Below are 54,596 nucleotides of genomic sequence, written 5' to 3' on the forward strand. Positions count from 1 at the left end.
AGGACGATTTTCGCCCAAGCTTGCACATCCCGCCACCACCGGGTGTGCTCACTTCGTCAGCGTAACGTTTTGACCTAGGTTGTCCCTCACCTGGTCGCACGGCCCCGATTTGCGGGCAGGCCGCACCTTAGTATCCCGATGTGAGATCTCAGGTCATCGAGGTGCGGACGGGCTCCCGGGAACGGGTGCACGACATCACCGCGGAATGCGCGAGGTTCGTCGGAGACGCCGGAGGCGACGGTCTTCTCAACGTCTTCGTCCCTCACGCGACGGCGGGCGTGGCGCTGATCGAACTGGGCGCCGGCAGCGACGACGACCTGCTGGCGGCCCTGGGCGACCTGCTCCCGGCCGACGACCGCTGGCGGCACGCCCACGGCTCCCGGGGCCACGGGCGGTCTCACGTGATGCCGGCCCTGATTCCGCCCTATGCGACGGTGCCCGTCATCGGGGGGCGGCTGGCTCTGGGCACCTGGCAGTCGATCGCCGTCGTGGATCTCAACGTGGACAACATGGAACGTCGTGTTCGTTTGTCCTATTTGTCCGAATCGTAGATAACGGTGCGGGTCACTGACCGTGGCGACCGTTGACGACGATGGGTCACAGCGTGTGGACTGTGCCGAACGATACCCGCAGCGGTTTTCCAGCGGGGTCGATCCGAGCAGGAGGGATGAGAGTGAGCGCGACCGCGGGTCAGGCGCAGGGCGAGCGCGGCCTGGCCGAACGACTCGGCCTCAAGCCGGGTCAGGTGGTGCAGGAGGTCGGCTGGGACGAGGACAGCGACGAGGCGCTTCGTCAGTCCATCGAGGAGCTGACCGGCAACGAGATGGTCGACGAGGACTATGAAGAGGTCGTCGACGTGGTGCTCCTGTGGTACCGCGACGGGGATGACGATCTGTTCGACATCCTGAGCGGTGTGACCACGGCGCTGGCGGACGGCGGCCAGATCTGGCTGCTGACCCCCAAGGCGGGCCGTGACGGCCACGTCGAGCCGAGCGACATCGGTGAGGATGCCACGACCGCCGGCCTCGCGCAGACCAGCAGCATCAGCGCGGCCAGAGACTGGTCGGGCACGAGACTCGTCTTCAAGGGCCGCCGCTAGCCGACCAGGGCCCCGTCCTGCCGTACGGCCGCCGCCGTACGGCAGGCTCACTACGGGCGGAGTGATCATGGACATGCCGGCCGCCGGGTCTCCCGCGCCCGACTTCGAGCTGACCGACCAGCACGGCACGCCGGTCCGGCTGTCGGGCCTGCGCGGCCGGAAGGTGCTGCTGGTCTTCTTCCCGTTCGCCTTCACCGGCGTCTGCCAGGGCGAACTCCAGGATCTTCACGGGTTCGACGACGCGGTCGTGCTGGCCGTCTCCGTCGACTCGATGTTCGCGCAGCGGGCCTGGGCCGACCGCGAGGGCTGGGACGTCACCCTGCTCTCGGATTTCTGGCCCCACGGTCAGGTCGCGCGTCTTTATGGTGTTTTCGATGAGGTGAAGGGGGTCGCCTCCCGGGGGACCTTCGTCATCGACGCCGAGGGCGTGGTGCGCTGGACGGTCGCGACCGCGATGGGGCAGCCGCGCGACGTCGCCGAATACCGGAAAGTCCTCAGCGAGCTGTAGGGGAGGCCGACATGCCCTGCTACCGATGCGGGGCCCGGCAGACCGACCCGGTTCGTGGCGCGAGCCCGTGGAGGCGCGGGGTCCGCTCTGACGCCCAGGTCCTGATCTGCCCGGAGTGCCAGCGAGCCCACGATCTCGAACTCGACGCCTGCTCCTCGTGCGGCTCGACCACCCTCGTCTGCCGCCTGGGCGAGGTCGAGTGCCGCGCCTGCGGCCACGTCCGCAGCGCCGGCGAGAGCGGCCCCGAACGGCCTCCCGTGCCGGCCGACCTGGCGGCGGAGGTGGAGGCGGCCCTGTCTCGCGTACTCGGGCGGTCGTGAGATTAGATGTCCGGATGAGTTACGTGGTCGCCCTGGATGTGGGCGGGACATCGATGAAGGGCGGCCTCGTCGGCGAATCGGGCGAGGTGACCGGTTTTCCGGGTCGCCCGACCGGGCGTGAGGACGGTCCCGAGGCCGTGGTCGCCAACATCCGGGCCTACGTGGCCGAACTCGCCGCGTCCGGCGACGGGCCGCCGAGCGGCGTGGGCCTGGCGGTGCCCGGGATCGTCGACGGCGACACCGCCCTGTTCTCCGCCAACATCGGCTGGCGCGACGTTCCCGCGAGCGCGTTCGTGCCCGAGGGCCTGCCGGTGAGCCTGGGCCACGACGTGCAGACGGCGGGTCTGGCCGAGAGCGTCTTCGGGGCCGGGCGCGACGTGACCGACTTCCTGTTCCTGCCCATCGGTACGGGGATCGCCGGCGCCCTGATCATCAAGGGCGAGCCCTACGGGGGCGTCAACGGCTGGGGCGGCGAGATCGGCCACACGCCCGTGTGGCCCGACGGCGAGCGCTGCGCCTGCGGCCAGACCGGCTGCCTGGAGACCTACGCCTCGGCGGCCTCCCTGGGCCGCCGCTACACCGAGCGCACCGGGAAGCCGGCCACCGCGGTCGACGTCATGGCGAACGCGGCGACCGATCCTCATGCCTACGCCGTGCTGGCCGAGGCCGTCGAGGCCCTGGCGATCTCGCTGGCGTCGTACACGCTGCTCATGGACCCGGCGATGATCGTCATAGGCGGCGGCCTCGGCGAGGCCGGCGAGGCCCTGCTGATGCCGCTGCGCGACCGCATGACCGAGCGTCTGAGCTTCCGCAAACCCCCGCCGCTGCGCCAGACGGCGCTCGGCGTGCGCGCGGGGATGCTGGGTGCGGGCATCCTGGGCTGGCGCGCGGCGGGGGTCCGTAACTGGGCCCCTCAGCTCGACCTGTAGTCCGTGCATATGCACAGCGGGGTTGTCGAGCAGGGGTGTCTCGGTCCGGCGGCTCAACTCGACCGGTAGTCGGTGTACATGTAGGGGTTGTCGAGGATCTTGGTCTCCGGGATGTCGGGGTTCATTCCGGAGAGCCAGGCGTCGCCCAGTTCGCTCATGAGGTGGTCGACCGTCTTGGCGACCGCGGCGCGGGCGGCCTCGACGCCGCCGACCCTGCCGTCGCGCTTGACCACCTGGCCGTTGACCAGGACCGTGTGGACGTCGCCGCGCTGGGCCTGGAAGGCGATGTGGCCGTAGGGGTTGAGGATCGGGAACATGACCGGCGAGGCGTCGTTCTTGATCAGGACGATGTCGGCCTTCTTGCCGGGCTCCAGGCTGCCGATCTTGTCCGACAGGCCCAGGGCCGCCGCGCCGCCCCGGGTGGCCCACTCGACGACCTGCTCGGCCCGCAGGTGGCAGTGGGTCACGGTCTCCGACTTGACGTGGGCCTCCAGGTGCTCGCGGGACCGGTCGGCGCCGAGGGTGGCCCGCATGGCGGAGAACAGGTCGCCGCTCCACCACACGCTGGTGTCCATCGACAACGAGACCGGGATGCCGTGGTGCCGGAGCTGCCACGTGGGCGGGTAGCCCTGCCCGGCGCTCTGCTCGCTCTCGGTCGAGACCGACACCGAGCCGCCGGTGGCGGCGATGCGGTGGTAGGAGTCGGGGCTGAGCGTGGCGGCGTGCACGTAGGTGGTCTCGGGCGTCATGAAGCCGTTCTCGTACATGAGCCGGATGCCCTCGTCGTTGGTCGCGCCCCACACGCCCGCGTGGGTGGTCACGGGGAGCCCGAGGTCGCGGGCGGCCTCGAAGGCGGCCTTCTCGGGGAAGGCGGGGTCGCCGGTGACGTCGAAGGCAAGCTGGAGCCCCAGCATGTCGCCCCAGGACCGCCGGCCGATGAAGTCGCGCAGGTCGGCGGAGGGCGCCCAGTCCCAGGGGGCCTGCTGGATGTTGCCGTACGCGAGCACGAACCGCCCCGGCACCGCCTCCAGCGCGTCGACGGCCGCCTCGGCGTGGTCGACGGTCTGCAAACCGTGCGACCAGTCGACGGTCGTGGTCACCCCGGCGTCGAGTGCCTCGACGCCGCCGAGCAGGTTGCCCGCGTAGACGTCCTGGGGGCGGAACTTCTTGCCCCATTCGAGGTAGTACCAGACGAAGTACTGGGTGAGGGTCCAGTCGGCGCCGTAGCCGCGCATCGCGGTCTGCCACAGGTGACGGTGGGTGTCGATCATGCCGGGCATCACGATGCCGCCGGACGCGTCGATCTCCTCGGTGCCCTCGGGCACCTCCAGATCGGGCCCCACGGCGACGATGACCTCCCCGTCGGCCAGCACGTCGCCGCGCGCCAGCACGGTTCGCCGGTCGTCCATGGTCAGCACGAGTCCGTTGCGGAGGACGATGGGCATAGAGCTGCCTCCCAGAGTCGCGGACCAACGTCCGCCTGGCGGTCGCAGAAACGTGAATGCAACAATGCGAGCCCCCTCCGCCGATGTCAAGACACGCAGGGCCGTCTAAAGTCGACCCATGCCACGCAAGGACACCGGACCCGACTTCATCGAGGCGCTCGCCAGGGGGCTCGACGTGATCAAGGCGTTCGGCCCGCGCCAGCGGGTGATGACCCTCACCGAGGTCGCCACGGCGGCCGGGCTGGCCCGGCCGACCGCCCGCCGCATCCTGCTGACCCTGGAGGAGCTCGGCTACGTCCGGGCCGCCGAGGGCGGGTTCGCGCTCACGCCCCGGGTGCTGGAGCTGGGGGTGGCCTACGTCCACTCGATGGGCCTGTGGGAGATCGCCCGGCCGCACCTGGAGCAGCTGTCGGCGCTGACGCGCGAGTCGTGCTCGATCGCGCAGCTCGACGGCTCCGACATCGTGTACGTCGCCCGCGTGGCCGTGCCCAAGATCGTCACCCTGTCGGTCAGCATAGGGACCCGGTTCCCGGCGCTGCAGACCTCGCTGGGCAAGGTCCTGCTGGCCGCCCTGCCCGCCGCCGAGGCCGACGCCGTGCTCCAGACGCCGAGCCAGTCGGGCATCACGCCGCGCTGGCGGCCGTCGGCCGAGGAGCGCCACGCGGCGCTGCGGGCGGTGCGGGCCAGCGGCTGGGCGGTGACCGACGAGCAGCTCGCGCCGGGCATCCGCTCGGTGGCCGCGCCGCTGCGCGACGGCCACGGGAAGGTGATCGCGGCCATCAACGTGAACGCCCACTCGGCCGAGACCTCCATGGAGCGGCTGACCGAGGAGTTCCTGCCCGCCCTGCTCCGCACGGCCGGCGCGATCGGCGCCGACGTCGCCCTCCACGAGTCGATCCCCCAGTCGACCACCCAGGTGCCCGCTTGACATCACCTTCGCCGCCCGACCAGACTCGGAATCGCGGACGATTGTCCGCGTGACGGACGAAGGGAACTCATGGGCGCACTCGACGGCATCCTCGTGGCCGACTTCTCCCGGGTTCTCGCCGGGCCCTACGCCACGATGCTGCTGGCCGACATGGGCGCCGAGGTCATCAAGGTCGAGTCGCCCGGCGGCGACGACACCCGCAACTGGCTGCCCCCGGAGCGCGACGGCGTCTCGACGTACTACCTGGGCGTCAACCGGGGGAAACGTTCGGTCGCCCTCGACCTGAAGGACCCCGCCGACCAGGCCCTCGCCCACGAGCTGTCCGGCCGCGCCGACGTCTTCATCGAGAACTTCAAGCCCGGCGGCCTGGCCGCCTACGGGCTCGACTATCCGGCGGTCCGGGAGCGCAACCCCAAGGTGGTGTACGCCTCCATCACCGGCTTCGGTGCGGAGGGCGGCGCCCATCTGCCCGGGTATGACCTCATCGTGCAGGCGGTTTCCGGGCTGATGAGCCTCACGGGTTCGGCCGACGGTCCGCCCTACCGGGCGGGCATGTCGGTCTTCGACGTGATCACCGGCCTGCACGCGGTGTCGGGCATCCTCGCCGCGCTCTACGCCGGCGGCGGCCAGCGCGTCGAGGTCAACCTGATGTCGTCGGCCCTGTCGGCGCTGGTCAACCATTCGAGCGCCGTGGTCGCCGGGGAGGTCACCCCCCACCGGATGGGCAACGCCCACCCGTCGCTGTTCCCTTATGAGCCGCTGGAGTGCGCCGACGGCGAGCTGGTCGTCGCGGCGGGCAACGACGGGCAGTTCCGGAAACTGTGCGAGGTGCTCGGGGTGCCCACGCTGGCCGACGACGCGCGCTTCGCGCGTACACGGGATCGCACCGCGAACCGGGCCGAGCTGAAGCCGCTGCTGGTCGCGGAGCTGAAGAAGCGCACGCGAGCCGACCTGTTCGCCGCGCTCAGCGCGGCGGGGGTGGCCTGCGGACCGATCAACACGGTGGCCGAGGGGGTCGCGCTGGCGGAGGACCTGGGCCTCGCGCCGGTGGTGGAGCCGGGCGGCGTGCCGTCGGTCCGCCACCCCATCCGCTTCTCCGGCACGCCCGCGGGCTACCGGCTGCCGCCGCCCTCCTTGGACGAACACGGGGACGAGATCAGGAAGTGGCTGCGATGAACTTTCCCACCGGCATCGGCACGTCCGACGCCGACTCCATCAGCCTGCTCGGACAGGACCTGGCCCACGACCTGATGGGCAAGGTCGGCTTCGGCGAGCTGGCGTTCTGGCTGGTCGCGGGCCGCCGCCCGACTCCGGGCGAGACCCGGGTGTTCGAGGCGGTGCTGGTCGCCCTGGCCGACCACGGCTTCACCCCGACGGCCATCGCCGCCCGGCTGACGCTGCTGAGCGCGCCCGAGAGCGTCCAGGGGGCGCTGGCGGCCGGCCTGCTCGGCGGCGGATCCCGGTTCCTGGGCGTCACCGAGGACGCCGGCCGGTTCCTGCACGACCTGGTGGAGTTCGCGAACGGCGACGACTGCTACGACTCCGTGGCCCTGGAGGCCGTGCGGGAGGCGCGGGCCGAGAAGCGGCTGATCCCCGGCCTGGGACACCCCGTCCACAAGGTCGAGGACCCCCGCACCCCGGTGCTGTTCGCCATCGCCCGGGAGGAGGGCGTCTTCGGCCCTCATATGGCGCTGTTCGAGGCGATCGGACGGGTCCACCCCGAGGTGCTGGGCCGCAGGTTGCCGCTCAACGGCGCCGGGGTCTGCGGCGCGGCCCTGGCCGACCTGGGGCTCCCGGTCGACCTGCTGCGCGGCTTCGCCCTGCTGGCCCGCGCCGCCGGCCTGCTCGGCCACCTCGCCGAGGAACGCCGCCGCCCCATCGGCATGGATGTCTACCTGACCGTCGACCGGAACGCGACGTACGAACCGTAGAGAAGGTGCCCCATGGCAACACTGGCCGCGGTGATCGCGTCCACGCACCACCCGTTCTACTACAAGGCCAGCACCGCGCCCCCGGAGGAACGCCCGCCGTTCGCCGACGAGTGGGTCGCCAAGATCACGGCCTTCCGCGAGACCCTCACCCGGGCCCGCGCCGACGTGCTGGTCATGGTCGGCTCCGACCACTTCCACCAGCTGTGGCTCGACAACATGCCGCAGTTCCTGGTGGGCAAGGCGCCCTTCTACGACGCCAACTGGTACAACGAGGAACGCGAGTTCGGCCTGCCCCGCATGCTGCTGCGCGGCCACGAGGAGCTGTCGTCCCACATCCTGCGCGGCGGCCTCGACGAGGGCTTCGACCTGGCCTTCTCCAACGAGCTGCGGATCGACCACAGCATCACGTGCCCGATCATCACGCTGCGCCCCGAGGCCGACCTGCCGATCGTGCCGATCTACACCAACATCTTCGCCCCGCCGCTTCCCCGGCCGGGGCGATTCGTCGAGCTGGGCCACGCGATCAGGCGCCTGATCGACACCTGGCCCTCCGACCTGCGCGTCGCCGTGATCGGCACCGGCCACCTGTCACTCGAACTGGGCGGCCCGCGGCAGTTCGGCCCGCACGGCCCCGACCCCGAGTTCGACCGCAAGGCGGTCGAGTGGATCGCCTCCGGCGACATCGAACGCGCCCTCGCCGAGGTCACCCTCGACTCGTTGTGGACGCCCGGCAACGCCACCCACGGCTTCATGGACTTCATGCTCATGATGGGCGTGGCCGGAGAGGGCGCCAAGGCCGACTACGCCGACACCCTCGACCTGTTCCACACGATGGAGGCCTACTTCACCTGGTATCCGAACGGGGTCCCGGCATGAGCAAGTACCTGCTGAACAAGTTCCTGTTCACCGTCGACCGCGACCCCGACCTGGTCGAACGCTACCGCGCCGCCCCCCACGAGACGGTGGCGTGGTGGGAGTCGACCATCGCCAACGAGATCCTCAACTGCCACGGCGGCGAGGCGAGCACCTGGCTGGCCTTCGACGACGTCGAACGGGAAGCGCTGACCGGCCACGACTACGTCAAACTGTTCGAACTGGGCGCTCACCCGTTTCTGACGCTGACCCTGTTCATCGCCATGTTCGAGCGCGACTACGACGAACCGCTGGCCTTCCAGAAGGAGTACGGCGCAAGGTTGTCGCACTTCAGCCTCCCCTACCCCGACATCGCCACATGAGCTCACCGATGCGCGCGGCCCTGGTCGAATGCTGCGGCCGACCACCGGTGATCGGGAACGTCCCCCGGCCTCTTGCGGGGGCCGGGGACGTTCTCGTATCCGTCACCTGCGCACCGATCACCCCTCTCGACCTGCTGTGCGCGACGGGCGAATCGTATTTCGGCGAACCGGCCCTGCCGTATGTGCCCGGTGTGCAGGGCGTCGGAGTCACCCCTTCCGGGGAGCGGGTGTGGTTCCCCACGTCGGCCGGGATGGCTCCCGGGAACGGGAGCATGGCCGAGTTCTGCGTCGCGCCCTCTTCCGATCTTGTACGCCTGCCTGACGGCTGCGACGACGTCGCGGCGGCCTCGTTGGGGCTGTCGGCGGTGGCGGCGTGGCTTTCGCTGACGTGGCGGGCCCGTCTGGCGCGCGGCGAGAAGGTCGTCGTCCTCGGGGCCGGCGGGACCGTGGGCCAGGTGGCTTTGCAGGCCGCGCGGCTGCTGGGGGCGGGTGACCTGGTGGGGGTGTCGCGCGCGCCTCGGGAGGGGTGCATTCCGCTGGAGCCGGTGTCGACGCTCGCGGCGCGGCTTCGCGAGGCCATCGGGGCGGCCGACGTGGTGATCGATCCCGTGTTCGGGGAGCCGGCCGAGGCGGCGTTGCAGGTGCTGGCGCCTTTTGGGCGACTCGTCAACCTGGGCGGGTCGGCGTCCGACGCGGCGGTGTTCTCGTCGGCCGCGTTGCGGAGCCGGGCCGTCTCGGTTCTCGGGTACTCGAACAACATGGTCAGCGGGGAGCAGCGGGCGGCGGCGCTGGCGGAGATCTTCGAGCATGCGGCTCGGGGAGAGCTGGCGGTTGATCACCATGTGGTGGGGCTTGACGAGGTCGGGGCGGCTTGGGCGGATACGCGGGGAGGGCGCGCGGTGGTGCGGGTTACCGAGGTGCCTTCGGCCGTGGGAGTGCCGTAAGGTGTAAGCGGTCCGGGGGCGGTTAGCTCAGCGGTAGAGCACTCGCCTTACAAGCGAGGGGTCACTGGTTCGAACCCAGTACCGCCCACGTCTAGCCTCTCACCTGCAGAAACAGGTGGGAGGCTTTCGTTTGTCACCACCCCACATAGCTCAGTGGGCCCTCGCCTTTGACCCTTTCCTGAGCTGGTTCGGGTTCCATAAGGCCTGACAGCGCCTTGACTGAACGCCCGCGCTGGAGGCCGAAGACTGGGCTTGATCCGGTTTGATGGACACCTGAGATCAGGGGTTCGTCCCTGGAAGGGTGCCCATGATGGAGACCATGGGCAAAGAGCGGCGTCCACGCCGGTCGTTCACCCCGGAGTTCAAAGCCGAGATCGTCGAATTGTGCCGGCGCGGTGAACGACCCCTACTTATAGCAAGGCCAACTGGGGCCGCAATGAGGCAGCGGGGGCCATAATCGGCGACTTCAGGCCCGCCGTATCGGGCCGCGGAACACCAATACCCACGAGCGGCATCTGCAGCAAGAAAGAGACATGCCCGTGCTGTTGCTGTCGGCGCTGCGCTTGGTGGTGATGGTGTACTACCTGATCTCCAGCCGTCGAGCCGAGGAAGGGTGGCGTGAAAGTACTGGGAGATCACACCAAACCCGGTTGAAATTAAACCCCGATCAGTCGCCATAGTCCCAGCGCCAGGAACAGCCCTGGGATCATCCACGACTTCTTGGATTTCCACCTGCATATCACCGCACAGAGCATGAGGGTCATGCCGAAACCAACCAGTAGTCGCACAAAAGCCACCGCGTCCGGATCAATCTCCGGAGAGTCGGTCGACGGGTAGCGTTCGACCCCGAGGAGCCAGCCCAGCCCTATCGACAGACTTCCGCTGACCACAAGGGACCAGTAGATCAGCCGCACCAGGAGCCCTTTCGCCTGCGCGTCCGTTGTTTCAGCATACTCGCCACTCATTTTAGGAGACCTTCCAGCATGCTTCGGTTTTTCATCACCCGGCGCCCATAGCTGCTCGGGCCATTCCCTCCATTATCATAACCTGATGCCGCATTGAGTGCGGTTGAATTCGACCAGTTGCCGGTATTTGGCGTCAGCTTACGCAGATATGCCGCAGCCATGAAAGCTCCCTGGACGGGATCCTCCAGCGATGCCAGAAGCTGGCCCCCCAAGAGGTTCGATAACGTATCCTTATCCTCGTCGCGCCCCTTGCTCTTGTCATATCCGAGCACCCAGGCAGCGGTTCCGAGGTTCATGGACACGTCACCGAAAGACGTGTCGTAGCCCCCATTCGCAATATATCCGGCGTCGTCGTAAATCCGAGGATCTCCACCTACTTCTTCGTACACCACACCTGCGAGCACCCAGGCGGGAATTGACCTTCTCGCGCACCCGGGCACCGTAATTGGCGATAGGTCTCGTCTGACCTATCGCCTATCGCCAACAGGTAGCCTCCATCGGCGGACATTTGCCCGTCTTCCGGCGGCCAGCGCGGGCATAGGACCGCACGCGAAGAGGCGGCACGCCTTGCAGGTCGAACCACTGGACGCGAGAGCGGCCATGAATCTGACAGAACCGTCAAGCGAAGTCAGAGCACGTTCGTGATCGCGCGTCACGCGAGATCGTTTTATGACCTCTCGCCTTTGAGTCTTCCGCTCTCTGCCCAGTTCCGAAGTGCCAGCCCACTACACAAGCGAGGGGTCACTGGTTCGAACCCAGTACCGCCCACGTCGAGCCTCTCACCTGCGAAACAGGCGAGAGGCTTTCTTCGTCGCCGAGCCGGTTCTCAGTGGACCACGCGGGTCCGCCCGCGGCGCGGGTCGAAGTGGAGCCGTATCAGGGCGGGCAGGTGTTCCAGCCCCAACGCACTCCGCAGGTCGGGGAGCGCCTCGTCGTGGAGCCGGGTGATCAGGGCGTCCGGGTGTGCCGGATCTCGTGAGGTCACCCGCAGGTCGAGGGCGGGTGCGTCCGGCTTTCCGCGCAGCGAGGCCCGCGCGCGCCGCACGCCCTGGTAGGCGCTCACCTGATCGGCGAGGGTTTCGCCGGCCTGTTTCGCGCCGATCTCGGTGATCCCGGACGGGCCCGACTCCAGCCGTACACGATTCAGCCGGTCGAGCCGGAACTGGGCGAGCAGCCAGCCCAGCCCGATGGCGCCCAGCACGAAGCCCCCGGCGGCGACGGCCGGCCAGAACCAGGACGTGGAGCCGGCGAAGGCGGAGACGATGCCGGGCAGCAGGGACGCGCGGGCCGCGTTCGCGCCGAAGACGCCCAGGCCGAGCGCCAGGGCGACGGCGCCCGCCGCGAGAAGGATCAGGCCGAGCAGCGCCAGGCCGGTCCGGTTGCCCCACGCGATGCCCCGGCCGAAGGCCCTACCTCGTGTCATGGTGCACCTCTCACCTTGGTCTTGACCGTGTAGCGGCCGACCGGCGCGAGCCTGGCCAGCTCGCCTTCCACGGCGTCTCGCACGCGCTCGCGCACTGCGGCCGTGTCGCGCAGGTCGGTGCCCGCGTGTACGGTCACCTGCCGGCCGCGAATCCGCGCCCGCGCCTGGCGTACACCGTCCACCTGGGCGGCGACCGTGCCGAGCACCCTGGCCAGCATGCGCCGCGACGTGCCGATGATCATGTCGGGTTCGCCGCTGCGCAGCGCCACCAGCCGGGTTCGCCCGGGGATCGCCGCGATCAGGATCAGCAACGCCCCCACGATCCCGATGACCGCGGCAGCCGCCATGACCACGTCGTCCTGCCAGGTCGAGGCGCGGGCCCAGTCGACCACGCGGTCGTACGGCACGATGCGCACCGGGTGGCCGAACAGCGCCGAGATCGTTCCGACCGCGATCAGCAGCCCGACGACGAACAGGACGAACGCGGCGATCGCCGCGGGCACCTTCCGCCTGGGACGCAGGAAGCGCCTCGCGCCCTTCCCCCGCGCGGACGCGCGGGAGGCCGGTTCGGGGGTGTCCGGGAGGTCAGCTCCCGTGTGGAGAGTCGTCATAGCCGCTCCTCCGTGTCGGCACGAGCCGGACCACGTCGACGTCGACGTTCTCGACGGCGATGCCGGTCAGGTCGCGCACCCGGCTCATGAGCCGCTCGCGCGCCTCCGCCGCGACCTGGCGCACCGGCGCCGGGTAGCGGACGGCGATGCCGAGACGCACGGCGGCGACGGCTCCGCTGACGGACGCCGCCACGTGCGGCTTCTCCACGAGCCGGTCGTCGTCGGCGGCCACCTCCGTGGCGATCTTCACGAACGCACGCTCCGAGACCGTCGTGGCGCCGTGCCCGGCCGTGGCGGTCACTGCCGCCTTACCCGAAGCTTGGGCATCTGGACGCCGCCTTCGAGGACGAGCCCGACGAAGAAGCCGACGACTCCCAGGACGAGCACGATGAGGAAGGCGTTGAGGCCGCCGAAAGCGCCCACGATTCCGAGGATCGTGCCGAACGTGAGCCCGACGATGGTCCAAACTGGGAACTGGTTCATGATCGTCCTACCTTCCTGGCTTCTTCGGTGTCGACGACGTCTTCGACCGTCACGTCCACACGCCTGTCGCCGGACAGCGGGCCCACGGCTTCGCGAACCCTGGTCACGATCTCGGGTATGGGCCTGCCGTACCGGACGGCCAGGTGGATCTCGACCGCCTCATCGCGCAGGCGGACCCCCGGCACGGATCCGCCGGGAAGGTACGTGGCGGCCGTCCCGAACGGACCGCTGGTGAGCGAGGCCACGCCGGCACACGAGGCCGTCTTCTCGGCGATCCGCCTCACGTCCGGAGCGGTCCGGAGCGCGGCCCCCGGCTTCGGCGGAGCCGCCGTACGGCCCCTGCGCCTGGTCATTGCACCCGCGCGCCTTCCCTGCCGCCCGAGGACTGGTCCTGGCCCGGCAGGTAGACGTCGTCCACCGCGACGTTCACCTCGGTCACCTCGAGCCCGCACATCTGCCCGACGGCCGTGATCACGTGGTCCCGGACCGCGTCGGCGAGGTCCGGAATGGCCACGCCGTAGTCGACGACCAGATCGATGTCGACGGCCGCCTGGCGCTCCCCGACCTCAACGGCGATGCCGCGGGTGACGCCCTCCTCGGCGCCGAGCCTGCCCTTGAACGCGCCGAACGCGCGGGCCGGGCCGGTGCCGAAGTCGTGGACCCCGGAGATCTCCCGGGCGGCCACGCCGGCGATCTTCGCGACGACGTCCCCCGCGATGGTGGTGTGGCCGTGGTCGTGGACGCGCTCTCGCGGTACGGGCATGGTTTGGGCCGATGGCGTAGTGGTTTCCGTCATACGAATCCCCCGCTTTGACCTTTTTGACAGCCTTATTGGTGTTTGGCTGCCTTCTTCCCTTAGTACCCCTCCTGATGAATGAAGGGATGAAGGTCAGGGTCAGGTTGCGTCACGGACCTGCCTCAACTTGCCAAAGCGCTTTTCCGGGGTGTCCGCGCCGGGAAGGCGCATCTCTCGCGCTTCACGTGTCCCGTGAGGGGAACCGCGCGAACATGTCTTCCTCAGTTCGGCGAGGGAACGACCGCGACCCCGCCTGCGGGCAGTCGCCACAAGAGTTCCCCTTCGGGGACCCGACTTCGACGATGACGGTTACTGCCGCTGATCGTCGAGCCCTTTGGGGGACTCACGATCCGCTGATCGGCAAGCATGCCAGGCCTGGCGCTGTCCGCGCCGCCGCTTCCAAGCACCGGCCCGCGGCCGAGCCAAGGCAGTCCACGCAATCCGATCCCGGGACAGTTCGGCGATTCCGAGTTCAACCCCGAGACAGTTCGGTGTTTCGAGTCCAATCCCGAGACAGTTCGGTGCTCCCGTGTCCGACTCCGGGACCGTTCAGTGCTCCCGTGTCCGACCCCGAGACCGTTCAATGCTCCCGTGTCCGACCCCGAGACCGTTCAATGCTCCCGAGTCCGACCCCGAGACCGTTCAATGCTCCCGAGTCCGACCCCGAGACCGTTCAATGCTCCCGAGTCCGACCCCGAGACCGTTCAATGCTCCCGAGACCGTTCAATGCTCCCGAGTCCGACCCCGAGACCGTTCAATGCTCCCGAGACCGTTCAATGCTCCCGAGTCCGACCCCGAGACCGTTCGGTGCTCCCGAGTGGGCGGTCGATGGGCCGGCGGTGAGGGCGGCTCGGCCGCCTGATGCTCGCCGCCGACCCGCCCCAGTCGTCACGGAGACGACAGGCGATGACACGCCACCCGAGGCGGTCGCTTTACCCCGTCCCGCTACGAGGAACCCAGGCGATTCGGCCTCTCCGTAGAGGCCGAATCGCCTCGGCCAGACGGCCCTACAACCCGTATTTACTCCAAAGAAGCAGTGAGGCGCCGTGAAGTCTCACGTACTGCCACTCGCTTGACGTCAGACCGGCTTTGACGTCTTTCAGGATCGGTGTGACATTGGCTTTGGTGAGATATCCGGCCACCATCACGTGAACCTGCTTGGCGCATTCCGATTGCGATTTCCCGCTTTTCTTCATCGCGAGAATCTGCTGACTGATCTTCTTGTAATACGGTTCGAAGTGGCGGGCCAGGACCGCGTTCACCTTCGTCAGCGGAACCCCGGAACCTGAACCGCTCGACAGCTTCGCCAGGATCAACAGTTGACTTGCGGTGAGACCACCTGAGGTGATGAGCGTGGCGGAGGAGTCCTTGAATGATTTGTTGGCGTAGACGTCTGCCGCCAGCCTGTCCAGGATTCCGGACAGCTGCTGGTCGGTGAAGAATGTCGTCAGCAGCGACTTGGTCTTATCGATGGCCGTCTGCTTGGGCGTGGCAAGGGTTTGCGATGCCTGCAGCAGGCCCGCTTCGGCCGAAATCGACGCGTGAATGGCACCCGCCGACGACGATGAAGCCGCGCTTACCGGGGAGACATTCGCAATGCAGGCCGACACCGCGAGGGCGGCGACCAAAATGGAGGTTCGTGGCACCGGCGTCAGGTTACTCATTTCCCCGGTACTCGTCCAAGCGGACGTCACGCCGCAGGGCTTCGACGTCGGCCGACCTGGTGGATCGGGCGTGCATCCGCAGTGCTCCCGGTGACAGCGGCGGCGCGAACCCGGTGCGACCAGACGCACATGGCACCTTCCACTCACGTCATCCCCACCGCTGCCGCTCGCTTCTCAGGAAGGTTCTTCGCCCTCCTCTGGCCCGTGGACCTTAGGAAATGGAACCGCGTGGGCCACGGCTACCCGCCGGACCGATAAGGTCCCCACGATCATCCGAAGCATTCGACAAGCTGGCTAACCCCATCAAGTCGGCTTCCGGGGGGCGTTCGCCACCCGGGATTCCCCTGGTCCGACCGATCGTCGTCGACCACCTTGCGAGTGCCACCGCTCCGGTGCCAGCGGGCCCCTCCGGAGAACGGTGCCGTCCACACCTCGCCGTTCGTGTATCCGGCCTCGTTGATCCACCAGCACGATCGGAGGGTCGCAGAGCACCAGGTAGTCGACGAGGTCAGGACGAGGCACGATCCCGAGACGAGACGTGGCACGATCGCGAGACGATGGGATCAGGGCTCGCTATGCCGCAGGTGCCGCCGTGCTCGGCGGGTGCCGGATCGATTGGCCATGCCACCGCCCTGCTCTCACCGACATCGGCTATATCCATTTCCGCCGAGAATTGGGCGAAAATTCTCCCGGAGGAATCGGACCATAGCTGATCAATCGCAAGCCTCCTAGGCGGTGTCCGGGCATCGTCGAGGTAACGCCGGATGCCTCCGCGTGCGATGTCAGGGCACACCTGAATCCACCCGGAGCAAGCGATGTCGAATCCGTACGGGCAGCAAGGACAGCCTCCGCATTACGGCCCGCCTGGAGGCCAGCCGCCCGGCTACGGTCAACAACCCTTCTACGGGCCGCCGCCCGGCTACGGCTACCCACCCCCGCCACCGCCCAAGCGGACGAACACGCTCGCCATCCTCATGGTCACCGCGGTCGTCTTCCTGCTCCTCGTCGGAGGCTGCTTCGCGTTGATCCTGAACGTCGACGACAGGTCCGCCGGGCGGGAGACGTTGGCCACCCCCGACCGCAAGCCGACCACGAGCGAGCCCACCTCCCCCGTGACCGAGAGTCAGCCCGCGCCGGCCGGCGGCCCGGTGGCTCTCGGCTCGGCGGTCACCCTGCACGGGATGGATTCCGACCTGCAGGTGGACGCCACCGTCAGTCAGGTCTTCGATCCGGCCACCCCGGCGAACGACTTCATCAAGCCGGACGCGGGTTCCCGCTGGGTCGCGGTCGAGCTGCAGCTGAAGAACACCGGGACGGCCGTCTACAGCGATGCCCCGGGCAACGGACTCAAGCTGATCGACACCCAGGGCCAGCAGTACAGCCAGACCTTCGGAGAGGTGAAGGAGGGGGTGACCCTCTCGTCGATCACGGCCAATCCCGGTGATTCGCGTAAGGGCGTGATCCTCTTCGAGGTCTCCAAGGACGCCGAACTCGCGACGCTTCAATTCGCGCTGAACAGCGGTTTCGCCGACGAGAAGGGCGAGTGGACGATCTCCTGACGCCGCGAACCCTCATCCGCGGCCCTGAGACGAGGCCGGTCACCGAGGCTTGTTGCCCTTCTTCTTGCGTGCGGCCGGGACGGGCTTGCGGCCGGAACTCTTCTGGGCCGGTTTGCGGGCCTGCCGCTGCGCCGGTTTCTCCGCCAGGGAGTCGGCCGCGCGGCCTCGTGAGCTGTTCACCGTCCGGCCCCGGACGACGCCGATGAAGTCCTCCACCAGGTCGGTCGTCGCGGCCGTGGGCCAGGCCAGGGCGACCTGCGACTGGGGCACGTCCGCCATCGGGCGGTAGGTGAGGTCTCTGCGGTGGTGGAGGCGGGCCAGCGACTGCGGGATCACCAGCAGGCCGCTGCCGGCCGCCACGAGTTCGACCGCGTCGGCCGTCGTGTCCGGGCGGGTGAACGCGGGCAGACCGGGGCGGACCGTCCACGCGATGGTGTCGTCCAGGGGATGGAAGACGTCTTCGTCGGCCAGGTCGGCGATGGTCACCTCGTCGGCGGCGGTGACCTCGTGGTCCTTCGGGACCATGACCACGGTGGTCTCGACGTAGAGGGGGATCACGCTCAGCCCCTCGCGGTCGACGGGCAGCCGGACGAACGCGGCGTCGGCGCCGCCGTCGCGCAGGAGCTGCACCGCCTTGGCGGCGGGGACCGCGAGCAGGGTGATCGGCACGTCGGGCATGCGCTCGGTCCAGACGCCGACCCATTTCGCGGGCGTCACCCCGGGCGCGTATGCCAGCCGGAACTCCCTGGCGGCTTCCCCATCAGTCACCGCCCCAGCGTATCGACGTTATTCTCGAGGCCATGACCTCGTCCAAACCGAAGACCGTCCAGACGATGAAGCCCGAGACCGCGGCCAAGAAGCTGGACGTCCTGTTGTCGGCCACGCCCGCCGAGTTCCAGGAGGGCGTCGTCTCCCGTGACGAGCTGAACGAGCTGCAGTCGTCCCCGCCCGCGTGGCTGGTCGACCTGCGCCGCAACGGCCCTCACCCCAAGCAGGTCGTGGCCGCCAAGCTCGGCGTCTCCATTTCCGGCCTGATCAGGAGCGGGATCACCGAGCCGCTCACCACGGCCGAGATCGACGCGCTGAAGGCGGAGAACCCGGCGTGGCTGGAGCACGAGCGGTCCGTCCAGAAGGAGGCCCGCAAGGAGGCGCTCCGCCTCAAGCAGCGCTGACCGCCGTCTGCTCGAAAAGACCGGGTCAGCTGACGGGGATTCCCACCTCTTCCGCCGACTCGACGGTGAGGACGACCATCACGTCGTCCGTGCCCAGGTAGAAGCCGCCTTCCGGCCGATCCGCAGGCCGTCCGGCGGCGATCCAGACGACCGTGTCTCTTGAGCACAGCCGGATCGCGTAGGGCACTCGAACGTGGTTTCCGGACCAGACGATCTCGGTGCGGGTCAGCTTCTTGCCGACCAGCGGCGACCAGCCCGGGTGCTCGGTCACGTCCACCATCGCCGACCCGTTCATCACCAGATGGGCGGTCATCGGCTCGGGGAAGACTTCGAGCCCATAGTGATCGAAGCTGCTGCCCCACACCGCCGAATAGCGGGCGCCGTCGTCGGTCGACAGTTCGACACCCATGGTCGGCTGGTGCCAGGCGCCGAAGTCCCAGTCTTCGACGTCGTGTCCGTCGTCGCCGACCGTCAGCGGGTGGTAGGCGACTTTCCGGATGCGCCTGCCGCGCAACCGGGCGATCGTCCGCTCGTACTTCTCCACGGTCAGCGCCGTCGACATCGCCACAGCATCGTCGATGGCCGACGACCCCCGCCATCCCGTTTCGAAGGTGACAACGCCGCCGGCCGTCGCCAGGTGAACAGGCCGACCAGCCACACTGTCCGGTGACGCGATCACCGCGTCGCGTCGGGAAGGGCTCTGATCATGGGCAAGCTGGTACGCGACAACATCCCCCACTTCATCCGTCACAACGGCGGCGACCCGGACGTCTCCGTGCTCGAAGACGACGACTACCGGCGGGCCCTCCACGACAAGCTCGCCGAGGAGGCCGCCGAACTCGCCGCCGCCTCCGGTGAGGAGGTCGCCGAGGAGCTCGCCGACCTCCTCGAAGTGCTGCGTGCCGTCGCCGAGCTCCACGGGCACTCCTGGGAGCACGTCGAGCGCGTCGCCGAGGCGAAGCGCGCTCGACGTGGCGGTTTCAGCGCACGGCTCTATCTGCACTGACGAACGAGACGATCTCCCGGACGAACTCCTCCGGCTGTTCGAGGTGGCCCATGTGCCCGCTCTCCTCCAGCACCGCCAGCCGCGCGCCGGGGATGAGCTCCTCGGCCAGCCGGCCCCATCTGGTCCCGCCGAAGAAGTCGTACACCCCCGAGACGATCAGCACCGGGACGGTGAGGGAGCCGAGGTCGGCGCGCACGTCGAACGGGGGCTCCTCCTTCCGCATCGGGTCGATCCACGCCGTGAGGGCCTCGCGCAGCGGTTCGAGGGTCTCCTCCTCGGTCCAGTAGTCGGCGAAGTACGCCGGGAGGATCTCCCGGAGCGAGGTCGTGTACGCCTCGTCGCTCTGCGCCGCGAGCGCCCGCTGGAAGGCGGCCGGGATCTCGGCCGCGGCCGGGCGGTGCGGGAGGCGCTGGGGGAAGGCGGCGATGTTCGCCATCGCGTCGCTCCAGAACTCCTCGCCCGTCACGGGCGAGGTGGAGTAGAGGATCGCGCCGGCGACGCGCTCGGGGTGGTCGAGGGCGTAGCGCTGGACGACGAAGCCGCCGTGCGAGTGGCCGAGGAGGAAGACGGACGGTGCGTCCAGGTGCTCGACGACGCCGTGGACGAACCGGGCGTAGGTGTCGAGCCGGTAGTCGCGCGGGTCGTCGAGGCGGCCGGAGGTTCCGGTGCCGATCGGTTCGAGGTACACCATGGTCAGGTGCTCTTCCAGGGCGGGCAGCCGCAGGTATCTCCAGTCGATGCCGGGGCCGCCCGAGTGCACCACGCACACCGGGCCGGTTCCCGCGACGTGGAAGACCTGGCGGACGCCGTCCACCGTGATCTCGTGGGTCATCGTCATCCCTAACGTTCCGTGCCGGGCCCTGACGGGGCCCGGCTGACGTGAACGTGATGGGGGAAACCGGGCGGAAAGTTCGGTCGTGGCCCTGTGGTCTACGTCACGGGGTGGAACAGGCGCAGCCGCCGGACGCGGCCCTCGCGGAGGTGGTGCAGCCACACCAGGCTGGGCGGGCAGTGCCCGGGGGCGTCGGGCGGGCTGATCAGGTCGGCGCGCCAGATGGTGAGGTCGCGGCCGGCCACCACGTCGACCAGGCGCTGCCGGACCCCGGCCGTCAGGTCGGCCTCCATGCCCCTGATGGCGAAGGCGCGGTCGTCGTCGGCGCGCTCGCCGCCCGGGCCGACGAACTCGGCGTCGGGACGCCAGTGGTCGCGCACGACGTCGGCGAACGCGCCGCGCTGGGCCGCCGCGAGCATCTCCTCGGCCTCCCGGCGGCGGGCCAGGGTCAGCGCCGCGGCGTCGTCGTGGGCCAGGTCGGCCGTGGTCAGCAGGGCCTCCGCCAGTTTGACGCGGGCGTGGCTGAGGCGGCTGCGGACGGTGCCGACGGGCACCTCGCACAGGGCGGCGATCTGGTCGTAGGAGGTGACGTCGCTGAAGTGGCGCAGCAGGGCGACCAGGCGGACGGGCTCGGAGAGGTCGTTCACGGCGTGCCAGACCCAGTCGCGCAGCGCCCGGCGTTCCAGCAGCTCCTCGGGGGTGGGCTCCCGCGCGGGGAGCTCGGGGAGGGGGACGGCGGCGGCGGTGCGCAGCCGGGCCCGGCTGGCGTTGCGGACGATGGCCCGCAACCACGGTCCGGCGGCGTCGGGGTCGCGCAGGTCGTCGATGCGCCGGACGGCGACGAGCATGGCGTCCTGGACGGCGTCTTCGGCGTCGGCACTGTGGCCCAGGACGGCGAGCGCGACGGCGAGCATGCCGGCCCGATGGCGGGAGAGGAGCAGGCCGAGACCGGTCACGTCGCCGGTCACGGCGGCCCGCACCAGTTCCGCGTCCGACGGCGTGCCCACCCGGGAAAGGGTACGTGCACGCCGTCGAATCGGACAAAAGCGAGGAAAGCGGAAGAGCTAGCAGGCCCATGAGTTGAGAAGGAAGCGTCTTCCATGGCCTCGCGACCCCGACCGTATCAGCCGGGGATCAGCTCGTGCAGGGTCGTAAGGGTGATCACGCGGGCGCCCGGCGGCGGGTCGGCGGGCGCGGCCAGGCCGATGCAGGTCACCCGGTCGGTCGCCGAGGATTTGGCGCGCATCAGGTCGACCAGGTAGCCGACGCGCAGGTAGTCGCGTTCGACGATCGAGCGCACCAGCAGGCTCGTGGTCAGCCGGTGGGCCTCCACCCGGTTGAAGGCCGGGTGGCCCTTCAGATAGAGGTGCAGCCACTTCGCCCGCCAGCCGCCGGCCTCGTCGCGGAGGAACGCCAGCGGGAGGGCGATCCGGCCGGCGCCGCGCAGGTCGGACTTGGCCCTGACCGTGCGGGCCTCGAACGGCCTGCCGTGCTGGTCCTCGCCGCGGACCATGAAGCCGAAGAACGCCTCGGCCGCGTCGTCGAACCTCTCACCGCTGAACACGTCGACCTGCGGGATGACGATCGGGCGGGTCGCCCGCGCGAGGCGGATGTCGACGAACTCCGACGCCCCGTGGGGCGCCTCGGTGAGGTCGCCGGAGTACCACGCGAAGCCGGTGCGGTAGTTGGTCCACGACACGTGCAGCGCGTCGCCGTAGTCGGCGTCGAGCATCAGCGCCGACAGGTCGTAGTCGGTGGGGCGCTCCTTCTCGCGCCAGTGGACGAAGAACCGCAGCAGTTCGCCGTCGATCGGCGCGACCGAACCGCGCGGCAGCAGGCCGAGCCCCGGCGCGACCGCCTTGCCCGACAGCGGCAGCGCGACGTCGAGCACGTCGTCGTCGACGACCAGCACGCCCGGGTCGGGCAGGCGGCGGCCGATCTCCTCGTCGAGGAGGGCGAGCGCCTCGGCGATCACGCCGCCGTCGAGCGGGGGCCGGGTGTCGGGGGTGACCCAGGCGCGGCTGTTCCGGTTGGCGAAGATCCGGGGGGCGGAGGCGGCGGCGCGGTTCTGCAGGTGCTCGCGCAGCGACAGCAGCACCCGGCCGGACGCGCTCCCGGCGGCCTGACGGGCGGCGTACAGGACCGAAGAAGGGGACTCCCCCGACCGCAGCAGGTGGTCGAGGCGGCGCAGCAGCGCGCCGGGGCTGTTGCCCAGCAGCCGGAGGGCCTCGCCGGTACGGCCCGCCGCCAGGGCGACCTCGACCCGGCCGGGCAGGCTCACGGCCGGGCGCTCGCCCCGGGCGACCTCGAAGACGTGGCCGGCCTGCGGGAACCTCGGGTAGTCGTGGGCGTGCAGCCGCTCGCCGAGGCGCTTCCACTGCTCGCGGTGGCGGGGCACGTCGCCCAGTTTGGCCGTGGTCGCGACGCCGTCGAGGGCGGCCAGCAGGGCGCGCCGCTCGGCGCGGGTGAACGACCGGAACCGGGTCGGATCGGTCAGCGTGACGTCGCCGCCCGACAGGCCGCAGGCCAGCCGAAGCACGTCGGTGACGGTGTCGACCAGCGGCGCCCGCCCGGCGGCCAGCCTGGCCTCGTTCACGACGGCCCGGTTCTCCCGTACGGGAATACGTCCCGGCTCCCCCGCGCAGACCCCGGCCAGGCGGCGGAGCAGCGTCACGTCCTCGGCCGAGAGGGGGACCTCCGACCCGGCCAGCGAGGCGAACAGCGCCTCCGACTCGGCGGCGAGGGTGCCGCCCAGGTCGAGCACGGTCACCCGGTCGCCGGCCAGCGGCACGAGCTCGGCGTGCGCCGCCAGCAGGTCGGCGTAGCTGTGCCGGTGGACGCCGTAGCCGGGCAGGGTCAGCAGGTTCCCGGGCGACACCCGGCCGGCGGCGACGGGGTCGCGCAGCGCCTCGGCCAGCAGACCGGCCCAGAACTCGACCGTGTCGGGGACGTTCCTGGGGAAGTCCACGAAGTAGGGGTTGTGCCGGACGTGGTCGCCGACCAGCGTGCGGACCGCCGCCAGGACGCGTACCCCCAGATCGACGACCGCACCGGCGGGCAGCCGGCCCAGCCGGGCGAGCAGCGCCGGGGAGCAGGCGAAGCCGACGCTGAGCAGGGCCGCGTCGAGCTGGCGGGCCGCGGCGGCCCCGGGCGCGCCCTCCGTCTCGCCTTGCGGAAGGTCGACGGGCACCCTGAGGCGGCGCGTGATGATGAGGCTCTCCGATGCCATCGGCACAGCATCACACAAGAGGTGCATCCTGCGGCAACGCGGAATCAACCTGCGGTTCAGGTGGGTCTCCCAAGATCTTCAGGTCGGGGAGACACCCCTTGGCCGTACCGCAGGAGTTTACGAATGAGCATTTCCCGCCGCCAGATCTTCACCGGAAGCGCCGCCACCGCCGTCGGCCTCGCCGTCGGGGGCGTGCTGCCGACCCTTGGCGCGACCCCGGCGTCGGCCGCCACCAGCACCGGGACCGCCGGGCGTCCGCTGCGCCCGTTCCCGCCGCTGAAGGACGACCCCAACGGCATCCTCGCGCTGCCCGAAGGGTTCCAGTACCGGATCGTCACCCGTGAGGGCCAGACCGACATGTCGTTCGGCCAGGGCAAGACGCCCGGCCTGCACGACGGCACCGGCGTCGTCGGCCAGAAGCACGCCGGCTACACGCTGATCCTCAACCACGAGCTCGGCCCGGGTTCGGCCAACGGCGTCCCGCACATCCCCGGCACCGTCTACGACCCGGGCGCGCCCCTGGCCGGCGGCTGCACCGTCGTCAACACCGACCCCAACGGCGCCCTGCTGAGCCAGTGGGTCGGCATCTCCGGCACCATCCGCAACTGCGCCGGCGGCGTCACCCCGTGGGGCACCTGGCTGACCTGCGAGGAGAACTCGAACAAGGCCGGCACCTCGTGGTCGGGCGGCGGCCAGTCGGGCGTCTACCAGAAGGACCACGGCTACGTGTTCGAGGTCTACCCGGACGCGTCGGACGCGCAGCTGCCCAAGCCGATCAAGGCGTTCGGCCGCTACGACCACGAGGCCCTGGCCGTCGAGCCGAAGCAGCGCCGCGTCTACCTCTCCGAGGACGCCAGCGGCCCCAACGGCCTCTTCTACCGGTGGACCGCGGCCCAGGGCAAGCTGGAGAAGGGCTTCGCCGAGGAGCTCGGCGACACCGAGGGCACCCTCGAGGCCATGCAGATCCGCATGGACGACGGCACGATCATCCCCGACGTCGCCTACATCACCTCGGCGCAGCTCGGCCGTCCGTTCCAGGTGACCTGGATCGCCGTCCCCGACCGTGACGCCAAGACGGTCCCGACGCGCCAGCAGTTCGCCGACGGCACCGTCACCCGCGGCAAGAAGTTCGAGGGCGTCTGGAGCAACGGCGAGGGCTGCTACATCGTCAACAGCTACGCCTTCGCCACCGCCGACCTGCCCCCGGACGCCGCCAAGCACGACGGCATGGTCTGGTTCTACAACTACAAGGACGAGACCATCACCCTGGTCACGTACTTCCCGCACAACGCGTTCGCCGAGGGCGAGGGCCCGGCGCCCAAGTTCGCCGACATGACCTTCGACGGCCCCGACAACGTGACCGTCACCCCGTGGGGCACCCTGGTCCTGGCCGAGGACGGCGTCCGCGCCTCCCACGTCCTCAGCTCGGTCCCCGGCGGCCCGACGTACGCGATCGCCCGCAACATGGTCCAGATCGGCACCAGCAACGGCGCGCCGACCTACTCGGAGTTCACCGGCCCGACCTTCTCGCCCGACGGCAAGGTCCTGTTCGTGAACATCCAGACCCCGGGCATCCAGCTGGCCATCACCGGCCCGTGGCAGGACTACCTGCGCTGACCCTTGGTGAATCCGCCGGGGCCGGTGGTTATCCTGTGGCGTCATGGGCGTACAGGAACCGGCCCCGACGGTGGCCGAGGTGCTGGCCGAGCTGGCCGCGCTCGACGACCCGAGGGCGCGAGCGGTCAACGAGCGGCACGGCGACGACCACGGCGTCAACCTCGGGAAGCTGCGCGCGCTCGCCAAGCGGCTGAAGACTCAGCACGACCTCGCCCGCCGCCTCTGGGAGACCGGCGACACCGCGGCGAGACTGGTGGCACTGCTGATCTGCCGCCCGAAGGCGTTCGACGCCGCCGAGCTCGACGCCATGCTGCGCGAGGCCCGCGCGCCCAAGGTCCACGACTGGCTCGTGAACTACGTCGTGAAGAAGAACCCCTGCTCCGAGCAGCTGCGCTTGCTCTGGACGGCCGACCCCGACCCGGTGGTCGCGAGCGCCGGCTGGGCGCTGACCACCGAGAACGTGACGAAGCGGCCGCAGGTCCTCGACCTGCCCGGCCTGCTCGACACCATCGAGGCCGGGATGCGGGACGCCCCCGACCGCGGTCGGCGGGGTGCTCGCCGCGCAGCTGGAACGCCACTCGTCGAAGACCGCGCGCAAGGTCGCGGAGATCGCCGCCGGCGACGGGGAGTCGGGCTGGCTGGAGCAGGTGGCCCGGCGGCTCGCCGACGCCGTCCGCAACCAGTGGAAGACCGAGGCGGAACTGCGGCGGCTGGACGATCCGTGGCCGCTGAACGTGAGCTGGCTGAAGGAGGAGGACCTCACCGACCCGACCTACGCGCTGCCCCGCCCCCGGGGCAGGGGCCGGCGGGTCGAGCGGCTGGAGGTGCCGCTCTCGGGCGACCTGAGCCGGGTGGCCGACTTCTACGAGAGTCTGCCGAGCAGGCGCCTGGTGATCCTCGGGCCGCTGGGGTCGGGCAAGTCGGTGCTCGCCCTCACCCTGCTCCTCGACCTGCTCGACCGGTGGGAGCCCGGCCGGCCGGTGCCGGTGCTCGTCCAGCTGAACACCTGGAGCCCCGACACCACCAGGCTGGCCGACTGGCTCGTGGGGCAGCTCGCGGAGGGGTACCAGCTCGCGTCGCCCTCGTTGCGGGACGCCAGGGAGATCGCCCGCCGCCTCCTGGACGAGGGCCTGATCCTGCCCGTGCTCGACGGCCTCGACGAACTCGCCGAACCCTCCCGGCCGCAGGCGATCAGCGACGTGAACGCCTGGCTGGGCCGCGACCGTCCGGTCATCCTGACCAGCAGGCTCGACGAGTACCACGCCGCCATCGGCAGGGGCGACGTCGTCACCGGCGCGGCGGCGGTGCTGCTCCAGCCGCTGACGGTCGAGATGGTGGAGGAGTACCTCCGGGCCGCCACTCCGGGCCCGCGCATCCGGCGGTGGAACCCGGTCTTCGCCGAGCTGAGGTCCGGTCCGGACGGCCCCGTGGCGACCGCGCTGCGCTCTCCGCTCATGGTCGCGCTGGCCCGCACCATCTACGGAGACCAGCCGGGTGACCCGGCGGCGCTGCTCGACCGGCGTCTCGACTCGGTCGCCCGGGTGGAGAAACACCTGCTCGGCGAGCTGATCCGGGCCACCTACCCCGACCGGAGACGCGATCCCCCGGCGGAGGACATCCGGATCTGGCTGACGTTCCTGGCCCGCGTGCTCACCGGCCAGACCCGTCTCGGGATCGCCTGGTGGCACCTGGAGGCGGCGGCTCCGCCGGTGGTCGTCCACCTGCCGGCCGCCGCCGCGGGCGCGTGCGTCGTCGGGTTCGTCTTCGGCCCGGTCGCGGCGCTGGTCTTCGCCGCCGCCGTGCTCGTGCTGGGCGCCAACCCGCGGCTGGAGCGGTGGACGGTCGAGGGACTCCTGAGGCGTCCCGTCGCCCGGCTCCTCCCGAAGCGCGGTCTCGTCGCGGCCGTGATGGGCGCCGGCGAGAAGGCTCCCCTGGAACACCGGCTCGGCCTGGCGGCGGGCCGGGTGGTGGCCCTGGTCGCGGGCCTCTACCAGGGCTTCCTGCAGTACCAGACCGGCGGCCTGTACGTCGCCGTGGCCGAAGGCGTCGGCCTGGGCCTGGCGGTCGGCCTCGCCGACGGCTACTTCACCATCAGGACGCGGATCGTGCCCAGCGAGGTGAGGTTCGTCTCCCGGCGCGGGGTGGCGGCGTTCCTGCGGCACGTCGCCATCGGCTTCACCATCGGGGCCGGGATCGGGATGACGGCCTGGGCGATCTCGTCGTCGTGGTTCGGGGTGCTGGTCGGCGTCATCGTCGGCCTCGCCTTCGGCCTGATCGACGGCCTCAACATGTGGCTGGACGTCTCGGCCGACGTCACCCGCGCCCTGAGCCCCCGCTCGACCCGGCGCGCGGAGCGCCTGGCCGCCGTCGCGCGCAGCCTGACCCTGGGCGTCATCCTCTTCGTGACCACGGGCATCGCCTACACGTTCGCGTACGGTCTGGAGGCCGCCCTGGTCCCGGCGCTGGTCTTCGGGCTGGGCTACGCGGTCGCCGACCACCACATGGGCATCGCGGCGTCCGTCTGGGGCCGCTTCGTGGTGGCGAAGTGCTGGCTGGCCCTGCTCGGCCGGCTGCCCTGGCGGTTCATGGCCTTCCTCGACGACACCCACAAGCGCGGGCTGCTCCGCCGTGCCGGGGCGGTCTACCAGTTCCGGCACGTACGCCTGCAGGAACACCTGGCGAAACACGACGACGAGCGGCTGGTGGGGACGGGTGGACCGCGAACGGACTGACCGGCGGCGGGCGCTCGCCGACGAGGTGATCCGGGCCTACGCCGGCGTTCCGCGCCTGCCCACCTCGCGGGGCGAGGCACAGGTCGCCGCCTCCCTCGCCGCGCGGCTCTCCGCGCTCGGCTACGACGCGGACGTCGAGCAGGAGAGGGCCACGGCGTCCTACGCGGCGCCGATCGGCGCGTTGTGCCTGGCCGGGCTGACGGCCGGGCTGCTGGCCGGGCGCCTCCCGGGCGCCCGCAGGGCGGGCGGGGTCGTCGCCGGGCTCGCGGCGGCGATGATCGCGGACGACGTCGCCGGTGGGGCGCGGTGGTTCCGGCGCGCGGCGATCCCGCATCGGCGCGCGCACAACGTGGTGGCCTTCGGGGGCGACCGGTCGGCGGAGCGGACGGTGGTGGTGCTCGCCCACCACGACGCCGCCCCCTCCGGGGTGATCTTCGACCAGCGGGTGGTGCGCCTGCTGATCCGCCGGTTCCCCCGGTTCTTCGCCTCCGTCCGCACGAGCCCGCCCATCTGGTGGCCGGTGATCCTGGGGCCCGCGCTGATCGCCCTGGGCGCGCTCCGGGACGGCCGGGCGCTCCGGCGCGCCGGGATGGCGCTGACCGCGGTGAACCTGGCCGTGCTGGCCGACGTCGCCCGCCGGCCGGCCGTGCCCGGGGCCAACGACAACCTGTCGGGGGTGGCGGCCCTGGTCTGCGTCGCCGATTCGCTGCGGCACGACCCGCCGCCGGGTGTCCAGGTCGTCCTCGTCTCCGCCGGGGCCGAGGAGGCGCTCCAGGAGGGCGTCCGCGGGTTCGCGCGACGCCACTTCGCGGGTCTCGACCCGGAGACGTACTTCATCAACCTCGAAAGCGTCGGATCGGGACGGCTGGTGCTGCTCGAAGGCGAGGGCCCGGTGCGGATGCGGGACTATCCGCGGCCCTTCCTGGACGTCGTCGCGCGCTGCGCACAGGAGATCGGGGTGCCGCTGACACGCGGGCTGCGCTCGCGCAACAGCACCGACAGCGAGGTCCCGCGCCGGTACGGATTCCCGGTCGCGACCATCGTCTCCGTCGACCGCGACCGGCTGATCACCCACTACCACCTGGGGTCCGACGTCCCGGAGAACGTGGACCTGGACAGCGTGACCGCGGCCGCCGGACTGGCCGAGCACGTCATCCGCCGGCTCGGCCTTATGCGCGCTTAACAACTAGACTCCTAAAGTACTAGGAGACTAGATAAATGGAGCGCTACCGTGATCGAGTTCCATCTGGACGGCAGGTCGGGCGTCTCGTCCTACCTGCAGCTCGTCCACCAGGTCAGACAGGCCATGCGGCTCGGCCTGCTGCGAGAAGGCGACCAGCTGCCGACCGTCAAAGAGGTCGTCGCCCAGCTCGCCATCAACCCGAACACCGTCCTGAAGGCCTACCGCGAGCTCGAACACCAGGAGCTCGCGGCGGCCCGGCCGGGGGTGGGCACGTTCGTCACGCGCACCCTCACCGACGCCTCCAGCCGGGCCGCCCAGGCGCCGCTCCGGCAGGACCTGCGGCGCTGGCTCGCCAAGGCCCGTAAGGCGGGGCTCGACGACGAGTCGATCGAGGCCCTGTTCATGACGACGTTCCGTGCGGCGGGCCAGGAGGACATCGCGTGACCCCCGTCTTACAGGCCCAGCAGCTGGGCAAACGTTACGGGCGTCGCTGGGCCCTGCGCGACTGCACCCTGGAGATCCCGAAGGGCCACGTCACCGGCCTGGTCGGGCCCAACGGGGCGGGCAAGACGACCCTGCTGAAGCTGGCCAGCGGGCAGCTCACCCCCTCGGAGGGCGAGCTGCGCGTCCTCGGCGAGGAGCCGGGCACCAGCCCCCAGGTCGGCTTCGTCGCCCAGGACACCCCCGTCTACGCAGGGCTCACGATCGCCGACCACCTCACGCTCGGGGCCCGGCTCAACTCGACCTGGGACGCCCGGCTGGCCGCCGACCGCATCGCCCGGCTGGAGCTCGACCCGAAGCGGAAGGCCAGGAAGCTGTCGGGCGGCGAACGGGCCCAGCTGGCCCTTACGCTGGGCCTGGCCAAGCGGCCCGAGCTGCTGATCCTCGACGAGCCGGTGGCCTCGCTCGACCCGCTGGCGCGCCGCGAGTTCCTCCAGGGGCTCATGGAGGCGACGGCGGCCGACGAGTTCGGCGTCGTCCTGTCGTCGCACCTGATCGCCGACCTCGAACGGGTCTGCGACTTCCTCATCGTGCTCGTCGACTCGCGGGTGCGGGTGGCGGGCGAGGTGGACGCGCTCCTCGGCAGCCACCACCGCCTGACCGGGCCGCGCCGCGACCCCGACCGGCTGCCCTCGGACCAGTACGTCGTCTCGGCCCGGCACACCGACCGGCAGAGCACCTACGTCATCCGGACCGACGAGCCGATCCTCGACCCGGCCTGGGTCGTCACCCCGCTCACCCTGGAGGACCTCGTGCTCGCGTACATGGAACGGCGGCCGGCCGCCGGCCGCCGGGCCGGATTGGAGGTGCTGCGGTGATCTGGCTGACCTGGCGGCAGTTCCGCAGCTCGGCCGTGCTGACGGCGGCGCTGCTCGCCGTGTGCGCCGCGGTGCTGGCGCTGACCGGGCCCGACCTGGCCGACCGCTACGCGCAGGGGGTCGCGGCGTGTGTGGCCGACGACACCTGCGACCGGTTCTTCGACCGCTTCTTCGGCGAACACCAGCTCCTCTTCGTGCTGGTCGGCTTCGTGCTGCTGGCGCTGCCGGCGTTGATCGGGCTGTTCTGGGGCGCGCCGCTGATCACCCGGGAGCTGGAGGCGGGCACCCACCTGCTGGTCTGGAACCAGGGTGTCAGCCGGGCGCGCTGGCTGGCCGTCAAGCTGGGCTTCATCGGGCTGGTCGCGGTGGCCATGGCGTGCGTCGCGGGGCTGGTCGTCACCTGGTGGTCGCGCCCGCTCGACAGTTCGGCCATGCCGGAGCTCGCGCAGATGACGCCGGTGGTGTTCGGCGCGCGCGGCGTGGCGCCGATGGGGTATGCCGCGTTCGCGTTCGTGCTGGGGGTGACCGTCGGCATGCTGGTGCGGCGCACGCTGACCGCCATGGCGCTCACCCTGGTCGTCTTCGTGGCCGTGCAGGTGGCGATGCCGACGCTGGTCAGGCCCCATTTCATGACGCCGGTCACGGCGACCCACGAACTGGGCCGCGTCAACGTGGGCGGGCTGCACGTCCAGCAGGGCGGCGGCGAGGTCCGCATCGCCGTCCAGCCGGCGGTGCCCGGCGCGGCCGGCGCGTGGGTGCTCTCGTCGGTGCTGCTCGACCCGTCGGGGAGGGTGATCGCGGGCGACGGCCAGGACGCGCCGGTCGCGGCGTCGGGCACGTCGGGGCCGTGTTCGCCGCAGGGCGGCGGCGCGGCTCTCGACGCCTGCTGGGCCGAGATCAACGCCCTGGGCTACCGGCAGCGGGCGCTCTACCACCCGATCGAGCGGTTCTGGCCGTTCCAGTGGATCGAGACCGGCATCTACGCCGGGCTCACCCTCGGTCTGACCTGGTTCTCCTTCTGGCTGCTCCGGAGACGGCTGTCATGACCAGGGCCGTGGCGGCGGGGCTGCTGCTCCTGCTCGCGGTCGCCTGTACGACCCCCGACCCGCCCCGGATCGAGGCGGGCGCCCCGGAGGACACCGCCTGCGGGGAGCCCCAGGGCCCGCCGCGCGAGCGCACCCCCGCCACGATCGACGTCGTCGAGCAGGCCTACTTCTGCATCCTGGCGAACTACTGGCGGGCCCCCGCCATGGACTCGCGCGACCTGCTCGTCGCCGGGTTCGCCGCGCTGACCCGCGCGCTGCCCGGGGCCTCGACGGACCTGCCGGCGCTGACCGGCGACCGGCGGGCCGACTGGGCGGCGTTCGAGGCGGCGTACCGGAAGGTCACCGACCGGGCCGACCTGGCCGAGGTCACGCTCGACGCCATGGTGGCGGCGCTCGACGACAACCACGCCCACTGGGCGCGCGGCGCGGGCCGCCCGCCCGGCTACTACGACGGCGACGGCTACGGGCTGGGCTTCCAGGTGGACGACGGCGACCCGCTGTTCGTCGCCGAGGTGGAGGGCGGCGCGGCCCGGAAGGCGGGGCTGCGGCCGGGCGACGTCATCGAGAACGTCGACGACGTCGACGTGCTGCGGCCGCGCTTCCCCGACGCCCGGCCGGTCGAGCTGCGCCTGCGGCGCGGCGAGCGCCGCTGGAGCGTCACCCTCACCCCCGGCCTCTATCCGCGTGACCTGGCCACGCTGCAGACGGTCCGGTCCCGGCTGATCGACGACGAGGTGGTCCATGTACGGATGCGCGGCTTCTCCCCCGACTCGGCGAACCGGGTGTTCCGGGCGATCACCCGGCTGCGCGCCGGCCGGGACGTGCGCGGGATCGTGCTCGACCTGCGCGGGAACGGCGGCGGCAGCCCGATCGAGGCGACCCGGCTGGTGAGCGCGTTCGTCCACGGGAAGGTCACCTCCTATCTGTGCACGGCCGGCGGCCGGTGCGAAACGGGCCACACCGACGACACGGTCGAACTGGTCGGCCTGCCCCTCGTGGTGCTCGTCGACCGGGGGTGCGCGTCGGCGTGCGAGCACTTCAGCTCGGCGGTCAAGGACCACGCGGCCGGGCTGCTGGTCGGGGTCCGCACGGCCGGGGTGATCTCCGGCCCGGGGCAGCCGTTCCTGCTCCGCGACAACACCGTCCTGACCTTCCCCACCCGCCGCCATCTCGGCCCCAACCGGGAGATCGTCGACCGGATCGGCGTCGCGCCGCACCACTTCGTCCCGGCGACCCCCGGCGACGCGGCGGCCGGCCGCGACGCCGCGCTCGCCAAGGCCCTGACCCTGCTGGACAGACGATGAGACGAACCCTCGCGGCGCTGCTCCTGCTGACCGCCTGCTCCGCGCCCGCCCCGCCGCGCGCCGCCGCCCCCTCGCCGACGCCGCCGCAACCCGCCACCCTCGCGGCCCCGACCGGGGACCGGCCGGTCGGCACGGCGGTCCTGCACCTGACCGACGGCTCCCGGCCCGACCCGTGGAACCTCGACGCCGAGGCCAGGGAGCTGCGGGTGACCCTGTGGTACCCGAGTGGCGAGGGGGAGGGCGAGCGGGCGGCGTACATGAGCCCCCGGGAGTCGGAACTCACGCTGGCGGGCACCGGCGCGGCCGCGGTCCCGCCCGACATCCTGAGCAGGACGGTCGTGCACGCCACCACGAACGCCCCCGCGACCGGCCGCTTCCCCCTGGTGGTGCTGTCGCCCGGCTTCACCAAACCGGTCAGCAGCCTGACGTCGCTGGCCGAGGACCTGGCCAGCCGGGGCTACGTGGTGGCGGGCGTCGACCACCCCTACGAGAACCACGCCACCACGCTCGCCGACGGCACCGTCGCCGAGTGCCTGGCCTGCGACAGCGACACCGATCCGGGCTTCGGCGCGGGCGTCGTCGGCATCCGCGCGGCCGACGTCTCCTTCGTCCTGGACGAACTCCTGAAGCGGAAACCCGCCCTGATCGACCGCACCCGCATCGCCATGGCCGGCCAGTCGATCGGCGGCGCGAGCGCGCTGGCCGCGATGGCCGCCGACCCGCGCATCGACGCCGGGATCAACCTCGACGGCACCACCTACGCCCGCCTCCCGGGCGGCCTCGACCGCCCCTTCCTGTTCATGGGCACCCCCGAGCACGCCCCGGGCGGCCGCGACGGGTCGTGGGACCGCGACTGGAAACTGCTGACCGGCTGGAGACACTGGATCACGGTGACCGGCGCCGACCACCAGTCGTTCACCGACCTCCCCCAGTTGCAGGGGGCCCTCGGCCTGAAACCGCTCGCGGGGGCGCCGACCGCCGCCCGCCTGGCCGAGATCACCCGCACCTACGTGGCGGCGTTCCTCGACGAGCACCTGAGGTCCCGCCCGCAGTCTCTCTGGAAGGCCCCCATCTCTGGTACGACAAGTGGATGACGCGCAGCCGCAACTACCAGGTCCTCGCCGCCGCCAAGGCCGTCGCCCGCGCGCTCGGCCACGATCCCGCCGACGCGAACCTGCTGGCCCTGGAACTGGCCGCCGAGGGGCGCCTCGACTGGGACAACAGCGAACTCCTGCTGCTGGCCCTGGAACGCCTCGCCGACCTGGTCGGCCCGGCGGGCGCGGCCGAGACCCTCGGCGTGCCGCCCGGACAACTGCGCGACCTGACCACCCGGCCCGGCTTCCCACCCGCCGTGTACGACCTGGCCTCCGGCCCCCTCTGGTCGAGGAAGGACCTCACCGCCTGGCGGCCCGACGGCGCGTAGGCGGTCAGGCCGGAGGCCGCACGTCGTCGTCCCGGTCGGGGAACACCGTGCCCACCGTGTTGTCCGTGACCACCCGCCCGAGCAGGTCGGCCAGCGCCTCGCGCTCCCCCGCGCCGAGGCCGCCCGGCACCCCGGCGACGCGGTCGCACGTCTCGGCGTAGAAGCCCGCCGCGACCTCGGCCCCCTGGTCGGTGAGCGTCACCAGCACCGCCCGCCCGTCGGACGGGTCGGCCTCCCGCCTGACCAGCCCGCGCTGCGAGGTGCGGTCGACGAGCTCGGTCAGGCTCGACCGGGCCAGCCGCAACGTCGCGCCCAGGTCGTTCATCCGGTAGCTGCGGCCCATCAGCACGCACAACAACTGCCCCTGCTGCGGGGTCAGGCCGTGGTCGCGGGCCGACTCGGCGTAGACGGCCGAGATGAGGAACGACGCCCGCACCAGGGCCGCGACGAGCCCGAGACTCTCTTCCCGACTGCCCATGCGGCCAAGTTAGCGCTATCAGCGCCTCACGCGGGCGGTCGCCGGAGCTTCAGGCGGCCCGCCGCAGCGGTTCGGGGCGCGGCGCCCGCGTCATGCGCCACGTCGGCCCGCCGGCTGTGGCGCGGGCCGGCCGGTAGAAGTGGTGCGACCCGCCGAGCTCCTCGCGCTGGCAGGCCCAGCAGCGGCCGTCGTACCAGGCGAACCGGTTCTGCCGCTCGCCGCACTCGACCAGCCAGCACGACCCCACCGGCACGTGCCAGCTCGCGGCGTCGCCGGGACCGGGCGCCTCCAGCACCACCACGTGGACCTGCTCCCACCACCCCGCCCCGCCCGCCACCGCCAGGGTCGCCCGCAGCTCCACCGGCTTGGCCAGCCGCTCCCAGTGGGGGCCCTTCACCTCGGCCCAGGCGTTCAGCGCGGGCAGGTAGAAGTCGGGCACGTAGACGGCCCCGCTCGGCAACCGGAGCGCGAGCGGTTCGTACTGCCAGTAGACGCCCAGGGCGTCGAGGGTGGCCGCCCAGTCGGCCTCCAGCGTCGACCGGAACATGACCCCGTTGTAGACGAGCGGCACCGCGCTGATGTCCATCCCGGCACCCTGCCACCGCCGCCACCGGCCGCGACGGGCCCGCGGCGGCCCTGTGGACAACCGGTGCGTCAGCCGCGGCGGCGGATCAGAGGGGCAGCGCCGACGTCATCTCCGACAACCGCTGCTTGTCGGGTTCGGGATAACGCTCGTCGAGCACCTCGGCCCGGGTGATGCGGTCGACCCGGAACACCCGCACGTCCTCGCGCAACCGGCACCAGGCCACCAGATACCAGAAGCCGCCGCGCCCGCCCAGCATGATGCTGGGTTCGAGGTCGCGGGTGCTGAGCTCGCTCTTGCTGTTCAGGTAGTCGATCCGGAGCACGCGGCGGCCCGTGAGCGCCCGGTCGATGGCCCGTTTGACCTCTTCCGCCCCGTCGATGAGGTAGCCGCCCGGGTCGAGCCGGATCGGCACGCCCTCGCCCTGGAGCCGGGCGATGTCGCGGATCACGGTCCGTTTGCTCACCCCGAGCCGGTCGGCGAGGTCCTTGGCCGACAGCTGCCCGTTGCTCCGTAACTCCTCTACCAGCGCACGTCGACGGTCCATGACGCCGACGTTACGTGCGGTGAGCGACAAATCCTGGTATTTCCCACCTAACTCTGCGGCCATACACCCGTATTGACCACTCGTTCCGGTTCCACACCACACAGGGCGGCGCGCTCGCATCCGTACCCGAGCCAATCGAGCTGCCCCGGAGCGTGGGCGTCGCTGTCGATCGCGAACACGCAGCCCATCTCGTAGGCCAGGCGCAGCAGCCGTTTGGGCGGGTCGAGCCGGTCGGGCCGGGAGTTGATCTCGACCGCGACCCCGAACCGGCGGCACGCCTCGAAGACGATCTCGGCGTCGAACCGCGACTCGGCGCGCAGCCCGCCGCGTTTCCCGCCCGCCTTGACGATGCGGCCGGTGCAGTGGCCGAGCACGTCGACATGGGGGTTGGCGACGGCCGCGACCATACGCCGGGTCATGTCGCCGGCGTCCATCTTCAGCGACGAGTGCACCGAGGCGACCACGCAGTCGAGCCGGGCCAGCAGCGCGGGATCCTGGTCGAGCGAGCCGTCGGCCAGGATGTCGACCTCGATGCCGGTCCGGATCTGGAAGGGCGCGAACCGCTCGCGCAGCCCTTCGATGACCTCGATCTGCTCGGTCAGCCGCTCGGCCGACAGGCCGCGCGCCACCGTGAGCCGGGGCGAGTGGTCGGTGATCGTCAGGTAGGAGTGCCCGATGGCCCGCGCCGCCTCGGCCATCTCCTCGATCGGCGACCCGCCGTCGCTCCACGTGGTGTGGCTGTGCAGGTCGCCCTTCAGGGCCCGCCGCAACTCGCCGGCGGCTTCGGGCAGGTCGGTCCCGGACGTCGCCTCCAGGCGGCGCAGGTAGGTGGGTGTCTGACCGGCCAGCGCCTCGGTGACCGCCAGCGCGGTGACCTTGCCGACGCCGGGCAGCTCGGTCAGCGTCCCGGCGAGGGCGCGCTCCTCCAGTTCCTCGCGCGGCAGGGCCTCGACGGTCGCGGCCGCGCCCCGGAAGGCGCGCACCCTATAGGTGGGTTCACCGGCCCGTTCGAGCAGGAACGCGATTTGGCGCAACGCGTCAACAGGCTCCATGCCGAAGACGTTACCAACCGGCCAGAATTGATGTTTGTACCGCTCAAACAGACACCGATAGGCTTGCCCGACCTCAAGGAAGCATGGAGCCTTATGGCCGCCTCACCCCCACCGCCGGGACCGCCCACGTTCCCCATGGCCGGCGGCCCGCCGCCGAAGAAGAACAAGAAGGCCTCCACCGCCGTCAAGCTGGGCGCCATCGGCGTGTTGTCGGTTCTGGTCGTGGGCTTCTGCGCGGCGGTCGACGACGACTACGAGGAGGTCGACGCCGACTGCGTCGACATGAACAACCCTCTGGCCGACGGGTCCTACCCGATCGTCGACGACGACCTGTGCGACGACGACGGCCGGGTCTACCACGGCTCCCACGGCGCCTACGGGTGGTACTACGGCGGGATCCGCGCCGGTTCGCACATCCGCGGCGGCACCACGCTGCGCCCGTCGAACGCGCAGATCTCCACCCGGTCGGGCAAGGTCATCCAGCGGGGCGGCTTCGGCTCGCGCAGCAGCGGCGGCAGCTGACCCGTGCGCAGGGAACGGTCCGCACCCCGGCCCGGCTGGGAGACGACGGTCGAGAGCCACGGCCTGGCCTACCACCGCTCCGCTCACCCGAGCGGGGTCGACCGGCCCTACTGGGACGAGAGCGTCCACTACGTCTTCTCGATGGACGAGGTGCTCGCGCTGGAGACCCAGGTCGAGGAGCTCCACCGCATGTGCCTGGAGGCCGTCGACCACGTCGTGGTCACCGGCCGCTTCCACGACTTCGCCGTGCCGCCCGAGTGGACGCAGGCGATCAAGGACTCCTGGTACCGCCGCGAACCCCACCTGTTCGGCCGCTTCGACCTCCGCTACGACGGCTCCGGCCCGGCGAAGATGCTCGAATACAACGCCGACACCCCGACCAGCCTGCTCGAGAGCTCGGTCGTCCAGTGGTACTGGCTGCAGGACGTCTTCCCCGACGACGACCAGTGGAACTCCATCCACGAACGCCTGGTCGACCGCTGGAAGGCCATCGCCGCGACCCTCCCGACCGGCCCCTCCCACTTCGCCTGGACCAGCCTCGACACCTCCGGCGAGGAGGCGATGACCCTCGGCTACCTGCAGGAGACCGCCTCCCAGGCCGGGCTGGCCACCGTCTCCATCGCGATGGAGGACATCGGCTGGGACGCCCTCAACCACCGGTTCGTCGACGTCGAGGAGCGGGTCATCCGCTCGCTCTGCAAGCTCTACCCGTGGGAGTGGATCGTGCACGAGCCGTTCGGCGCCCACGCGCTGCGGCTGATGCCGTCGATGACCTGGATCGAACCGGCGTGGAAGATGCTGCTGTCGAACAAGGCGCTGCTGGCGGTGCTCTGGGAGCTGTTCCCGGGCCACCCCAACCTGCTGCCCGCCTACCTCGACGGCCCCCGTGACCTGGCAGGATTCATCCGCAAGCCGCTCCTGGGCCGCGAGGGCGCCTCGATGACGATCCTGTCGCCCGACCACTCCCTGGAGACCGGAGGCGCCTATGGCGCCGAAGGGTTCGTCTTCCAGGAGTTCCAGGCCCTGCCCGACTTCGACGGCCAGCGGCCGGTCCTGGGTGCCTGGATGGTGGAGGACGAGTCGGCCGGGCTCGGCATCCGCGAGACCGCCGGCCTGATCACCGACGACACCTCGTCGTTCGTGCCCCACCGAATCAACGGCTGACACCCCCCAATAGGAGCAGGGTCAATGAACACCACCACCACGTTCGGCGAGGTCCTCGGCAACGGCGCCCTGGCGATCGCCGCCTATGCCGTCCTCGGCGTGCTGCTGCTGATCGTCGGTTTCTACGTGATCGACATGGCGACGCCGGGCAAACTCAGCAAGCTGATCCGCGAAGACCGCAACCCCAACGCCACCGCGCTCACCTCGGCGGGCCTGGCAGCCGTCGGCCTCATCGTGGCGGCCTCGATCTTCTCCTCCGGCGGCCGGCTCCAGGAGGGGCTGATCGCCACCGCCGTGTTCGGCGTGCTGGGCATCGCCGTCCAGACGCTCGGCATGTTCGCCTTCGACAAGGTGGCCGGCATCTCCATCAGGGCCCTGGTCGCCGAGCCGACCCTCCAGCCCGCCGCGATCCTGCTGTCGGTCACCCACATCGCGATCGGCCTGATCACCGCCGTCGCGGTGATCTGACCCCGTCCGATTCCTTCAAGACGGTTCGGTACGTCGTCTCGTACCGTCGACCCATGGCTATCCAGTTCAACGTCATCGGCCTGGTCGTCAGCGACATGGGCCGCTCGCTCGCCTTCTACCGCCGCCTCGGCCTGGACATCCCGGCCGAGGCCGACGGCGCGCCCCACGTCGAGGTGACCCTGCCGGGCGGCTTCCGCCTGTGCTGGGACACCGAGGAGACCATCAGGTCGTTCGACCCCCAGTGGACCCCCGGCCCCGGCCGCACCGGCCTGGCCTTCCAGTGCGACAGCCCGGCCGAGGTCGACAAGACCTACGCCGAGATGGCCGAGTTCGGCCACCTCGCGCCCTGGGACGCCTTCTGGGGCCAGCGCTACGCGGTCCTGTCGGACCCCGACGGCATCAGCGTCGACCTGTACGCCCCGCAAGATCAGTCAGCGTGACCCCGGCCAGCGCCTTCACCTCGCGCGCGAGGTGGGCCTGGTCGGCGTAGCCCTCCTCGTGGGCCACCCGGGCGAACGCCTCCCCCCGCCGCGCCTTCTCCAGGGCCCGGTTCATCCGCAGGATGCGGCCCAGCGTCTTGGGCCCGTAGCCGAAGACCCGCAGGCAGAGCCGGTGGAAGCGGCGTTCCCCGAGGCCGAGGAGGTCGGCCGCGGCGGCCACGCCCCGCCCCGCGCCGATGAGCCCGGCGGCGGCGCGCACCACCGGGTCGGGCCGCAGATCGGCCGCCAGGGCCTCGATCCCCCCGCCCGCCGACAACCGGTTCTCCAGCACGCGCACCCGGCGGGCCGGCCAGAGCTCGTCGAGCGCGACCCGGCGGTCGCGCAGCTCCCAGGCCGGCACCCCGAGCAACTCGGGCAGGTCGCCGGGCGCGAACCGCAGGCCGGTGTAGCCGGCCCCCGGGACGACCGGGGTGACGTAGGCGACCGAATCGGGCCCGGCCACGACGAGCCGGCCCGACGTCCAGAGCAGGTCCATGCAGCCGTCGGGCAGGATGCGGCGCTCGCCCTCGCCCGACGCGGGGGGCGTCTGCCAGACGACCGCGCCGGGAATCGCCGACGGCCGTTCCCGGTACACCGTCCCAGCTTGCCACGGCCCTACCGTTGACGAATCCGCGCAGGCGACCTGGCACGCTATAACCGTGAACGACAGGGTGCGTGAAGACACGGCGCGGCGGCTCGACCGCGCGATGGGGAGTCTGGGCACCGCCGCGATGGCCCGCATGGAGGAGCAGCTCGCCTGGTACCGCGCCCTGTCGGCCGAGGACCGTTCCTGGGTCGGCCTGGTCGCGCAGGCCGGGATCGCCGCCTTCGTCGAGTGGTTCGGCCACGCCGGGCAGGGCCGCCCGACCCCGAGCATCGAGTTCTTCGGCACCGCGCCCCGCGAGCTCAAGCGCAGCGTCTCCCTCCAGCAGACCGTCGACCTGGTCCGCATCGTCGTCGAGGTGGTCGAGGCCGAGGTCGAAGAGCTGGCCGCGCCCGGCGGCGAGGAGGTGCTGCGCAACGCGATGTTGCGCTACACCCGCGACGTCGCCTTCGCCGCCGCCCAGGTCTACGCCCGCGAGGCCGAGGCCCGCGGCTCCTGGGACGCCCGGCTGGAGGCCCTGATCGTCGACGCGCTGGTCCGGGGCGAGGTCGACGACGGCCTCCACTCCTGGGCCGCCGCCCTCGGCTGGACCTCCGCCCCCGTGGTCGTCTTCGCCGGGCACGCCCCGGGCGACGACCCCCAGAGCGTCATCGACGGCCTGCGCGACCGGGGCCGGCGGGCCGGCCACGACCTGCTCGCCGGGGTGCAGGGCGACCGGCTGATCGTGATCGTCGGCGGGGCCGACAGCATGAAGGAGGCCGCCCGCCTGGTCGTGCCGAGGTTCGCCGCCGGGCCGATCGTGATCGGCCCCGAGGTGCCCGACCTGCACGCCGCCGCCCGGTCGGCGCGGGCCGCCATCGCCGGGTTGCGGGCCGCCGCCGGGTGGCCCGACGCGCCCCGGCCCGTGCTCGCCGACGACCTGCTCGCCGAACGCGCCCTCGACGGCGACGAGGACGCCCGCGCCGCGCTGGTCGAGAACGTCTTCAAACCGCTTGAGGGCACACCCCTCCTCGACACCCTCGCGACCTACCTCGAACAGGGCACCTCGCTGGAGGCGACGGCCCGGCTGCTGTTCGTCCACCCGAACACGGTGCGTTACCGGCTCCGGAAGATCGCCGAGCTGACGGGGTACACCCCGACGGAGGGGCGGTCCGCATTCACCCTTCAGGTTGGGTTGATACTCGGTCGACTGACCGTAATCTGACCGCCGCAATGTAATTGCGGAGAAACCGGAACTGTAGGGATTCCACAACAGAGGCAGGCAAAAGTTCGTGCGCTTCCCCAGCTCTGTGTCGAAGGGCTACAGGGCAGGGTGGTACCGTGCTCGTCATCGTCGCGCCGGGACAAGGCGCCCAAACTCCAGGGTTCCTGAGTCCGTGGCTGGAGCTCCCCGGATTCCGTGACCGTCTGTCAGCATGGTCGGAGATCGCGAAGCTCGACCTCGTCGCCTACGGCACCACCGCCGAGGCCGAGGAGATCCGCGACACCGCGGTCGCGCAGCCGCTTCTGGTGGCCGCCGCGCTGGCCGCCTTCGAGGAGCTCGGCGTCGCCCCCGACCTGGTCGCCGGCCACAGCGTCGGCGAGTTCGCCGCGGCCGCGCTGGCCGGGGTCATCACCGCCGACCAGGCCGTCTCGCTGGTCGCCGAGCGCGGCCGGGCGATGGCCGAGGCCGCCGCCGTCACCGCGACCGGCATGACCGCGATCCTGGGCGGCGTCGACGTGCTCGACGCCCTCGCCAAGCTCGGTCTGACCCCCGCCAACAACAACGGCGCCGGTCAGATCGTCGCGGGCGGCACCCTGGAGCAGCTGGAGGCCCTCCAGGCCGACCCGCCGCAGCGGGCCCGCCTGCGCGCCCTCGCGGTCGCCGGCGCCTTCCACACCCACCACATGGCCCCGGCCGTCGAGCGGCTGCGCGCCGCCGCGGCCGGCGTCACCCCGGCCGACCCGGCGATCCGGCTGCTGTCCAACGCCGACGGCGCGATCGTCATGTCGGGCCGCGACGCCCTCGACCGCATGGTCGACCAGGTCAGCAACCCGGTGCGCTGGGACCTGTGCATGGAGACCATGGCCGAGGAGACCGGCGAGACGCCCGTCACCATGATCGAGCTGCTGCCCGGCGGCACCCTGACCGGCCTGGCCAAGCGCGGCCTGCCCGGCTCGGTGACCGTCGCGCTCAAGACCCCCGCCGACCTGACCACGGCCCTCGACGCCGCCAAGGAGGCGATCAAGTGAAGCTGCCCGCGGGGGCGCCGGGAGCCAAGGTGCTGGCCTTCGGCCACTACCAGCCGGCGAACGTGGTCACCAACGACGATCTCGCCAAGATGATCGAGACCAACGACGAGTGGATCCAGAGCCGGGTCGGCATCAAGGAGCGCCGGTTCGCCGGTCCCGAGGAGTCCGAGATCGACCTGGCCGTCCAGGCCGGTGGCAAGGCGCTGGCCGCGAGCGGCCTGTCGGCCGCCGACATCGACCTGGTGATCATCGCCACCTGCACCCCCGAGGCGCCGATCCCGAACCTGGCCGGGCGGGTCGCCCACCGGCTCGGCATCGAGGCGCCGGGCGCCTACGACCTCAACGCGGCCTGCGCGGGCTTCTGTTACGCCCTCGCCTCGGCCAGCGACGCGATCCGCGCGGGCTCGGCGAAGAACGTGCTGGTCGTCGGCACCGAGAAGCTCACCCAGTGGGTCGACATCAACGACCGCGCCACCTCGGTGATCTTCGCCGACGGGGCCGGCGCGGCGGTCGTCGTCCCCTCCGAGACCCCGGCCATCGGCCCGGTCGTCTGGGGCAGCGCGGGCGACAAGGCCGACGCCATCATGATCGAGAACCGGTCGTCCTCCCTTCACCAGGAAGGTCAGACGGTGTTCCGCTGGGCCACCACGGCCCTTCACCCGGTGGCCAAGGAGGCTTGCGAGCGTGCGGGCGTGGCTCCCGCCGACCTGGCGGCGTTCGTGCCCCACCAGGCCAACCTGCGCATCATCGAGGCCATCGCGCGCAAGCTCGGCGCCGACAAGGCGGTCGTCGCGCGCGACATCGTGCTGGCCGGCAACACCTCGGCCGCGTCGATCCCGCTCGCGCTGTCCCGCATGATCGAGCAGGGCGAGGTGCCCTCGGGCGGCCTCGCGCTCCTCCTGGGCTTCGGGGCGGGCCTGACCTACGCCTCCCAGGTCATCGAGATCCCTTAAGTCTTGTACGGTCTTCGCCGTACGAAAACCCAGAAACACACTCAAAGGAGAGAAATGGCAGCCACCGAGCAGGAGATCCTGGCAGGCCTCGGCAAGATCGTGAACGAGATCACCGGTATCCCCGCGTCCGAGGTGACTCCGGAGAAGAGCTTCGTCGACGACCTGGACATCGACTCGCTGTCGATGGTCGAGATCGCCGTGGCGGCCCAGGACGAGTTCGGCGCGGAGATCCCCGACGACCAGCTCAAGCACCTGAAGACCGTCAAGGACGTCATCAACTTCATCCAGAACTGAGTACCCGCTCAACCGTTCGACCGTAGAGGAGTGCAGCCAAAGTGAGTACCAACCGGGTGCGAGTCGTCGTCACCGGACTCGGCACGACGACGCCCCTTGGTGGAGACGTCGCCTCGACCTGGGCGGCGCTCCTCGACGGGCGGTCGGGCATCCGCACGCTCACCGAAGACTGGGTCGACACCGTCCCGGCGAAGTTCGCCGGCGTCGCGGCCGTCGACCCCGGTGAGGTGCTGCCCCGCCCCGAGGCCAGGCGTCTCGACCGCTATGAGCAGTTCGCCCTGATCGCCGCCCGGCAGGCCTGGCAGGACGCCGGCGCGCCCGAGGTCGAGCCGACCCGGCTCGGCGTGGTCGTCGGCTCCGGCATCGGCGGCATCAGCACGATCCTGAACGCCTACGACACCTACCGCGAGAAGGGGTGGAACCGGCTCTCGCCGTACACCGTCCCGATGCTCATGCCCAACGGCGCCGCGGGCTGGATCTCCATCGACCTGGGCGCCCAGGCGGGCACCCACGCGGCGGTCAGCGCCTGCGCGACCGGCGCCGAGTCGATCGGCCAGGCCATTGAGATGATCCGCTCCGGCCGCGCCGACGTCGTCGTCGCCGGCGGCAGCGAGGCGGCCATCCACCCGCTCAACATGGCCTCGTTCGCGGCCATGCGCGCCATGTCGACCCGCAACGACGAGCCCCACCGCGCTTCTCGCCCCTTCGACAAGGGCCGCGACGGGTTCGTGCTCGGCGAGGGCGCCGGCATCGTCGTGCTGGAGTCGGAGGCCCACGCGAAGGCGCGCGGCGCGCGGATCTACGCGGTCGCGGCCGGCGTCGGCATCACCTCCGACGGCCACCACATCTCCGCGCCCGAGCCGACCGGCATCGGCGGCAAGACCGCCATGCTGACGGCCATCGCCGACGCGGGCCTCAGCCCCGCCGACGTGCGCCACGTCAACGCCCACGCCACCTCGACGCCCGTCGGCGACGAGATCGAGGCGCGGGCGATCCGCGAGGCGCTCCCCGGCTCCCCGCTCGTCACCTCGACCAAGTCGATGACCGGTCACCTGCTGGGCGGCGCGGGCGGCATCGAGTCCGTCTTCACGATCCTGGCGCTGAGCGAGCGCATCGTGCCCGCCACCGCGAACCTCGACGACCCGGCCGACGGCCTCGACGTGGACATCGTGCGCGGCGAGCCGCGCAAGCTCCCCGACGGGCAGCTCGCCGCGATCAACAACTCCTTCGGCTTCGGTGGGCACAACGTCGCCGTCGCCTTCACCACTGCTTGATCAGCTGTCTGAGAGGGACGCAATGACTGTCGTTGACAACAGGGTGGTGACCGCCTCCTCCGACCAGGAGGCTGCCGACCCCCGCGATCCCGTCGTCCGGCTGGGCCACCTGCTCGACGAGGGTTCCATGCGGCTCATCTCGCCGCAGGACAAGAGCGGGGCCCTGGCGGTCACCGGCCGCGTCGAGGGCGTCCCCGTCGTGGCGTTCTGCAGCGACGCCCGTTTCCAGGGCGGCGCGATGGGCTCCGAGGGCTGCGAGCACATCGTCCACGCCTACGACGTGGCGGTCCGCGAGCGGGTGCCGATCATCGGCGTCTGGCACTCGGGCGGCGCCCGCCTCGCCGAGGGCGTGGAGTCCCTCCACGCCGTGGGCCGCGTCTTCGCGGCCATGACGAAGGCGTCGGGCATCGTCCCGCAGATCTCCGTCGTGGTCGGCGCGGCGGCCGGCGGCGCGGCCTACGGCCCGGCGCTGACCGACATCGTGATCCTCGCCGACGAGGGCCGCATCTTCGTGACCGGCCCCGACGTCGTCCGCTCGGTGACGGGCGAGACGATCGACATGGCGTCGCTGGGCGGCCCCGAGCCCCACAGCAAGCGCAGCGGCGTGGTCCACATCGTCACCAAGTCGGAGCCCGAGGCCCTGCTGAAGGCCCGCCAGGTCGCCACCCTGCTCGGCCACCAGGGCCGGGTCAGGCTGGGCGAGGTCGGCGAAGTCGACTTCTCCACCCTGCTCCCCGAGAACGTGCGCCGCGCCTACGACGTGAAGCCGCTGGTCAACGGCCTCCTCGACGAGCCCGGCGTGGAACTCCACCCCAAGTGGGCCCCCAACATCGTCACGACCCTGGGCCGCCTCGGCGGCCGCACGGTCGGCGTCATCGCCAACAACCCGATGCGCCTGGGCGGCTGCCTCGACTCGACCTCCGCGGAAAAGGCCGCCCGCTTCGTGCGCATGTGCGACGCGTTCGGCGTGCCCCTGGTGGTTTTGGTCGACGTCCCCGGCTACCTGCCGGGCGTCGGGCAGGAACACGACGGCGTCGTGCGCCGTGGCGCCAAGCTCCTCCACGCCTTCGCCGAGGCGTCGGTGCCGAGGGTGACACTGGTGACCCGCAAGTCCTACGGCGGGGCGTACATCGCGATGAACTCCCGCGCCCTCGGCGCGACCCGGGTCTTCGCGTGGCCGACGGCGCAGATCGCGGTCATGGGCGCCGTGGCGGCGGTCCGCATCCTGAAGCGCCGCGAACTCGCGGCGGTCCCGGACGAGGAGCGCGCCGAGCTGGAGACCCGCCTGGCCGAGGAGCACGAGAAGATCGCCGGCGGCCTCGACCGCGCGATCGACCTCGGCGTGGTCGACGAGGTCATCAAGCCGGAAGAGACCCGGGGAGCCATCGCAAAGGTGATCGCCCGTGCGACACCGGCGCGGGGGGCCCACGGGAACATCCCGCTCTAGTTCTTCCTGTACGACCTGAACGCCGCTTCCACCTGTTTGTGGGGGCGGCGTTTCGGCGTTGCGGGGGATTTGCCTGGCGTCCTTCTGCGCAGCGCACCTTGTATGACGGCTTTGGGAAGCGACCCTGCATGGCAACTCTTGGGAGCGACCCGGTGCAGCGGCCCTCCCGAGCGACCTTCTACGGCGACCCTCCCGAGCGGCCCGTACGGCGGCCCTCCCAAGCGGTCCTCTACGGCGGCTCTCCCGAGCGACCCTGTGCGGCGGTTCTCGGGGGCAAACCTTTATGGCGGTCCTCGAAGGCGAACCTTCTGGCAGCTCTCGGGGGCGATCGGCTGGCGGCGCATTTGGTCGGGCGGCTAACGCCGCCCGAAATTTCGGCATATCGACCTCAGTGAGGGCTCCTTGCGGGATGCGCCCGATCGAGTAGAGGACCTCTCCGACCTACCCACCACCACAATGACGCGGCCACTGATCGACCCATAAAAGACCGCCTCGGGGTCCGGGGACAGGAGTGGGGCCGTTGCCCGCTATGCACTTTTGAGGGACATTCGCCCGTGCTGGCAGAGGTGACGAAAGAGTGAGCGTCCAATCACCTGAGCCCACAGCCGGGCAGCCACAATCGGACACTCGCCTGGACCTAAACGATTCCACTACGCGAGAGAAGTCCGAAACCGACGGAACCCAAGACCCCCGGAAATGTTGTGCCGAAGCACGCGACACCATCGCCTCCAAGTGCCCGATGTGGCGCACAAGCCGCGCATCGCCAGAGCCCACGGCCCGGGCAACGTGGCCCTGCCGCTGGGCCTGAGCGGCGGCCGAGCACACCAGAGAGCGGTGTCGTGCGAGGCGGTGGCTGCTTACGCCGGCCTCGGCCAGCGTGGGATGGAAGACCCCCACACCTGACTCGGATACCTCGCCCATGGGACGGCGGCAAGGCAGTGGCCGGTTGACGCCGTTAAGGGCGGTGACCGCGTTAGGCGCTACTGACCAGGCAGCGCGGCAAGCAGGCGGATCTCACAGGGCTTGGCTCTTCAGCGCGTGGCCGAGAATCGTCACCCATTGAACTAACCCCTCCTGGCAGCGTCTTGAAGCGACCGTCCACCACAGACCATCGCAAACGCGCACTTGGGAGGTAGCAGGAAGAACGGCGGCGCGATCTCCAGGCCAACACGTCAGACGTCAGCCGCGAGGGAGGTTGTGGCCGGGTAAGGCGGCCCCGGCCCAGGAGCGTGGTGAAGTACGGCAGGGCGCGCAGGCAGGTGCCCCGCGCCCCCTACAGCTAGACGGCCGCGTGGAGCCAGCGCACCGGAGCGCCCTCGCCGGCGTACCGGAAGGACTCCAGTTCCTCGTCCCACTGCTTGCCGAGCAGCTTGTCGAGTTCGTCCTCCAGGACCACGCGCCCCTGGCTGGCCATCAGCATGACGTTCCGGAGGCGGTCCTCCGAGATCAGGATGTCGCCGTTCACGCCGATGGTCGCCGTGAAAGCGCCCAAAGCGGGGGTGTACGCATGGCGGGAGCCGTCGCTGCCCGGCGACGGGTCTTCGGTGATTTCGAACCGGATGCGCTGCCACCCCATGAGCGAAGAGGTGATCTTGGCGGCGACGCCGGCGGGCCCCTCCCATTCGGCCTGGGCGCGCAGGGCGCCGGGCGCAGCGGGCTGGGGCGTCCACGTCAGGTCGACGGGTACGCCAAGAATGCCTGCGACGGCCCACTCGATGTGTGGGCACAGCGCAGGCTGAGCCGAGTGGACGTACAGGACGCCACGAGCAGCAGCCACCGGACCTCCCGATTCGTACGAGGTGCGCCTTCCCCAACGGCCTCATACTGGGATGATCACAAGTGACTCTAGGAGAGACTACCGTCCGTCGCGGCGGGGCACCAGAGGAGGGTCATACCGATTCCCCCTTGGCCGCCGAACGAATCGGTCTCTCCTGAAGGCGTAAAACGGCGCGATCGTGGAAGTTGGGCGTCCTTCCGGAATTCCGCGATCTCACCGGGCCGCGCCGGACACCACGGCTAGAGTTGCTCACGCAACGCTCCTCTGTCAGCACAGTCGGTGAGGCTGGTGCGGAAAGGGTCAGTGACGCGTGCTTTTCGAGGTTCACGACGAATCGATCCCTCTCGATCTGCTCGACGACCACGCCTGGTCCGAGTTGGTCGCCTGCTTCAACGGTCAGATGTGGGCCGTGGCGCGGGCGGCGGGTCTGGGGGCGGCCGACGCGTCCGACGCCGTACAGGGAGCGTGGCTCCGGCTGGTCGAGAGCGTCGACCGCATCCGCGACCCGCGCGCGGTCGGCGCGTGGCTGATGACGACGACGCGGCGCGAGGCGCTGCGGCTCGGCCGCAAGGCCGGCCAGGAGTTCCCGGCCGACCCGCCCGACCTCTACGAACATCCCACGCTCGCCGCGCCCGACCCGACGACGGAGATCGTCGACGCCGACTACGGGCGCACCCTGTGGTCACGCGTGTCCCGGCTCAGCGAGCCGTGCCGGACCATGCTCCGGCTCTTCGCCCTCAATCCTGATGTACGGTACGCGCAGGTCGCGGCCCGCATGCACATCCCGGTCGGCAGCGTGGGCCCGACCCGGTCGCGGTGCTCGGCCAAGCTCCGGACCCTGCTCGCGGAGGACCCCCTTGAGTGCTGACGACGCGGCGCTGGAGACGTACATGCTGGCGGCGATGCGCCTGGCCGCCCAGGCCGACCCCGCTCCCGGCCGCCTGGCCGCCGACGCGATGGCCGCACTCGCGATGCGCCTGCCCGGCTGCGTCGTTGCGACCCCCGCCGACCTGACGGCCGCCTCCGGCGCACGAGCAGGCGGAAAGCCCCAGATGCACCGCTTCGAGGCCGACGACACGACCCTCGACGTCGAGACGACCATCACCGAGGGTCGCCTGGAGATCGCCGGCCAGGTGAGCCCGCCCCCCGCCCCCGATGCGTATGTCGAGGTCCGCACCCCGCACGTGACGAAGGTCCGGGTACCCTCGGCCGACGGCCAGTTCGCCGTGGCGGGCCTCCCGCCCGGCTGGGTGAGCGTGGCCTACCACCGCCCGAGCGATCCCCCGGTGGTCACCCGCTGGCTGCGTGTCCGCGCCTGAGTCCTACGGCCCGTTCGCCGCGGCCCGGCGCGCCGACATCCTGGCGGCGTTCGACGTCCATCTGGCAGCAGAGGATTGCCTGTACGAGTCCCCGGAGCGGTTGGCCCTCACCCGCGCCGAGTTCGCCTCGGCCTTGGTCGGAGCCCGCCTACCGGGCGAGGCCCGCATGCTCCTGGAACTCGCGCTGCCCGATCTGACCTCGGCCCGCCCGGCGACCGCCCACGCCCGGCTGCTGCTGGCGACGGTGGAACTGCTGACGGGGGATGTCCGGCGGGCCGAGGACACGGCTGCGACGGCGCTGACGGAGTTCGGGCGTCTGGGACGGGCGGTGTGGGAACCGAGGGCCCGGGACGTGCTGCTGCGGGCGCGGCTCACGCAGACGGCCGAGAACAGGGCCGAGGAGAGGCTGCCGCCGGGACGGACAACTCAATCGGCCGAGACCGATGGCGGATTGCCAGCAAGGCAGCCGACTCGGAGTGCCGAGATCGCGCTCAAGCTGGGAGCGCCCTCGAAGCTGTCGGAGGAGCAAGGCGAGTTCGGACTCGATGACGGACTGCTCTGTGACTGTGCGGCTGGGGCCGATGGGCTGGAGGCTGCGGGCTGGCGGTCTGAGGCCGACGAGCTGCGGCTGTTCGCGGTGTCGGCGTTCGTGCGCCGGTGCGGTCGTGGGGTCGGCGGGCTGGTGGTGGCGCAGCTGATGCTGGACCGGGTCCGGGACGGGTCGGGTTGTGCTGCCACGCGGTTGCATGCGGAGGCGTTGCGGCGATGGGTGGGCGGCGATCTCACCGAGGCGCTCGAACTGACCCGGCTGGGGTTCGCCGAGTCGCTCCGCGAGATGTCGCGGCTGGCTTCGGACACCGTGTCGAAGGAGCCGAGTGATTGGCACAGCTCTGAGTCGAGACCGTCTGACTCGATGCCTCAGCTGACCAATCGCCATCGTGACACGACAGTTGGAGACGTCGACCCTGGCGCGATTCCCGACTCAGGGAAGTTCATCAGGACATCGGATGACACCTCCGGCTCGACGGCAGCTAACGGACCTATGGGGAGGCACGCCACAACGCCATCCCCCCTCCCGGAGCCGGGCACAGGCATCCGCACAGGGACGTCGACGTTGGGTGCCGTGCCTCACGTGAAGCGGCTCGCCGATGAGCGTTGGCGGGTCTCCCGGGTGGCCGAGGAGATCGCCACGCTCGGCCTGGAGTTGGCCATCAGGCAGCAGAGCCCCGACAAGGTGCTGCTCTGGTCGGAGCGGTGGCGGGCGCTCGTCAGCGGTGCGGAGCCGGTGGCCGATCGGCCCGAGGTGCTCGTCCAGCTGGTACGCGACCAAGACGCCCTCCACGCCGTAGTCGCCCACGGCGACCAGCTCTCACTCCACGGCCTCGGGTCACTGTCGTCCGTCACCGAGGCGATGGTGCGAATCCGCTACAACCTCCGCAGAAGGAACCTCCGCGACACCAGGCCGGAAGGCGAGGAAGGGTTGTCCCCCGGCCTCCTGCGAGAACTGTCCGCCCTCGACGAGGCGCTGATCCGGCCGCTCGACCTGCCGCAGGGAGCCGTCAGCGTGGTCCCCACGGTCGCGCTGCACTCGTTGCCCTGGTCACTGCTGCCGTCGCTGCGCGGGCGAGCCGTCTCGGTCGCGCCCTCGGCCGCGCTGGCCGTCACCCGCAGGGAGATCGGCGGGCCGGTGGTGGCGCTCGCGGGGCCCGACTTGGCCCATGCGGAGGAGGAGGTGACGGCGGTTGTGGGCGTACATGAGAAGGGAGAGCGGGTGCCCGCCACACGCGCCGCACTTCTGGAGGCTCTCGGGCGGGCGGGCATCGTGCACATCGCCGCGCATGGCATCTTCTCCGGGCGGCGGCCGATGATGTCGAGCATTCTCCTGGACGACGGTCCGCTCCTCGTACACGAGTTCTTCCGCCTGACGCGGGTACCGCCCCTGGTGGTGCTCTCCTCGTGCGACGCCGGCATGGCCTCGGCTCCCGCCGACGGCGCGGCGTTCGGCCTGGCCGGAGCCTTCCTCGACCGCGGGGCACGTACGGTGATCGCGGGCATCGTGCCGGTCCGCGACGACGAGGCGGCCCGGCTGATGGTGGAGTTCCACCGCCGACTGGCCAAAGGGCAGTCACCAGCGCAAGCCCTCGCCGACGCGGCCGTGGCCACCGACGTACCGGGATTCGCCTGCTTCGGAACTGGTTGAGCCCGGAACGACCGCAGCATTCGGAGGATCTGGCGCGGCGTTCAGTTTCCTGGGCCGGGAAGCTCCAGCTCCGCGAAGACGGCCTTGTGGTCGGTGTTCGGGAGGGTGTGAACCGAGAAGGCGTGGATCGCCGTCCGGCTATCAGCCAGGACATGGTCGATCGTCACCGACGGAATGGGCAGCCCGTAGAAGTCGCGCGGAAGGGCCGGCCACGTCGTCTGCAAGCCGTTCCCCGTCACCTCGGCCGCGTCCCGATACCCGGCGTCGAGCAACGCCCGCACCCGGGCATGGTCGAGCGTCGCGTTGAAGTCGCCGATCAGAAGCCGGGCCGCCCCGCCAGTCTGGGAAAGAGCGTCAAGCCCCTCCCCCCAACACGCATGAAGGCGGGCGACATACGGAGCACACGGATGAACGGAAACCATCTCCACCGCCACCCCCTCCACGTCAAGCCGCCCGACGAGCTGCCCGAACCCCCCGAAGTCATGTAACCCCACCCGCTCAACCGGGAAGCGCGAGTAGATCCCCGACCCCCGCGTCCCCCGCCGGGCCTCCGTCACCCGGTTGGGCAGCAGGGCGTCAAGGCCAGCCCGCTCCATCGCCTCCACCGCGTCAGGGCTGAGCTCCTGGAAGGCCACCACGTCAGCCCGCACCGACCGGACCAGCCGTACGACCTCCTCCGCCGGCGCCCCGCCCGCCAGCAGGTTCACCGCCAGCACCCGCAGCCGCGGCCCGCCCCCGCCCGACGGGCTCTCGCCGACCATCCGGGGCACCACGAGAGCCGCGAAGACCAGGCAGACCGCCAGTGCCGCTCCCCCGGCCACCCACCGGCGCGCCAGCAGGGCGAGTAACAAAGCCACCGGCGACGACAACGCAACGTAAGGCGTGAACGCCACCAGCTGCACCCACCAGAACCCCACGTCACCGGGCACGAGACGCAGCAAGACCCAGGCCGCGTACAGAAGAACGATCAGCCAGATCAGCCGGGTGGTCAGGCTCGTGCCACCGGGCGACTCGGGTCGGTGATCCATTCGGACCATGATCCGGCATACAGGGACGCGGTGATGCCCGCCGACGCCAGGGCCAGCACCTCGTGGGCCGCCGTCACGCCGCTGCCGCAGTAGGCGCCCACCGGCACGCCCTCGACCACACCCAGGGTGTTGAAGCGTTCGCGCAGGAACTCGGGGCGGTGGAAGCGGCCGCCGGGTTCCAGGTTGTCGGTCGTGGGGGCGTTCACCGCGCCGGGGATGTGGCCGGCGACGGGGTCGACCGGTTCGACCTCGCCGCGGTAGCGCTCGGGGGCGCGGGCGTCGAGGAGGACGCCGTCGTCGGCCAGGATCGCGGCCTGGTCGGCGGTGATCAGCGGCAGGCCGCCGGGGCGGGCGGTGAAGTCGCCCACGGTCACGTCGGGGGTGTCCTTGGACAGCTCGCCCGTCCAGGCGCGCAGGCCGCCGTCGAGCACGCGGACGTCGCGGTGCCCGAAGTAGCGCAGGCACCACCACGCGCGGGCGGCGGCCAGGGCGTTCCAGTCGTCGTACACGACGACCGGACGGCTGTCGGAGACGCCGAGCTCGCGCATCGCGGCTTCGAAGGCGGCGGCTGAGGGCAGCGGGTGGCGGCCGCCCGTGCCCGCGGGGGCGGCGAGGGCCGTGTCGAGGTCGCAGTAGACCGCGCCGGGGATGTGGCCGAGGGCGTATTCGGCCGGGCCGGGCGGGCCGCCGAGGCGCCAGCGCACGTCGAGGACGGTCACCTCGCCGAGCGAGTCGGCGAGGTCGGCGGCGGTGATCAGTGGGCTCATCGGCGGATCTCCAGGAAGGGCACGTTCTGTTCGGCGGGGGTGAGCGACCCGTGGTAGCCGGTCATCGACCACTCCAGCGGATCTTCCCCGGACGACGCGATCACAAGCTCGCCCTCGGCCACGGCGACGACGTCGCCGACCCGGCCCAGCAGGGCGGGGTCGACGGGGCCGAACCAGCCCGAGTCGACGGCCTCCTCGCGGGTGGCGATCCGGGCCCGGTCGCCGAGCACCGAGCGCCACGTCTGGAGGACCGCGCCGGACGCGCCGGGGGCCGTGTAGAGGTGGCGGAGCCGGGCCTCGCCGCCGACGAGGGCGACGCCCTCGGTGAGCTCGGGGTGGAGGTCGAGGTCGACCTTGTCGGTGGCGTTGATCATGCCGTGGTCGGCGGTGACGTAGAGGACCCCGCCGGGCGGCAGGGTGGCGGCGAGGCGTTCGGCCAGGCCGTCGACGATCGACAGCTGGTCGAGCCACTCGGGCGAGCCCCAGCCGGTCATGTGGCCCATGGCGTCGAGTTCGCCGTAATAGCAGGTCACGTAGGCTCTGCGGGTCGCGCGCAGGGCGGCGTGGACACCGGCGACCCGTTCGTCGAGGGTGTCGGCGGGGACGTAGCGCACGCCCCGGTAGACCGCCGAGGTGAGGCCGGTGCCGTCGAAGGCGGCGGGCGCGACGTAGGAGCAGGCGACGTCATGACTGGCCAGCCGCTGGAACACGGTGTCGACGGGCTGCCAGGTGAGCGGGTCGACGCGGGGGCCGTCGCTGGTCCAGCGCAGGCAGTCGAGCAGGCGGTTCTCGCCGGGCACCGCGACGGTGATGCCGAGCATGCCGTGGTTGCCCGACATGACGCCGGTCCCGATGGTGGCCAGGCTGGTCGGGGTGGACGACGGCAGGCCCGCCGTGAGCACCCGCGAGAGCGCCGACGACAGGAACGGCGCGCGGGACGGGTGGGCGGCGAGCAGGTCGGCGCCCATGCCGTCGACGATGAACAGGCACACCTTCTCGGCCGGGTCGAGCCCCAGCGTGCCGCCGCCGGTTCCGTCGAAGGTGGCGTGGACGGAACCGGCGATGTCGGCGAGGGTGGCCATCACGTGCGCGCCGTCGCCTCCGACAGGGCGCGGGCGAAGGCCAGGACGTGGCGCACGGCCTCGGGGCCGTCGGCGGCCTCGCTGACGCGGAGCTGGAGGTCGTCGGCGGTGATCGAGCCGGTGTAGCCGTGGTCGGCTTCGCAGTTCTCGTCGCCGCAGGTGGCGGGTTCGAGGTCGACGTGGGAGATGGCCCCCCAGCCGATGGTGAGCGTGACCTCGCTGGGCGCGACGCCGGGCGAGTAGGACGCCGGGTCGGGGACCAGCCGGGTGAGCGCGACCGACTGGACCCGGCTCAGCCGGACCGCCTCGGTGGTCGTGGACGCATGAGAGGCGGGGTTTCCCTCGGCGGGCGGATGTTCGTCGGTGTGGCAGACGAGCAACCGGGTGGGCGACAGCACCAGGACCGTGACGTGCCGGCGGACTTCCATGGCCGGGTCGAACGTGGCCTCGTGGTGGACGACGTAGGCGCTGACGCTCTCCTTGCCCAGGGCGGAATCGACGGCGTCGGCGACCAGGTCGGGGTAGTAGCCACTTCGGTCGATGGCCTCGCGCAGACCTGCAGCCGAGACTCGGGTATCCCTCATGGGACCATCCTGCCCTGTCGACCACCCACATTTCACCGG

General features: G+C 71.0%; 62 protein-coding genes, 1 tRNA gene and 1 pseudogene. 39 read left to right on the forward strand and 25 right to left on the reverse strand.

The genetic code is table 11. The annotated features are described in order from the left end of the window. Positions 1-140 precede the first annotated feature (140 nt). The 5 genes from AW274_RS04830 to AW274_RS04850 all read left to right on the forward strand — a co-directional run bounded on the left by AW274_RS04830 (position 141) and on the right by AW274_RS04850 (position 2,856). Complete coding sequence (locus tag AW274_RS04830; protein ID WP_062429696.1) at positions 141-551, forward strand: secondary thiamine-phosphate synthase enzyme YjbQ; 411 nt, start codon at positions 141-143, stop codon at positions 549-551. Between the two features lie 122 nt (positions 552-673). Then, positions 674-1,099 carry a DUF3052 domain-containing protein gene (locus AW274_RS04835; protein ID WP_062334571.1) on the forward strand — a complete coding sequence of 142 codons (426 nt, stop codon included), beginning with the start codon at positions 674-676 and terminating at the stop codon, positions 1,097-1,099. A 67-nt stretch (positions 1,100-1,166) separates the two neighbouring features. Then, positions 1,167-1,607 carry a peroxiredoxin gene (locus tag AW274_RS04840; RefSeq protein WP_062429698.1) on the forward strand — a complete coding sequence of 147 codons (441 nt, stop codon included), beginning with the start codon at positions 1,167-1,169 and terminating at the stop codon, positions 1,605-1,607. 11 nt (positions 1,608-1,618) lie between these two features. Next, positions 1,619-1,927 (forward strand): hypothetical protein, encoded by a 309-nt coding sequence (locus AW274_RS04845; protein WP_062429700.1) that lies wholly within the window; start codon positions 1,619-1,621, stop codon positions 1,925-1,927. Positions 1,928-1,941: 14 nt separating this feature from the next. Continuing rightward, the gene (locus AW274_RS04850; protein WP_062429702.1) at positions 1,942-2,856 is read left to right on the forward strand and encodes an ROK family protein; all 915 of its coding nucleotides are present in this window, start codon (positions 1,942-1,944) and stop codon (positions 2,854-2,856) included. A gap of 53 nt (positions 2,857-2,909) precedes the next feature. Here the strand turns inward: AW274_RS04850 and AW274_RS04855 are convergent, their stop codons facing one another. Beyond that, positions 2,910-4,301 carry an amidohydrolase family protein gene (locus AW274_RS04855; RefSeq protein WP_062429704.1) on the reverse strand — a complete coding sequence of 464 codons (1,392 nt, stop codon included), beginning with the start codon at positions 4,299-4,301 and terminating at the stop codon, positions 2,910-2,912. 118 nt (positions 4,302-4,419) lie between these two features. On the opposite strand from AW274_RS04855, the gene AW274_RS04860 reads away from it, so the two are divergent. From AW274_RS04860 to AW274_RS04890, 7 genes are all read left to right on the forward strand, one after another. Further along, entirely contained in the window at positions 4,420-5,229 is an 810-nt protein-coding gene (locus AW274_RS04860) for an IclR family transcriptional regulator domain-containing protein (protein WP_062429706.1), read from the forward strand. A 69-nt stretch (positions 5,230-5,298) separates the two neighbouring features. Continuing rightward, positions 5,299-6,405, forward strand: coding sequence for a CaiB/BaiF CoA transferase family protein (locus AW274_RS04865; RefSeq protein ID WP_062429708.1), 1,107 nt, complete (start codon positions 5,299-5,301; stop codon positions 6,403-6,405). Beyond that, positions 6,402-7,160, forward strand: coding sequence for a citryl-CoA lyase (locus AW274_RS04870; protein WP_083973833.1), 759 nt, complete (start codon positions 6,402-6,404; stop codon positions 7,158-7,160). The genes AW274_RS04865 and AW274_RS04870 overlap by 4 nt, the downstream gene beginning before the upstream one ends. A gap of 12 nt (positions 7,161-7,172) precedes the next feature. Continuing rightward, positions 7,173-8,036, forward strand: coding sequence for a DODA-type extradiol aromatic ring-opening family dioxygenase (locus tag AW274_RS04875; protein ID WP_062429719.1), 864 nt, complete (start codon positions 7,173-7,175; stop codon positions 8,034-8,036). Beyond that, on the forward strand, positions 8,033-8,395 hold the full coding sequence (locus AW274_RS04880; protein ID WP_062429721.1) for a hypothetical protein: 363 nt from the start codon (positions 8,033-8,035) through the stop codon (positions 8,393-8,395). The genes AW274_RS04875 and AW274_RS04880 overlap by 4 nt, the downstream gene beginning before the upstream one ends. Positions 8,396-8,403: 8 nt before the next feature. Further along, positions 8,404-9,339, forward strand: a complete 936-nt coding sequence (locus AW274_RS04885; protein ID WP_083973834.1) for a quinone oxidoreductase family protein — start codon at positions 8,404-8,406, stop codon at positions 9,337-9,339. Positions 9,340-9,355: 16 nt separating this feature from the next. After that, positions 9,356-9,427: transfer RNA gene (locus AW274_RS04890), tRNA-Val, on the forward strand. Positions 9,428-9,995: 568 nt separating this feature from the next. Here AW274_RS04890 and AW274_RS04895 read toward each other — a convergent pair. From AW274_RS04895 to AW274_RS04930, 9 genes are all read right to left on the reverse strand, one after another. After that, positions 9,996-10,304, reverse strand: a complete 309-nt coding sequence (locus AW274_RS04895) for a hypothetical protein (protein WP_062429725.1) — start codon at positions 10,302-10,304, stop codon at positions 9,996-9,998. After that, on the reverse strand, positions 10,301-10,693 hold the full coding sequence (locus AW274_RS40025) for a hypothetical protein (RefSeq protein ID WP_157519767.1): 393 nt from the start codon (positions 10,691-10,693) through the stop codon (positions 10,301-10,303). The genes AW274_RS04895 and AW274_RS40025 overlap by 4 nt, the downstream gene beginning before the upstream one ends. Positions 10,694-11,130: 437 nt before the next feature. Further along, positions 11,131-11,727, reverse strand: coding sequence for an Asp23/Gls24 family envelope stress response protein (locus AW274_RS04900; RefSeq protein ID WP_062429727.1), 597 nt, complete (start codon positions 11,725-11,727; stop codon positions 11,131-11,133). Then, on the reverse strand, positions 11,724-12,338 hold the full coding sequence (locus AW274_RS04905) for a DUF6286 domain-containing protein (RefSeq protein WP_157519768.1): 615 nt from the start codon (positions 12,336-12,338) through the stop codon (positions 11,724-11,726). The genes AW274_RS04900 and AW274_RS04905 overlap by 4 nt, the downstream gene beginning before the upstream one ends. Further along, a complete protein-coding gene (locus AW274_RS04910) occupies positions 12,313-12,588 on the reverse strand; it encodes an Asp23/Gls24 family envelope stress response protein (protein ID WP_157519770.1) in 276 nt (91 codons plus the stop codon). Before AW274_RS04910 ends, AW274_RS04905 begins: the two co-directional genes overlap by 26 nt. A gap of 47 nt (positions 12,589-12,635) precedes the next feature. Further along, the gene (locus AW274_RS04915; protein ID WP_062429733.1) at positions 12,636-12,821 is read right to left on the reverse strand and encodes a hypothetical protein; all 186 of its coding nucleotides are present in this window, start codon (positions 12,819-12,821) and stop codon (positions 12,636-12,638) included. Beyond that, positions 12,818-13,105 carry an Asp23/Gls24 family envelope stress response protein gene (locus AW274_RS04920; RefSeq protein WP_062429735.1) on the reverse strand — a complete coding sequence of 96 codons (288 nt, stop codon included), beginning with the start codon at positions 13,103-13,105 and terminating at the stop codon, positions 12,818-12,820. The genes AW274_RS04915 and AW274_RS04920 overlap by 4 nt, the downstream gene beginning before the upstream one ends. 65 nt (positions 13,106-13,170) lie before the next feature. Then, positions 13,171-13,584: an Asp23/Gls24 family envelope stress response protein gene (locus AW274_RS04925; RefSeq protein WP_232319975.1), complete on the reverse strand. Its 414-nt coding sequence runs from the start codon at positions 13,582-13,584 to the stop codon at positions 13,171-13,173. Positions 13,585-14,624: 1,040 nt separating this feature from the next. Then, positions 14,625-15,281, reverse strand: coding sequence for a hypothetical protein (locus AW274_RS04930; protein WP_157519772.1), 657 nt, complete (start codon positions 15,279-15,281; stop codon positions 14,625-14,627). A gap of 974 nt (positions 15,282-16,255) precedes the next feature. Here AW274_RS04930 and AW274_RS04935 point away from each other — a divergent pair. Further along, positions 16,256-16,840: a DUF4352 domain-containing protein gene (locus AW274_RS04935; protein ID WP_062429741.1), complete on the forward strand. Its 585-nt coding sequence runs from the start codon at positions 16,256-16,258 to the stop codon at positions 16,838-16,840. A gap of 39 nt (positions 16,841-16,879) precedes the next feature. Here the strand turns inward: AW274_RS04935 and AW274_RS04940 are convergent, their stop codons facing one another. Continuing rightward, a complete protein-coding gene (locus AW274_RS04940) occupies positions 16,880-17,608 on the reverse strand; it encodes a LysR family substrate-binding domain-containing protein (RefSeq protein ID WP_063813071.1) in 729 nt (242 codons plus the stop codon). 32 nt (positions 17,609-17,640) lie between these two features. On the opposite strand from AW274_RS04940, the gene AW274_RS04945 reads away from it, so the two are divergent. Further along, complete coding sequence (locus tag AW274_RS04945; RefSeq protein WP_062429745.1) at positions 17,641-18,012, forward strand: DUF5997 family protein; 372 nt, start codon at positions 17,641-17,643, stop codon at positions 18,010-18,012. Positions 18,013-18,037: 25 nt separating this feature from the next. Here the strand turns inward: AW274_RS04945 and AW274_RS04950 are convergent, their stop codons facing one another. After that, entirely contained in the window at positions 18,038-18,574 is a 537-nt protein-coding gene (locus AW274_RS04950) for a hypothetical protein (protein WP_062429747.1), read from the reverse strand. Between the two features lie 144 nt (positions 18,575-18,718). Between AW274_RS04950 and AW274_RS04955 the strand changes: the two genes are divergently transcribed. Next, positions 18,719-19,018: a nucleoside triphosphate pyrophosphohydrolase gene (locus AW274_RS04955; RefSeq protein ID WP_062429749.1), complete on the forward strand. Its 300-nt coding sequence runs from the start codon at positions 18,719-18,721 to the stop codon at positions 19,016-19,018. On the opposite strand, the gene AW274_RS04960 is transcribed toward AW274_RS04955, so the two are convergent. The 3 genes from AW274_RS04960 to AW274_RS04970 all read right to left on the reverse strand — a co-directional run bounded on the left by AW274_RS04960 (position 18,993) and on the right by AW274_RS04970 (position 23,079). After that, positions 18,993-19,850 (reverse strand): alpha/beta fold hydrolase, encoded by an 858-nt coding sequence (locus AW274_RS04960; RefSeq protein ID WP_198169013.1) that lies wholly within the window; start codon positions 19,848-19,850, stop codon positions 18,993-18,995. The two genes, AW274_RS04955 and AW274_RS04960, sit on opposite strands and share 26 nt — an antisense overlap. Before the next feature lie 98 nt (positions 19,851-19,948). Then, positions 19,949-20,857 (reverse strand): RNA polymerase sigma factor, encoded by a 909-nt coding sequence (locus AW274_RS04965; protein WP_062429753.1) that lies wholly within the window; start codon positions 20,855-20,857, stop codon positions 19,949-19,951. Between the two features lie 116 nt (positions 20,858-20,973). Further along, on the reverse strand, positions 20,974-23,079 hold the full coding sequence (locus tag AW274_RS04970; RefSeq protein ID WP_062429755.1) for a TerD family protein: 2,106 nt from the start codon (positions 23,077-23,079) through the stop codon (positions 20,974-20,976). Between the two features lie 123 nt (positions 23,080-23,202). Between AW274_RS04970 and AW274_RS04975 the strand changes: the two genes are divergently transcribed. The 10 genes and pseudogenes from AW274_RS04975 to AW274_RS05020 all read left to right on the forward strand — a co-directional run bounded on the left by AW274_RS04975 (position 23,203) and on the right by AW274_RS05020 (position 33,703). Continuing rightward, on the forward strand, positions 23,203-24,696 hold the full coding sequence (locus AW274_RS04975; RefSeq protein ID WP_062429758.1) for an alkaline phosphatase PhoX: 1,494 nt from the start codon (positions 23,203-23,205) through the stop codon (positions 24,694-24,696). A gap of 43 nt (positions 24,697-24,739) precedes the next feature. Further along, positions 24,740-25,177: pseudogene (locus AW274_RS38890) on the forward strand (DNA alkylation repair protein); the annotation flags it as partial. Between the two features lie 70 nt (positions 25,178-25,247). Beyond that, positions 25,248-27,428, forward strand: a complete 2,181-nt coding sequence (locus AW274_RS04985; RefSeq protein ID WP_062429761.1) for an NACHT domain-containing protein — start codon at positions 25,248-25,250, stop codon at positions 27,426-27,428. Then, positions 27,409-28,611, forward strand: a complete 1,203-nt coding sequence (locus tag AW274_RS04990) for a M28 family peptidase (protein ID WP_062429763.1) — start codon at positions 27,409-27,411, stop codon at positions 28,609-28,611. Before AW274_RS04985 ends, AW274_RS04990 begins: the two co-directional genes overlap by 20 nt. A gap of 48 nt (positions 28,612-28,659) precedes the next feature. After that, positions 28,660-29,055 (forward strand): GntR family transcriptional regulator, encoded by a 396-nt coding sequence (locus tag AW274_RS04995; RefSeq protein ID WP_062429765.1) that lies wholly within the window; start codon positions 28,660-28,662, stop codon positions 29,053-29,055. Further along, complete coding sequence (locus AW274_RS05000) at positions 29,052-29,930, forward strand: ABC transporter ATP-binding protein (RefSeq protein WP_062429768.1); 879 nt, start codon at positions 29,052-29,054, stop codon at positions 29,928-29,930. Before AW274_RS04995 ends, AW274_RS05000 begins: the two co-directional genes overlap by 4 nt. Beyond that, entirely contained in the window at positions 29,927-30,976 is a 1,050-nt protein-coding gene (locus AW274_RS05005) for an ABC-2 membrane transporter-related protein (protein WP_062429770.1), read from the forward strand. Before AW274_RS05000 ends, AW274_RS05005 begins: the two co-directional genes overlap by 4 nt. Beyond that, positions 30,973-32,280, forward strand: a complete 1,308-nt coding sequence (locus tag AW274_RS05010) for a S41 family peptidase (protein WP_062429772.1) — start codon at positions 30,973-30,975, stop codon at positions 32,278-32,280. The genes AW274_RS05005 and AW274_RS05010 overlap by 4 nt, the downstream gene beginning before the upstream one ends. Continuing rightward, positions 32,277-33,374 carry an alpha/beta hydrolase family protein gene (locus AW274_RS05015; RefSeq protein WP_062429774.1) on the forward strand — a complete coding sequence of 366 codons (1,098 nt, stop codon included), beginning with the start codon at positions 32,277-32,279 and terminating at the stop codon, positions 33,372-33,374. Before AW274_RS05010 ends, AW274_RS05015 begins: the two co-directional genes overlap by 4 nt. Next, a complete protein-coding gene (locus AW274_RS05020) occupies positions 33,371-33,703 on the forward strand; it encodes a hypothetical protein (RefSeq protein ID WP_062429776.1) in 333 nt (110 codons plus the stop codon). The genes AW274_RS05015 and AW274_RS05020 overlap by 4 nt, the downstream gene beginning before the upstream one ends. Positions 33,704-33,707: 4 nt before the next feature. On the opposite strand, the gene AW274_RS05025 is transcribed toward AW274_RS05020, so the two are convergent. The 4 genes from AW274_RS05025 to AW274_RS05040 all read right to left on the reverse strand — a co-directional run bounded on the left by AW274_RS05025 (position 33,708) and on the right by AW274_RS05040 (position 36,363). Then, the gene (locus tag AW274_RS05025; protein WP_062429778.1) at positions 33,708-34,181 is read right to left on the reverse strand and encodes a MarR family winged helix-turn-helix transcriptional regulator; all 474 of its coding nucleotides are present in this window, start codon (positions 34,179-34,181) and stop codon (positions 33,708-33,710) included. A 49-nt stretch (positions 34,182-34,230) separates the two neighbouring features. Next, complete coding sequence (locus tag AW274_RS05030) at positions 34,231-34,767, reverse strand: PDDEXK family nuclease (protein ID WP_062429780.1); 537 nt, start codon at positions 34,765-34,767, stop codon at positions 34,231-34,233. An 85-nt stretch (positions 34,768-34,852) separates the two neighbouring features. Further along, positions 34,853-35,311 (reverse strand): helix-turn-helix transcriptional regulator, encoded by a 459-nt coding sequence (locus AW274_RS05035; protein ID WP_062429782.1) that lies wholly within the window; start codon positions 35,309-35,311, stop codon positions 34,853-34,855. Positions 35,312-35,358: 47 nt separating this feature from the next. After that, the gene (locus AW274_RS05040; RefSeq protein WP_062429784.1) at positions 35,359-36,363 is read right to left on the reverse strand and encodes a PHP domain-containing protein; all 1,005 of its coding nucleotides are present in this window, start codon (positions 36,361-36,363) and stop codon (positions 35,359-35,361) included. A gap of 93 nt (positions 36,364-36,456) precedes the next feature. On the opposite strand from AW274_RS05040, the gene AW274_RS05045 reads away from it, so the two are divergent. From AW274_RS05045 to AW274_RS05060, 4 genes are read left to right on the forward strand one after another with little or no spacing between them, the layout of a single operon-like run. Continuing rightward, entirely contained in the window at positions 36,457-36,885 is a 429-nt protein-coding gene (locus tag AW274_RS05045; RefSeq protein ID WP_232319976.1) for a hypothetical protein, read from the forward strand. Positions 36,886-36,888: 3 nt separating this feature from the next. Beyond that, positions 36,889-38,049 (forward strand): glutathionylspermidine synthase family protein, encoded by a 1,161-nt coding sequence (locus AW274_RS05050; RefSeq protein ID WP_062429788.1) that lies wholly within the window; start codon positions 36,889-36,891, stop codon positions 38,047-38,049. Between the two features lie 24 nt (positions 38,050-38,073). Continuing rightward, complete coding sequence (locus tag AW274_RS05055) at positions 38,074-38,517, forward strand: DUF350 domain-containing protein (protein WP_062429790.1); 444 nt, start codon at positions 38,074-38,076, stop codon at positions 38,515-38,517. Between the two features lie 53 nt (positions 38,518-38,570). Then, positions 38,571-38,957: a VOC family protein gene (locus AW274_RS05060; RefSeq protein ID WP_062429792.1), complete on the forward strand. Its 387-nt coding sequence runs from the start codon at positions 38,571-38,573 to the stop codon at positions 38,955-38,957. Here the strand turns inward: AW274_RS05060 and AW274_RS05065 are convergent. Then, on the reverse strand, positions 38,917-39,591 hold the full coding sequence (locus tag AW274_RS05065) for a helix-turn-helix domain-containing protein (RefSeq protein ID WP_062429795.1): 675 nt from the start codon (positions 39,589-39,591) through the stop codon (positions 38,917-38,919). The genes AW274_RS05060 and AW274_RS05065 overlap by 41 nt on opposite strands. A gap of 112 nt (positions 39,592-39,703) precedes the next feature. Between AW274_RS05065 and AW274_RS05070 the strand changes: the two genes are divergently transcribed. The 7 genes from AW274_RS05070 to AW274_RS40030 all read left to right on the forward strand — a co-directional run bounded on the left by AW274_RS05070 (position 39,704) and on the right by AW274_RS40030 (position 46,703). Further along, positions 39,704-40,804: a PucR family transcriptional regulator gene (locus AW274_RS05070; RefSeq protein ID WP_062430138.1), complete on the forward strand. Its 1,101-nt coding sequence runs from the start codon at positions 39,704-39,706 to the stop codon at positions 40,802-40,804. Positions 40,805-40,920: 116 nt separating this feature from the next. Further along, complete coding sequence (locus AW274_RS05075; RefSeq protein ID WP_062429797.1) at positions 40,921-41,832, forward strand: ACP S-malonyltransferase; 912 nt, start codon at positions 40,921-40,923, stop codon at positions 41,830-41,832. Further along, entirely contained in the window at positions 41,829-42,785 is a 957-nt protein-coding gene (locus AW274_RS05080) for a beta-ketoacyl-ACP synthase III (RefSeq protein WP_062429799.1), read from the forward strand. Before AW274_RS05075 ends, AW274_RS05080 begins: the two co-directional genes overlap by 4 nt. A 54-nt stretch (positions 42,786-42,839) precedes the next feature. Further along, positions 42,840-43,079, forward strand: coding sequence for an acyl carrier protein (locus AW274_RS05085; RefSeq protein WP_062334723.1), 240 nt, complete (start codon positions 42,840-42,842; stop codon positions 43,077-43,079). Between the two features lie 41 nt (positions 43,080-43,120). Continuing rightward, a complete protein-coding gene (gene fabF / locus AW274_RS05090; protein ID WP_062429801.1) occupies positions 43,121-44,353 on the forward strand; it encodes a beta-ketoacyl-ACP synthase II in 1,233 nt (410 codons plus the stop codon). Between the two features lie 22 nt (positions 44,354-44,375). Then, the gene (locus AW274_RS05095; RefSeq protein WP_062429803.1) at positions 44,376-45,800 is read left to right on the forward strand and encodes an acyl-CoA carboxylase subunit beta; all 1,425 of its coding nucleotides are present in this window, start codon (positions 44,376-44,378) and stop codon (positions 45,798-45,800) included. Positions 45,801-46,532: 732 nt separating this feature from the next. Next, a complete protein-coding gene (locus AW274_RS40030; protein ID WP_157519776.1) occupies positions 46,533-46,703 on the forward strand; it encodes a hypothetical protein in 171 nt (56 codons plus the stop codon). A gap of 376 nt (positions 46,704-47,079) precedes the next feature. Here the strand turns inward: AW274_RS40030 and AW274_RS05100 are convergent, their stop codons facing one another. After that, the gene (locus tag AW274_RS05100; RefSeq protein WP_062429805.1) at positions 47,080-47,577 is read right to left on the reverse strand and encodes a DUF3145 domain-containing protein; all 498 of its coding nucleotides are present in this window, start codon (positions 47,575-47,577) and stop codon (positions 47,080-47,082) included. 310 nt (positions 47,578-47,887) lie between these two features. On the opposite strand from AW274_RS05100, the gene AW274_RS05105 reads away from it, so the two are divergent. The 3 genes from AW274_RS05105 to AW274_RS05115 are packed head-to-tail and all read left to right on the forward strand — an operon-like array spanning position 47,888 to position 51,096. Further along, positions 47,888-48,445 (forward strand): RNA polymerase sigma factor, encoded by a 558-nt coding sequence (locus AW274_RS05105; RefSeq protein ID WP_062429807.1) that lies wholly within the window; start codon positions 47,888-47,890, stop codon positions 48,443-48,445. Continuing rightward, the gene (locus AW274_RS05110; protein WP_198169014.1) at positions 48,435-48,896 is read left to right on the forward strand and encodes a hypothetical protein; all 462 of its coding nucleotides are present in this window, start codon (positions 48,435-48,437) and stop codon (positions 48,894-48,896) included. Before AW274_RS05105 ends, AW274_RS05110 begins: the two co-directional genes overlap by 11 nt. After that, a complete protein-coding gene (locus tag AW274_RS05115; protein WP_062429811.1) occupies positions 48,883-51,096 on the forward strand; it encodes a CHAT domain-containing protein in 2,214 nt (737 codons plus the stop codon). Before AW274_RS05110 ends, AW274_RS05115 begins: the two co-directional genes overlap by 14 nt. A 41-nt stretch (positions 51,097-51,137) precedes the next feature. Here AW274_RS05115 and AW274_RS05120 read toward each other — a convergent pair whose 3' ends face one another. Genes AW274_RS05120 through AW274_RS05135 form a run of 4 tightly spaced genes read right to left on the reverse strand, consistent with a single transcriptional unit; the run spans position 51,138 to position 54,557 of the window. After that, positions 51,138-52,124, reverse strand: a complete 987-nt coding sequence (locus AW274_RS05120) for an endonuclease/exonuclease/phosphatase family protein (RefSeq protein WP_062429813.1) — start codon at positions 52,122-52,124, stop codon at positions 51,138-51,140. Then, positions 52,085-52,891, reverse strand: a complete 807-nt coding sequence (locus AW274_RS05125; RefSeq protein ID WP_062429815.1) for a sulfurtransferase — start codon at positions 52,889-52,891, stop codon at positions 52,085-52,087. The genes AW274_RS05120 and AW274_RS05125 overlap by 40 nt, the downstream gene beginning before the upstream one ends. Further along, positions 52,888-53,973 (reverse strand): alkaline phosphatase family protein, encoded by a 1,086-nt coding sequence (locus AW274_RS05130; protein ID WP_062429816.1) that lies wholly within the window; start codon positions 53,971-53,973, stop codon positions 52,888-52,890. Before AW274_RS05130 ends, AW274_RS05125 begins: the two co-directional genes overlap by 4 nt. Then, entirely contained in the window at positions 53,973-54,557 is a 585-nt protein-coding gene (locus AW274_RS05135; protein ID WP_030454595.1) for a DUF5998 family protein, read from the reverse strand. Before AW274_RS05135 ends, AW274_RS05130 begins: the two co-directional genes overlap by 1 nt. Positions 54,558-54,596: the final 39 nt, after the last annotated feature.

The sequence above is a fragment of the Herbidospora daliensis genome, from assembly GCF_001570585.1.
Classification (GTDB): Bacteria; Actinomycetota; Actinomycetes; order Streptosporangiales; family Streptosporangiaceae; genus Herbidospora; species Herbidospora daliensis.

Bases quoted from the DNA above. Each gene is read 5' to 3' on its own strand.
- AW274_RS05055 (WP_062429790.1), top strand. From the start codon at position 38,074: ATGAACACCACCACCACGTTCGGCGAGGTCCTCGGCAACGGCGCCCTG.
- AW274_RS04900 (WP_062429727.1), bottom strand. From the start codon at position 11,727: ATGACACGAGGTAGGGCCTTCGGCCGGGGCATCGCGTGGGGCAACCGG.
- AW274_RS04870 (WP_083973833.1), top strand. From the start codon at position 6,402: ATGAACTTTCCCACCGGCATCGGCACGTCCGACGCCGACTCCATCAGC.
- AW274_RS04950 (WP_062429747.1), bottom strand. From the start codon at position 18,574: ATGTCGACGGCGCTGACCGTGGAGAAGTACGAGCGGACGATCGCCCGG.
- AW274_RS04880 (WP_062429721.1), top strand. From the start codon at position 8,033: ATGAGCAAGTACCTGCTGAACAAGTTCCTGTTCACCGTCGACCGCGAC.
- AW274_RS04975 (WP_062429758.1), top strand. From the start codon at position 23,203: ATGAGCATTTCCCGCCGCCAGATCTTCACCGGAAGCGCCGCCACCGCC.
- AW274_RS05125 (WP_062429815.1), bottom strand. From the start codon at position 52,891: ATGAGCCCACTGATCACCGCCGCCGACCTCGCCGACTCGCTCGGCGAG.
- AW274_RS04970 (WP_062429755.1), bottom strand. From the start codon at position 23,079: ATGGCATCGGAGAGCCTCATCATCACGCGCCGCCTCAGGGTGCCCGTC.
- AW274_RS04865 (WP_062429708.1), top strand. From the start codon at position 5,299: ATGGGCGCACTCGACGGCATCCTCGTGGCCGACTTCTCCCGGGTTCTC.
- AW274_RS04935 (WP_062429741.1), top strand. From the start codon at position 16,256: ATGGTCACCGCGGTCGTCTTCCTGCTCCTCGTCGGAGGCTGCTTCGCG.
- AW274_RS04960 (WP_198169013.1), bottom strand. From the start codon at position 19,850: ATGACCCACGAGATCACGGTGGACGGCGTCCGCCAGGTCTTCCACGTC.
- AW274_RS05060 (WP_062429792.1), top strand. From the start codon at position 38,571: ATGGCTATCCAGTTCAACGTCATCGGCCTGGTCGTCAGCGACATGGGC.
- AW274_RS04840 (WP_062429698.1), top strand. From the start codon at position 1,167: ATGGACATGCCGGCCGCCGGGTCTCCCGCGCCCGACTTCGAGCTGACC.
- AW274_RS04860 (WP_062429706.1), top strand. From the start codon at position 4,420: ATGCCACGCAAGGACACCGGACCCGACTTCATCGAGGCGCTCGCCAGG.
- AW274_RS05015 (WP_062429774.1), top strand. From the start codon at position 32,277: ATGAGACGAACCCTCGCGGCGCTGCTCCTGCTGACCGCCTGCTCCGCG.
- AW274_RS05035 (WP_062429782.1), bottom strand. From the start codon at position 35,311: ATGGACCGTCGACGTGCGCTGGTAGAGGAGTTACGGAGCAACGGGCAG.
- AW274_RS04905 (WP_157519768.1), bottom strand. From the start codon at position 12,338: ATGACGACTCTCCACACGGGAGCTGACCTCCCGGACACCCCCGAACCG.
- AW274_RS04945 (WP_062429745.1), top strand. From the start codon at position 17,641: ATGACCTCGTCCAAACCGAAGACCGTCCAGACGATGAAGCCCGAGACC.
- AW274_RS05130 (WP_062429816.1), bottom strand. From the start codon at position 53,973: ATGGCCACCCTCGCCGACATCGCCGGTTCCGTCCACGCCACCTTCGAC.
- AW274_RS05085 (WP_062334723.1), top strand. From the start codon at position 42,840: ATGGCAGCCACCGAGCAGGAGATCCTGGCAGGCCTCGGCAAGATCGTG.
- AW274_RS05030 (WP_062429780.1), bottom strand. From the start codon at position 34,767: ATGGACATCAGCGCGGTGCCGCTCGTCTACAACGGGGTCATGTTCCGG.
- AW274_RS04915 (WP_062429733.1), bottom strand. From the start codon at position 12,821: ATGAACCAGTTCCCAGTTTGGACCATCGTCGGGCTCACGTTCGGCACG.
- AW274_RS05020 (WP_062429776.1), top strand. From the start codon at position 33,371: ATGACGCGCAGCCGCAACTACCAGGTCCTCGCCGCCGCCAAGGCCGTC.
- AW274_RS05025 (WP_062429778.1), bottom strand. From the start codon at position 34,181: ATGGGCAGTCGGGAAGAGAGTCTCGGGCTCGTCGCGGCCCTGGTGCGG.
- AW274_RS04845 (WP_062429700.1), top strand. From the start codon at position 1,619: ATGCCCTGCTACCGATGCGGGGCCCGGCAGACCGACCCGGTTCGTGGC.
- AW274_RS04895 (WP_062429725.1), bottom strand. From the start codon at position 10,304: ATGAGTGGCGAGTATGCTGAAACAACGGACGCGCAGGCGAAAGGGCTC.
- AW274_RS04955 (WP_062429749.1), top strand. From the start codon at position 18,719: ATGGGCAAGCTGGTACGCGACAACATCCCCCACTTCATCCGTCACAAC.
- AW274_RS05135 (WP_030454595.1), bottom strand. From the start codon at position 54,557: ATGAGGGATACCCGAGTCTCGGCTGCAGGTCTGCGCGAGGCCATCGAC.
- AW274_RS05070 (WP_062430138.1), top strand. From the start codon at position 39,704: ATGGGGAGTCTGGGCACCGCCGCGATGGCCCGCATGGAGGAGCAGCTC.
- AW274_RS05040 (WP_062429784.1), bottom strand. From the start codon at position 36,363: ATGGAGCCTGTTGACGCGTTGCGCCAAATCGCGTTCCTGCTCGAACGG.
- AW274_RS04885 (WP_083973834.1), top strand. From the start codon at position 8,404: ATGCGCGCGGCCCTGGTCGAATGCTGCGGCCGACCACCGGTGATCGGG.
- AW274_RS04925 (WP_232319975.1), bottom strand. From the start codon at position 13,584: ATGCCCGTACCGCGAGAGCGCGTCCACGACCACGGCCACACCACCATC.
- AW274_RS05045 (WP_232319976.1), top strand. From the start codon at position 36,457: ATGGCCGCCTCACCCCCACCGCCGGGACCGCCCACGTTCCCCATGGCC.
- AW274_RS05120 (WP_062429813.1), bottom strand. From the start codon at position 52,124: ATGGATCACCGACCCGAGTCGCCCGGTGGCACGAGCCTGACCACCCGG.
- AW274_RS04875 (WP_062429719.1), top strand. From the start codon at position 7,173: ATGGCAACACTGGCCGCGGTGATCGCGTCCACGCACCACCCGTTCTAC.
- AW274_RS04855 (WP_062429704.1), bottom strand. From the start codon at position 4,301: ATGCCCATCGTCCTCCGCAACGGACTCGTGCTGACCATGGACGACCGG.
- AW274_RS04930 (WP_157519772.1), bottom strand. From the start codon at position 15,281: ATGAGTAACCTGACGCCGGTGCCACGAACCTCCATTTTGGTCGCCGCC.
- AW274_RS05010 (WP_062429772.1), top strand. From the start codon at position 30,973: ATGACCAGGGCCGTGGCGGCGGGGCTGCTGCTCCTGCTCGCGGTCGCC.
- AW274_RS04850 (WP_062429702.1), top strand. From the start codon at position 1,942: ATGAGTTACGTGGTCGCCCTGGATGTGGGCGGGACATCGATGAAGGGC.
- AW274_RS05095 (WP_062429803.1), top strand. From the start codon at position 44,376: ATGACTGTCGTTGACAACAGGGTGGTGACCGCCTCCTCCGACCAGGAG.